We start from the raw sequence: 57,671 nt of genomic DNA on the forward strand, positions 1-57,671 counted from the left end.
ATGGTATGTATACCTTACGGGTTTATATATTTATATACAGCCGTTTTATTATGACATAAACGAATCCTTTGCGTTTTGTGTGTATCGGTAAGTCTGTTACTGCTCACGGAACTGCTGACTTTTTGCAGGGAGTGAACAGTATTTATGTTATTGTTTATCCCGACTGCATATAATTTATGATTGATTTTTTATTTTACTGTAGTATAATTTAAATAAATACAAAGGGGAGCTTGCGAAAAGCAGGCTGAGAGTAAGCTGTTATGCTTAGACCCGTAACCTGATTTGGATAATGCCAACGTAGGGATATATTTTGTGGAATTTTCTGCATATATACTTTATTGGTATATGTGCATTTTTTTTGCGAAAGGATTGTTGACATACCTTTCAGTTTGTATTTGCGAAAGGAGATATCATGTTTAAAGAATGTTTGGAAAATGTTCGTGAACTCAAACCACTCGTTCACAATATAACAAACTATGTAACTGTTAATGATGTAGCTAACGTACTTCTGGCTTGCGGAGGAAGCCCGATTATGACAGATGATCTTAAGGATGTGGAAGACATTACTTCAATCTGCGGAGGACTTAACATTAACATTGGAACACTGAACAAAAATACAATTCCCTCCATGTTTCTCGCAGGAAAGAAAGCAAATAAACTTGGTCATAAAGTTCTTCTTGATCCGGTAGGTGCAGGTGCCAGTAGACTTCGTACCGATACTGCAGTTAAACTGATGCAGGAGATTAAGTTTAATGTAATTCGCGGAAATATTTCCGAGATTAAGACTTTGGCCTACGGAAGCGGCAGTACCAAAGGAGTGGATGCTGATGTATCAGATACAGTAACAGAATTATCCCTTGATAAAGCGGTTTCCTTTGCTAAAAATCTTTCTTTAAAAACAGGCTGTATTATCGCCGTCACAGGTGCAATTGATTTAGTTACCGATGGGAAGCAATGTTATGTAATACGGAACGGCAGAGCCGAAATGGGTAAAATAACAGGGACAGGCTGCCAGCTTTCGGCAGTGATAACGGCATTTCTGATTGCCAACCCGGATAATGAACTGGAAGCTGCAGCTGCAGCGGTATGCACCATGGGGCTTGCGGGGGAAATCGGCTGGAACAATATGCAGCCTACCGATGGAAATTCTACATACCGAAACAGAATCATTGATGCTATTTATAATATGGATGGGGATACTCTGAATAAAGGAGCAAAGTATGAATTGCGATAAAAAGAATCTGCTTTTATATGCCGTTACCGACAGGTTTTGGCTTGGATGTGAATCCCTCTATAGTCAGGTCGAGAAAGCCTTAGAAGGCGGAGTTACTTTTCTTCAGCTTCGCGAGAAAGAATTAGAAGAAAGTATATTTCAAAAGGAAGCTATTGAGATAAAGGAATTATGCAAAAGATTTCAGGTTCCTTTTATCATCAATGATAATGTAAATATAGCGATTGCTATGGAGGCTGACGGAGTACATGTAGGTCAGAGGGATATGGAGGCCGTAAATGTTCGTAAAATCATTGGTCCTGATAAAATTCTTGGAGTATCGGCTCAAACGGTAGAACAGGCAGTTTTGGCAGAAAAACAAGGAGCTGATTATTTAGGGGTTGGAGCTGTGTTTCCTACCGGTTCCAAAGCTGATGCAGATGATGTCAGTTATGAAACATTAAAAGCAATCTGTCAGGCCGTGAGCATTCCAGTGGTAGCAATCGGTGGTATCAGTAAAGATAATATAATGGAGCTTACCGGCTCCGGAATATGCGGAGTCGCTGTTATCAGTGCAATCTTTGCACAGCCGGACATTAAAAAAGCTACTGCAAAATTAAAAGAATTGACAAAAAAGATGGTGATAGAGTGATAACAGGGGCAATCTTTGATTTGGACGGTACAATACTTGATTCTATGTCAATATGGGATAAAGCCGGTGAACTATACTTAGGAAGTTTAGGAATAAGGGCAGAACCTGACCTCAGTAAGATTATGTACTCCATGAGTATGAAAGAAGGCGCTGAATATCTAAAAAATAGATATCAGTTGGACTTGACTTCCGATGACATTATAAATGGGATTAATAATACAATCGAACATTTTTACCGATTTCAGGTTACATTAAAAGATGGTGTATTGCAGTTTTTAGAGGAGTTAAGAAAAGCAGGTATTACAATAACGCTGGCAACCTCCAGTGACCGAAGGATAATTGAAGCAGCTCTTAAAAGGTTAAAGGTTTTAAATTATTTTGACAGGATATTTACCTGTACGGAGATAGGAGAAAGTAAAGAAAAACCTGCTATTTATCTTAAGGCAGCTGAGTATATGAAAACTGATATTCAATCTACCTGGGTGTTCGAAGATGCCTTATACGCAATTAGAACAGCCAAAAATGCAGGATTTAAAACTGCAGGTATATTTGATCCCTCCAGTATAACAGATCAGGTTATGATTAAAAGATATAGCGATATCTATATAAAAAACTTAACCAATATTACTATGTTTTTAGAAATAGCAGCTAAAACAGAATGATACATAGGCGGTAAACCGGGGGCACCACCTTTTGCCGCTTTATAAAATTAATGCTTGTACTAAAATAATAATAAGGATAGAGCATAGGGATGTTACAAAAATATCATATTTTAGGTTATTTCCCACATCCCTTGTTACGGTGATAAAATGAGAACAGCATTAACAATTGCAGGCAGTGATTCCTGCGGAGGCGCCGGCATCCAGGCAGATATTAAGACGATGACCGCCTATGGCATTTATGCCATGAGTGCGGTTACTGCGCTTACTGCCCAGAATACAACCGGCGTTACTGGTATTATGGAAGTAACAGAAGAATTTTTAGGCAAACAGTTAGACAGTATTTTTACGGATATTTACCCGGATGCAGTTAAAATAGGTATGGTTTCATCAAGTAATCTAATAGAAATAATATCGGAAAAGTTAAAATATTATAAAGCGAAAAACATTGTTGTGGATCCGGTAATGATTTCCACCAGTGGTTCAAAGCTGCTTAAAGAGGATGCCGTAGAAACCTTAAAATTAAGTTTGTTCCGGCAGGCGGTATTATTAACTCCTAATATACCGGAGGCTTCTGTGTTATCAGGTATATCCATTACAGAAGAAGAAACTATGATTAAAGCAGCAGAAATCATAAGCAATGAATTCGGTTGTGCTGTTTTATTAAAGGGCGGACACAGCATCAATGATGCCAATGATTTATTATACCAGAATCACAAGTACACCTGGTTAATCGGTCAGAGAATTAATAACAACAATACACATGGAACAGGGTGCACTTTATCCAGCGCCATCGCTTCCGGTCTTGCTAAGGGTCTTAATCTGGAGCCCTCAATACGATTGGCCAAAGAATATATATCCGGAGCATTAAAAGCAAACCTCAATCTTGGTAAAGGAAACGGACCGCTTAATCACACATGGAATTTATTTAAAGAGGAGACAGAACAATGAGAGAATATGCAACACAAATGGACGCAGCAAGAAAAGGGATTATAACGAAAGAACTAGAAATCGTGGCAGAGAAAGAACTTATGACTGCCCAGGAATTATTACCATTGGTAGCTTCCGGAAAAGTAGCAATATGCGCAAACAAAAATCATAAATGTTTAGAACCCCAGGGGGTGGGCTCTATGCTGAAAACGAAAATAAACGTGAATCTTGGGATTTCAAGAGATTGTAAAGATTATGATATTGAAATGAAGAAAGTGATGGAAGCGGTTCATATGGGAGCGCATGCAATTATGGATTTATCTTCACATGGTGATACGATTCCTTTCCGTCGTAAACTAATCGATGAATGCCCTGCTATGATTGGTACAGTACCTATATATGATTCTGTTATTCACTATCAAAGAGATCTGGCTGATCTTACGGCAAAGGATTTTATTGATGTAGTAAAACTGCATGCTGAAGATGGTGTTGATTTTGTAACTCTGCACTGTGGAATAACTCGAAAAACCATCGATCAGATCAAGTTACATAAAAGAAAAATGAATATAGTATCCAGAGGCGGTTCCCTGGTATTTGCCTGGATGTGTATGACAGGGGAAGAAAATCCGTTTTATGAGTATTATGACGAAATTCTTGATATCTGCCGTGAATATGATGTTACCATATCATTGGGAGATGCCTGCAGACCGGGATGTCTTGCTGATGCATCGGATGTATGCCAGATTGAAGAACTGGTACGCCTGGGTGAACTTACCAAAAGGGCATGGGAAAAGGATGTACAGGTTATGGTAGAAGGCCCCGGTCATATGCCTATGGATCAGATCGCCGCAAATATGAAACTGCAGCAGACCATCTGTAACGGAGCACCTTTTTATGTATTAGGACCATTGGTAACAGATATAGCTCCAGGTTATGATCATATTACTTCTGCAATCGGCGGAGCTATTGCAGCTTCAACCGGCGCAGCTTTTTTATGTTATGTAACTCCGGCAGAACACCTGGCACTGCCGAATCTGGATGATGTGAAACAAGGTATCATAGCATCCAAGATTGCCGCTCATGCCGCTGATATAGCCAAAGGAGTAAGGGGAGCAAGGGAGATTGATGATAAGATGGCAGATGCAAGAAAAGTACTTGACTGGGAAGCACAATGGGAGTGTGCAATAGATCCGGAAACAGCTAAAGCAATTCGTGCAAACAGAAAGCCGGAACAGGAAGATACCTGTTCCATGTGCGGAAAATTCTGTGCCGTAAGAAGTATGAATAAAGCTCTTGCGGGAGAACATATTGATATTTTATAGCAGTTCCTTTATAAATATTAAATTTACCGTCTATGATATAAAAGCATGAGAGACAGCCTAAATGGATTACAGCCATTTAGGCTGTCTTATTAGGTAAGGGAATATTGTGTAAACAGTAACTATTGCTTTCCTTCCAGAGCTGCTTATTTTGAACAATACTTGCATTAATTTAATCAAAAAGTTATAATAAATATATTATTGTCAAATTATAAACTCAGGTACGTTAATATAATTTGTGCTGTTGGTTTTATGAAAGGAATAGTAAAAATGGCAGAACAGTCAAATACAAAAGATAAAATTGTAAATGCAGCATGGGAATTGTTTCATGAAAAAGGATATGAAAATACTACGGTAGAAGATATTATTGCAGCCGCTAAAACTTCCAAAGGAACTTTTTATTACTATTTTGATCGAAAGGAGACTCTTTTAGATACTCTATCCACTATTTTAGACCATGAATACGAGAAACTTGAGAAAACTATGGACCCTGATTTAAACAGTTTTGATAAACTGCTGAATATGAACTATCAAATGCATTCATTTATAGAAAAACATATCGATATAGACCTGATATCCTCACTGTATTCAACTCAATTGCTGCCAAAAGGGCAGACTAATTTATTGGATCAGAACCGTGTATATTATAAACTGGTAACGGATATTGTAGAAGAAGGTCAAAAAAGAGGACAGATTTCAACAAATAAATCAGTACGGGAAATCACAAAATATTATACTTTATGTGAACGGGCATTAGTTTCCGACTGGTGCTTAAACCGTGGAAATTATTCCTTGGAACAATACAGTAAAGAGTATATGCCTATTATGATGCAGGCATTTAAGCATATCGATTAATATTATATTTATAAGCATAAAAAATGGGACTGCTATAATATCTGATAAATTCTCACAAAAATCAACAGTCATCAGATATCTATAACAGTCCCGCAGCAATTATCTTTTACCCATAACAGCTTCTATCTCTTCAATACTTCTGGGCGTGATTGCCGATAGGTTTTCACAACCATTCTCTGTTATCAGACAGTTATCTTCCAAACGAAAGCCAATTCCCCAGTCCTCACAGTAAATTCCTATATCTACACAAAAAACCATTCCCGGAGCCGTAATCATATCTTCCATGGGGGATACCCTGTCATGAACATCATATCCCACATGATGAGCACCTCCATGCCAGATATATTTTCCAACTTCTTCATATTTTCTGCACAGGCCAATCTCTTTTAATTGTTCAAAATTATGTTTTCTTGCAATTTGATCTACCTCTTTCATGGGTAAACCCGGTTTCAGGATATTAAACATATAATTGGAGGTATCATAAGCACATTCATATAACAGGCGCTGCTTATCGTTAAATTTGCCGTTGCAGGGCCAACCTCTGGAAACATCATTAATGATATTATCATAACAGGCTCCCACATCATTTAATATCATATCACCGTCTTTTGCCTGCCCTTTATAAGAGTAGTAATGGATACAGAAATTGTTGTTTCCCGCTGAGATAATGGACGGAAATCCGGGAGAGAGGACTCCGCGTTTTGCCAAAGCATAATCAAATTCCGCTTTATATTCATATTCATACATTCCCGGTTTGGAGGCAGTCATCATTGCTAGGATACCTGCTTGTGTAATTTGTTCCGCTTTTCTCATAGCTTCGATCTCACAAGCTTTTTTTATGGTCCTTTGTTTTCTGATTTGTATTTGTAAATTTTTAATCTTTATAAATGGATATCTTGTTTTTATGTAATTTGCTAATTGATAGGAATCATTGTCCGGTTCCTCTTCGGTTAATCTATCAAAATCCAAATACAGTGTTTCCGCCAGACCTGAACCTATAAGCTGGTCCAAAGACACTTTAAAATTCTCAATGTATTTTACCGATTCAATTCCGGAAATATCAGAAGCTTCCGTATCCGTTAGCCTTCTGCCGGTCCAGCGTTCTTTTAATAAATCCGGAGGAAGCAAAAATACAGTATCTTCAGTGGTTGTTCCATCTTTAAAAGCCATAAGAATACTATTTTCCTGCTCTATACCTGTCATATACACGAAACTTCGGTTTGCAAAAAAGGGATAATATTCGTCACTGGTTTTCCTGGGTGCTCGTCCGCTGAACATTACCGCTATGGACCCTGATTCCAGGCTGTTGTAGAGGGTTTCTCTGTTTTCTTTGTGAAATTCTTTTTTCATTTTTATACCCATTACCTATCGCAAGCTTACTTGTGATACTGCCACAAATATATCGTTGAAAGAATCTCTTTTGTGGCATCCTTTCTATATTTTTAATTTTCTTTCAACGTTTCTCCCAACATATTACTAATTTCTTTTTCTTTAATTAAAATCAAATCAATTTAACAAAACAGAAACTACATTTTTTTCAAATTTAATCATTTAACGAATTAACCAATTAAATTATTAAAAAAAATAAAAAACGTGTTGACAAAATAAAAGCTGCTATTTATAATATAGACCATAGTATAAAACATAGTATAATACAGCTCATAACTAAATTCAAGTTAAAAATTAAAAGAGTGGCAACGCAGTCATCTACGGCTGAGTTGCCACTCTTGTTTTATCAATATATTTTAAATTATGAACTGATCGAACTATAAGCAGGAAGAACATGCGAAAAAATTACAGGTTTATGGACATTCTTAAAAAATAGTATGTAGAGAATGTTAATTATAATTATATTAAAGGAGGAACAGTTATGAGTAAAAGAAAGTTATTAACACTAGTTTTAACAGCTGCATTAAGTATTACTGCCTTAACAGGATGCGGTGTCTATGAGAAAGACTCCCAGGTAAAAGACACAAGTGCTTCACCAACTGGCAATAGTACCGATACCGGTTCGGCAGACATCGGCACCACCGAATCGACGGGAACAAAAGAAATCAACTATTCAATTTCCAATGAACCGCCGACGCTTGATCCTCAATTAGTAAATTCCATGTATGGAGCAACACTGGATTATCATTTATTCGAGGGACTTATGAGAAATAATGATGGGACTGTTGAACCGGCCTGTGCAAAAAGTTATGATCTATCCGATGACGGTCTTGTATATACGTTTCATTTAAAAGACGGATTGGTATGGAGTGACGGACAACCATTGAAAGCGGAAGACTTCGTCTATGGTATGCAGCGCCTGGTAAATCCTAAGACAGCAAGCCCTTCCTCCTTTATGGGCACCATCCTAAAAAATGCTTCGAGAGTAAACAGCGGTGAATTACCGGTTGAAGAATTAGGAGTAAAAGCAATTGACGATTCCACAGTTGAAATAACATTGGAGAATCCGGCAGGTTATTTTCTTGGTGTCTTGTCTACCAGCGGATATTATCCCTGCAGAAAAGATTTAGTTGAGAAATATGGGAAAGATTTTGCTGCAGATGCAGATAAAAATGTGTATAACGGCCCTTTTACCTTAACCAGCTGGGAACATGCTAGTTCGCTCACTTTTACTAAAAATGAAAATTACTGGAATAAGGATATTGTTAAATTAAATAAAGTGGATATATCCGTAGTAACGGATAAAAATACCGCACTTGGCTTATATGAAAACGGAGAATTGGATTTTGCGGAAATTCCCTCCGAGCTGGTTGCAAATTATCCTGATGCCAAAAGTTATTATTCCGGTGCCGTGGAATATTTACAGATTAATCTCAGTGCGAATAAAATCCTTGCGAATAAAAATTTCCGCAACGCCATGAGTGCGGCCATAAACCGGCAGGAGTTTGTAACGTTGGCAACCTCCAATGTGAATAAAGTAACTTCCAGATATGTACTCCCACAGGTTTCAGGTGTAGAAAAAACTTATGGTGAGGAATACCCCCTTGAAGCTTTTGGCGCTACCAATGATAACGAAAAAGCAAAAGGATATTTAGATGCAGCTATGAAAGAACTGGGTATATCTTCCCCTTCTGATATTAAGGTTGTATTAAACACAGCTGATGCAGATTCTTCAAGAAAACAAGCCGAAGTAATCCAGGAACAGCTGCAGACAAATTTAGGTATCGTAATCGAAATTAACCAGGTCCCTTATAAACAATTATATGAACTTCATTCCGCACATGATTATGAAATGATGTTCACCGGCTGGGTACCGGATTATTCCGATCCTTTCAGTTATCTGGAGTTTTTTGAAACGGATAACGGCTATAACAACTCCGTATACAGCAACAAAGAATATGATAAGTATATCCAGGCAGCGAAAGCTTCCCTTGATCCTAAAAAGAGATTGGATGATTTATATGAAGCAGAAAAGATCCTGTGTCAGGATTTACCCATCATTCCTCTTGATATGGTATGTTCCTATTACTTATTAAATGAGAAGGCAACAAACTTCAAACCATATTTTGTCGGTACCGGATTAAATTACATACAGGCAGATATTACAGAATAACAGGAGTAAATCATATGGGAAAATATATCATTAAAAGAATAGGAATTTCCTTGATAACCATTTTTGTTTTGGTATCTGCTGTATTTTTCCTGATAAGACTCATGCCTGGCGGCCCTTTTGCCAGTGAAAAGATGACGCCGGAAATTAAATCGGTTATGGAGGCCTATTATGGCCTCGATAAACCGGTAATTGTGCAATATTTTACCTATCTGGGTAATCTACTCCACGGTGACTTCGGATACTCCATGCTTTATATGAACCGCACAGTGAATGCAGTTTTGCTTGAGTCTTTTCCATACTCCTTTGATATAGGCATAAGGGCGCTTTTATTTGCCCTATCTTTCGGCCTAGTATTAGGAATTATCGCGGCATTAAACAGAGGGAAAAAACTAGATTTTATCTGTATTATTATAGCGATCCTCGGTACCAGTGTTCCTGATTTTATTATGGGCGGTGTGTTACAGTACTTCTTCGGAATCCGCTGGGGTCTTCTGCCGGTAGCCCAATATAAAGGATTTGAATATACCATTCTTCCCATGATAGCGTTAGGATTTGGTACACTTGCCATGGTATCGAGAGTAATGCGCTCCAGTATGTTGGAAGTTGTGAACCAGGATTACATAAAGACCGCCAAAGCCAAGGGATTATCCAAGTTAAGAATTGTCTATAAACATCAGGTACGTAATGCTATTTTACCGGTTATAACGGTTATGGGGCCGGTGGTGGCTTCCATATTAACGGGTACCTTTGTAATCGAATCCATTTTTGCCATACCGGGTATGGGGAGATATTACGTGGAAAGTATCAGTGGTCTTGATTATACCATGGTACTCGGTATGACGGTCTTTTATGGGGTATTCTTAGTGATTGCCAATATGGTTGTTGACATCCTGTATGGATTTATCGATCCCCGTATCAGGGTAAATTAAGGAAAGTGGGGAATAGAACATGAATACAGACGAAATAAAAATAACACCGGATAAATTTAAAACCGTAGGAAAAAACATTGAGCAGATGGAAAGCATATCCAGGCCTAATCTGTCTTACTGGCAGGATGCCTGGAGACGAATCAAAAAAAACAGAGTTGCGTTCTTTTCCCTGATGTTAATGATTTTTTACATACTTTTTGCAATTTTTGCACCTATCTTCAGTCCGTATGATTTTGCAAAACAGGATGCTTCCTCAATAAATGCTCCGTTTTCTTTAAAACACTGGTTTGGAACCGATTCCCTTGGACGTGATCTATTCGTAAGGCTGTGGAAAGGAGCCAGAGTATCGCTGTCAATCGGTTTTGTCGCGGCTATGTTAAATGCCATTATCGGAACAATCATTGGAGGTATCTCCGGTTATTGCGGCGGTAAAGTTGATATGCTAATTATGCGGATTGTTGATGTTTTATATGGAATTCCCAGTCTGATCGTTACGATTCTGGTAATGGTAATCATCGGCCGCGGTGTTACCAGCCTTATTATAGCCATGATCATAGTAGGCTGGATTGGAAGCTGCCGTTTTGTAAGAGGCGAAGTATTACGGTTAAAAGGACAGGAGTTCGTTCTGGCAGCTAAAGTATTAGGAGTATCTGATATCAATATTATCCTGCGTTATCTGATACCGAATATTATGGGTCTTATTATCACAAACCTTACTATGGCAATCCCGTCTGCGATATTCTCGGAAGCATTTCTAAGTTTTATCGGTCTTGGCATGGCCCCGCCAAACAGCAGCTGGGGTATCCTGGCCAAAGAAGGAATTAAGTTGTTAAGGATTTCACCAATGCAGCTTATCATTCCCTCCTTTTTTATCTGTACCACCATGCTGGCATTAAACCTTTTAGGCGACGGATTAAGGGATGCATTTGATCCCAGGTTAAGAGGTTCGGAATAAAGAAAGGAAAAGGAATCCTATGAGTGATAAAAATATATTAGAAATAAAAAATCTCAGCTTTTCCTTTCACACCTATGGCGGAATTGTAAAAGCGGTCAGAGACATCAGTTTTGAAGTTAAAGAAGGTGAAATTCTTGGAATTGTAGGAGAATCCGGCTGCGGTAAAAGCGTTACGGCCCAATGTATTTTAAAATTAAATCCGGAATCTGTCGGTTTTTTTGAAAGCGGCTCCATGTTATATGAAGGAAAAGAACTTATAACAAAATCCGACAAGGAAATGAGAAAAATCAGAGGAAAAGAGATTGGTTTTATTTTTCAGGATCCAATGACATCCTTAAATCCTACCATGAGAATCGGAAAGCAGATTGAAGAAATTTTTCTCGGACGGACCGGTTTAAGTCATAACCAGATAAAAAAAGAAACATTAGAGATATTGGAGAAAGTCGGTATAACAGATCCGGAACGGAGACTAAAGCAATATCCCCACGAACTCAGCGGGGGTATGCGGCAAAGGATAGGTATAGCTATGGCCCTTGTAGGAAAACCGAAAATCATTATTGCCGATGAACCAACGACCTCCCTGGATGTAACCATTGAAGCTCAGATTTTATCACTGTTAAAATCACTTTGTAAAACCATGAACGTAGCAGTAATGATTATTACCCATGACTTAGGAGTCATAGCTAAAATATGCGACAGAGTTTTAGTTATGTACGGCGGTAAAATTATGGAGAGCGGTTCCAGTGATGATATATTTTATAAAAAAGCCCATCCCTATACCAAAGGACTTCTACAATCCATTGCCCGTCTGGATATGAAAAAAGAAGAGGAACTGATACCTATAGAGGGAACACCTCCGGATTTATTTTCACCTCCCAAGGGATGTCCCTTTGCCGTACGGTGTGAACATGCAATGGAAATATGTTATGAACAAATGCCTGAGCAAACGATCTTCTCAGGTCTGCACCTTACCTATTGCTGGCTGCAGCATCCATATGCACCTAAGACAGAGGGTATCTATCAATTAAATGAGGAGGAAAAAGCGGATGACCTTAAATAAAAGAGAACCAATATTAAAGGTGGATGGGTTATGTAAATACTTTTCTATTTCCTCGAAAGAAACCTTAAAAGCCGTGGACAATGTTTCCTTTGAAATATATAAACAGGAGGTAGTTGGGATTGTAGGTGAAAGCGGCTGCGGGAAATCAACCTTGGGAAGATGTCTGTTACGGCTGTATGAACCAACAAAAGGCAGTATCTATTATGAAAATACAAATCTAAAAGATGTTAAGACAAGATCACAGAAAAAAGAGTTTTGCAAAAACGTACAAATGATCTTTCAAAATCCTTATGCTTCTCTAAATCCCAGGATGACGGTAAAAGAAATCGTCGGGGAAGGAATGAAGCTGTACCAGAGATATTCGCCAAAAGATTTGGATGATAAAGTAATTGAACTCCTGGGTAAAGTGGGAATGAATAAAGATCATATGTCTCGGTTTTCCCATGAATTCAGCGGAGGGCAAAAGCAGCGTATCGGAATTGCGAGAGCTCTGTCCGTAGGTCCCAAACTTATTGTATGTGATGAACCTATATCGGCTTTAGACGTGTCAATACAGGCTCAAGTTATCAATATGCTGAAAAAGCTCAGGGAGGAGATGGGCTTAACTTATCTTTTTATCGCTCATGATCTAAGTGTGGTTAAATATATATCAGACCGGGTAATTGTTATGTACCTGGGAATGATAGTAGAAATTGGAGAAACTGAAGAATTATATGAACATCCGGCACATCCCTATACACAGGCTATGTTATCGGCTATCCCAATCGCCGATCCCAATCGTTCCAGAAATCAGAAGGGTATTCCTATAATAGGTGAGGTCCCAAGTCCTGTTAATCCTCCGGAAACCTGCCGTTTTGCAGAACGCTGTCCAAAAGCACAGGAAATCTGCTGAATGAAAATACCGGATTTAAAAGAAATCAGAGGTGGTCATATGGTCGCCTGTCATTTTTCTGATTCGGTATAATATGCTTTCTAAAGACAGACGTTCTTATAAAAGTCTGAAATACAGATAAATAAATTAAGAAAGGATACCACGATATATTCGTTTCCGTATTTATCGCGGATATCATACATTAATTATTGTATGATTTGATTGGTAAAGATATGAAATTAGGTTTTATAGGCTGCGGCAATATGGCCTCAGCAATGATAGGCGGAATTATTAATAACAAAATATGCAATCAGGACAATATTATAGCTTCTGATGCTTACTTCCCTGCCTTAAAAAAAGCGGAAGAAACTCTCCATATTCAAACCAGTTCTGATAATAAAGCAGTAGTCCTACTGGCGGATATTTTATTTTTGTCAATAAAACCTCAGTATTACGAAACCGTTATTAAAGAAATAAAAGACAGTATATCAGAGAATCAAATTGTAATAACAATTGCTCCGGGTAAAACTTTAAACTGGTTATCTGATAATTTTGATAAACCCGTAAAGATAGTTCGCTGTATGCCAAATACTCCTGCGCTGGTATGTGAGGGGATAACGGGGGTTTGCGCTAACGAATTGGTTACACAAACGGAGCTGGAGTTAGTTTTGAAAGTGTTAAGCGGTTTCGGAAGTACAGAAATTTTATCAGAAAACCTTATGGATGTCGTTGTATCTGTCAGCGGCAGTTCACCGGCTTATGTATTTATGTTTATAGAAGCTATGGCAGATGCAGCGGTAGCCGACGGAATGCCCAGGACCCAGGCATATAAATTTGCAGCCCAGTCAGTACTCGGCAGTGCAAAAATGATATTGGAAACAGGAAAACACCCCGGTGAATTAAAAGATATGGTTTGCTCTCCCGGCGGAACCACCATTGAAGCTGTACGTGTTCTGGAAAAAAACGGCTTTCGAAGTTCTGTAATTGAGGCTATGAAAGCCTGTACCAAAAAAGCGAAAGGATTATAATATATGAAATTTGAAAATGTTGATATTACAAAAGAAGCAAATATTTATTTTGATGGAAAAGTTACCAGCCGTACTCTGTATCTTAAAAACGGTGAGAGAAAAACCTTGGGATTTATGCTCCCCGGAGAATATGAATTTGGTACCGGAGCCAAAGAATGTATGGAGGTTTTAAACGGAGAGATGGATATTTGCCTTCCGGGAGAATCCGTTTATACAACCTATAAAAAAGGAGCAACTTTTATCGTTCCTGGGAATTCCAAGTTCAAGGTTAAGGTCAGCACATTTGGAGATTACTGTTGTTCTTATATAGAGGATTAAAATGAGGTTGTTATATTCCAGAATTTATTATTACGCTGTGTTCCAAAAGCAAGTGTAATACAGTTATTTTATTTTGTCTGGAATTGAATAGATTTTTAGAAAAAGGACGTGGTATCTGTTTCCCTTTTATGAGGGAGCTAAACCTTACGTCTTTTTTTATTTTAATCATGTTAAGTGAATCTTGACAAACAGAATAAAAGAGGTTAAAATTTTAATAGACTATAGTATAAACCGAAGTATAAAGGAGGGAGAAATGAAGAAACCTTTGGTTACGGATCTGCAAAAATATTGTATTCATGACGGTACTGGAATCCGTACAACAGTTTTTTTTAAAGGATGCCCGCTGGCATGTACCTGGTGCCATAACCCGGAAACTCAGACCTATACAAAACAATTATTAGTTAATACCGAAAAATGCACCGGCTGCGGCGCCTGCATTAAAGCATGTCCGACCAACTCTGTTGTTTTGAGAAATGGTATTTCCGAAACGAATAGGAGTTCCTGCCATACGTGCGGATTCTGTCTGGATTACTGTGACAGTAATATCCGGGCATTGACGGGAACATTTTATACGGTGGATGAACTGATACAGGAAATCGAAAAAGATAAGGTGTTTTATGACCAGTCGGACGGCGGAGTAACCTTATCCGGCGGAGAAGTTTTGGCCCAGGATATGGATTATATGGAAGAATTATTAATGAAACTTCATAATAAAGGATATCGCGTTAATATAGATACCTCAGGTTATGCTCCTTTTGCCGTAATAGAAAGAATATTACCCTATGTGGATACTTTTTTATATGATATTAAAATGATGAATCCCGACTTACATAAGAAATATACGGGTGTTGACAACGAACTGATTCTTAAAAACTTAAAACAGCTGAGTCTTAAAAAGGCTTGCGTGTGGATTCGGATTCCCGTAATTGTAGGTGTGAATGCTGCTGCCCACCATATGATTCAAATTGCGGACTTTTTAAAAGCAGAACAAATTTCCTTTAAACAGATTAATCTGCTGCCGTATCACAATACGGGAAGGAATAAATACAATAGATTGCAGCTTAATTATGAGGGGGACTGTTTTAATACTCCGGCACAGGAAGAATTAGAAACCTTTTTGGCTGTATTTAATAAGTTTAATTTTACAAATGTTAAAATTGGAGGTTAAATGTGAAGAAAAAGCATCTTCACATTTGCTATTTGAGATGCCGCTTAAGCGGCATCATGGCTGTGGGTTGAAAGAAAATAATAAGAAAGAAAGGCAGTTGTGATATGCAATGGGTATAAACATGGAAAGAGGAATGAATAAACGGATTCAAAATTTAAGAAAAATCAGTATGGAGACACCTGCCCATATTGATATGGAACGGGCCAGATTATTTACGGAGGCATATAAGACATATGAGGGAAGTGTTTCAATACCCGAACTCAGGGCTTTGGCACTGAAACATTACTTTTCCAATAAAACTCTTTTCATCGGTGAGGGTGAATTAATTGTGGGAGAGAAAGGAAACGGCCCCCAGGCTTCGCCCACCTTTCCGGAACTGTGCTGTCATACCGTAGAAGATCTGCACGTTATGAATGACCGGGAATTAATTAATTTTAAAGTAAATACAGAAGATTATCAATTCCAGAATGATTCCATCATCCCTTTTTGGGAAAAACGTTCCATCAGATATAAAATTTTAGAGCACATGTCAGATGAATGGAAGAGAGCTTATGAAAATGGAATCTTTACCGAGTTTATGGAGCAAAGGGGACCGGGACATACCGTAGGTTCGGAAAATATATACAATAAAGGATTTATGGAATATAAAGTAGAGATTGAAAACGCGATTCATAAGCTTGATTATCTTCATGATATGGAAGCACTTAATAAAGAAAATCAGCTAAAAGCAATGTCAATCGCATGTGATGCCATTATGATTCTTGGGAAACGGTATCATGATTATGCCATGGAACAATACAAACAGGAAACAGAGGAAAAGCGGAAAGCAGAATTACTTCAAATTGCTGAGAACTGTAAAGTAGTTCCTGCCGGAAAACCCGAGACCTGCTGGCAGGCCATACAGATGTATTGGTTTGTCCATCTTTCGGTAACTACTGAATTAAATCCCTGGGATGCGTACAGTCCGGGAAGACTGGATCAGCACCTAATACGATTTTATGAAAAGGATGTAAAGGACGGTATTCTTAACAGAGACGGGGCAAAGGAATTGTTAGAATGTCTATGGATTAAATTCAATAACCAGCCTGCACCGCCCAAAGTAGGAATAACCTTAAAAGAAAGCAGCACCTATACGGACTTTGCAAATATTAATACGGGAGGAATCACACCGGAGGGACAGGATGGTGTCAATGAAATCAGTTATCTGATACTGGAATGTATGGATGAGATGAAACTGCTGCAGCCAAGTTCCAACGTTCAGATAAGTAAAAAGACCCCAAAGGCGTTTTTGTTAAAGGCATGTGAAATTTCCAGAAAAGGTTGGGGTCAGCCGGCATTTTACAATACGGAAGCTATTATACAGGAACTTCTGAATGCTGGAAAAACCATAACCGATGCAAGAAAGGGCGGAACCAGCGGATGTGTGGAGACCGGTGCCTTTGGCAATGAAGCTTATATTCTTACCGGTTATTTTAATCTTCCCAAGATATTAGAACTGACTTTATACAATGGAATCGATCCAATGAGCGGGGAGAGTCTGGGCCTTACGTTAGGTAATGCAGAAGATTTTAAGACCTATGGTGAGCTTTTTGAAGCATATAAAAAACAGGTTTTATATTTTCTGGATATAAAGATACGGGGTAATAACATAATAGAAAAAATCTATGCAGATTATATGCCGGTGCCTTTTTTATCCATTATCACCAACGATTGTATCTTAAAAGGAAAAGATTACAACGGAGGTGGCGCAAGATATAATACCAACTATATTCAGGGTGTTGGTATCGGTACTATCACAGATTCTTTAGCTGTCATCAAATATAATGTTTATGAACAGAAGAAGTTTACCATGTCCGAATTGTTAACTGCCATGAATGATAATTTTGAAGACCATAACCGGATACTTAACCTGGTTCGCAATCATACTCCGAAATATGGCAACGATGATGAGTATGCAGATAAGATTATGAAAGAAGTATTCGGATTTTACTGTGATAGTGTGACTGGCAGACCCAATGTAAAAGGAGGCTTTTATAGAATCAATATGCTTCCGACTACTTGTCACGTATATTTCGGTGATGTAATGATTGCAAGTCCTAACGGACGTCTTGCACATAAACCGGTATCGGAGGGAATATCACCGGAGAAAGGTGCCGACATAAAAGGCCCCACTTCCGTATTAAAGTCGGCCTCCAAGATGGATCACGTAAAAACCGGAGGTACACTGCTGAATCAGAAATTTACTCCCTCTGTAGTTGCGGGTGAAACCGGCCTGGAACAAATGGCTAATCTGATCCGTGCATATTTTGAGCTGGATGGTCATCACCTTCAGTTTAATGTGATAGACCGCAAAACTTTGCTTGATGCCCAGAAGAATCCGGAAGAATATAAGGATCTAATCGTAAGGGTTGCAGGTTACAGTGATCATTTCAGAAATCTCAGCAAAGCCCTTCAGGATGAAATAATAGAAAGAACAGAACAGGCATTTCATTAACGATTATTCAGAACCCTAAAGGAGAAAATAAGGTGTGTAACAAGAATACAAGTTCAACCAAAGAATTGCTTTTACAGCAGGAAGCAGATTATCTGCAATTACCGGATTTAAACCATATTTATAAGGATGTTAAACTTCCCTGTAAAGGAAAATCCGGTTGTACCATTCGTTGGGATAGCAGTGACCCTTTTCTTTTATCCCCAAGCGGTATTGTTTATCGACCGGAAGAAAAGGATGGAAAAAAGACGATTACTCTGACAGCAGAATTAACCTACAAAGGAATCGTACGTAAGAAAACATTTAATGCCATCATTTTGCCGGAATATAAACATAAGAAAGTGACTTGGATTCCGTTTCTCAGATTAGAAACGGAACCCGGCATCAACCCGGTTTTACCTAATTATGTGTGGATTGAATATAATAATGGCACAAAAAAAGAGGAACTGGTTATCTGGGAGGGGATTCCAGAGGGTGAATTAAAGAAAAAAGGCAATTTTACTGCGAAAGGCCATTTGAAATCAAATCCAAGGATTACGATACCGGCTTATATATCGGTAAAATATAATAGTATTGACCGGCAGAAAAAAGGATCTGCCGTATACCTGACGGAGGTTAATCTAATACAGGATACCATATTTACTCAGAATAATAAAAGGACGCTTGCTTATTTAAAATTACTGGACCCAGACCGTATGCTTTACTCTTTCCGGTCGACTTTTCATATGGATACCAAAAATGTTAAACCTTTAGGAGGCTGGGAGGAACCAATAGGACTTTTAAGAGGACATTCCACGGGGCATTTTTTATCGGCCCTGGCATTGGCTTACAGTGCCACAGGGGATCGGGAAATAAAAGAGAAACTAGACTATATGGTAAATTCCCTGAAAGAATTACAGGATCTGTCAAGCGGAACTCCCTCTAGGTTTAAGACACTGTGTACAAAAGAAAATGCAGATCAGTCCTTATGGGGACAGCAGGTTTCTGAATGGGGAAAAGGATATTTAAGTGCTTATCCGCCGGACCAATTTGCACTTTTAGAGGAATATACACCTTATCCCACCATATGGGCGCCATATTATACATATCATAAGCTTTTGGCAGGGCTGCTTAATTGCTATGAATATGCACAGAATGATATCGCCCTTACCATCGCCTGCGGAATGGGTGACTGGGTTTACGACAGGCTTTTGGCACTCCCGTCAGAACAGCTTAACAAGATGTGGAGTATGTATATTGCCGGAGAATACGGCGGTATGAATGAATCCCTGTCGCAGTTATATCTGTTAACCGGCAACCTAAATTATCTTAAAGCTTCCTTATTATTTGATAATCATAAAGTTTTTGAGGGTTTGGCTCAGAATATGGATAGTATTACCATGTTACATGCCAATCAGCATATCCCGCAGATGATTGGAGCTTTAAAGGAGTATGAAGCAACCGGTGAAATACATTATTACCTTACTGCTTATTATTTCTGGCATCTGGTAACTAAACATTATGCTTACTCCATAGGCGGTGTAGGAAGAAGCGAAAATTTTAAGGAAATCGATATATTAGCCGGTAATATTGATACCGATAGAAATTGCGAAACCTGTGCCGCTTACAATATGCTGAAACTGTCGAAAGCCCTCTACTGCTATGAACCTGAAAACAGTGAATATATGGACTATTATGAGAAAACACTTTTTAACCAGGTTATTGCATCACAAAATCCGGTCGTAACAGAGCATATGCATCATGGCGTAACCTATATGCTGCCTATCGGACCCGGGCAGCACAAAGAATACGGGACAGATTATGAAGAGTTCACCTGCTGTCACGGAACAGGGATGGAAAATCATGTAAAATATCAGGAAAATATCTATTTTCTCAACAAAGAAGAGAATAAAATATATATAAATTTATATATACCCTCTGTCCTGCATTCTTCAGAATTAGGTACGATACTGACTATCTACGGTAAGTTTCCCGGAGAAAAAACAACCATAACCATAAAAACGGAAACTAAAATTACCTGTTGTTTCCGTATTCCCCATTGGTGCAGAACTAGTTTCCGTTTAGTACTTAACGGAAAAGAAATACATCCGAATGAAACAGGATCCGGTTATGTATGTTTAAGCAGAACATGGTCAGAAAACGACAGACTGGATATTTATACCCCATATGAATTAGCACTTGTGTACACGCCTGATGATTTGGATCTTCCTGTAGCCAGTATAATGTACGGTCCTTTTGTTATGGCAGCACTAAGCAGTATAAAGGATTGGATTACCCTGATTCTGTCTCCCAAGCTTAGGGATTGTTTCCGTATTGAATGGCAGAAAGATAAACCGGTCCTATATTATGATGATTTAGAATTTATTCCAATCTATGCGGCACACCACGTGGATTATCATACATACTTTAAAATCAATATACCCTATGTGGATTAAGTAATATCATGTTAAGACAGGACATGTCGCTGTAAATTGATGAATCTAAGTTATTTGTAAGGTTTCGTTATTAATCACGGAACTGTTGCTTTTAGCAGAGGCGTGATCAATACTGACTTTTAATGCTCCAATTGAATTAATGAAAAAATACTTGACAAATTACTAGAACGTAGTCTAGAATATAGTATAAAGTTATAGAAATGTATCGAAATATAATAAAGTATCGTTGATAGGACGAAGGTGTCGCATTTATTTGTGCCACCTTCTTTTTATTTACTGTTAAGGTTCTCCGAATCTTCCGGAGTAAACCCTAACGTGCAGGAGGCAGACATGGACCTGAAACCAAAGCAGAAGTTAAGTTACACGGTTTTTGAAACAGTAGATTCCCACACTATGGGAGAACCTACCAGAATTGTTACAAAAGGTTTTCCCGAATTGTTGGGAGATACCATGATTGAGAGAAAGAAATACCTGGAAGAACACTTTGACCACTATAGAACTGCACTGATGTTAGAACCAAGAGGGCATAAGGATATGTTCGGAGCAGTTTTAACGGAACCAATCAGTAAAGAAGCTGATTTGGGTGTAATCTTCATGGATACCGGCGGATATCTGAATATGTGCGGCCATGGAAGCATCGGTTCCTCAACGGTTGCCGTAGAAACCGGACTGGTAAAAGTAACAGAACCTTATACTGACGTGGTATTAGAAGCCCCGGCAGGATTAATTCATGCAAGAGTGAAGGTAGAAAATGGCAGAGCCATTGAGACCAGTATATTAAATGTTCCGTCTTTTCTCTATCAAAGTGATGTTGAAGTACCAATAGACGGTTATGGTAAAATTAATTTAGATATTTCTTTTGGCGGTAGTTTCTTTGCAATGGTAGATGCCGAGAAAATGGGATTGTCCGTTGGAACGGAGAATATTGAAGAAATAACGGTTCTTGGTATGAAGATCCTTAAGAAAATTAATGATACTGTTATCGTAAAACATCCCTATTTGGATATCAATACCGTAGATCTGGTGGAGTTTTACTGCAGAACAGCCAATCCCTCAGCAAATAAAAAAAATGTAGTTATTTTCGGAGACCGCCAGGTAGACCGTTCACCTTGTGGGACAGGAACCAGCGCTAAATTAGCTCTTTTATATGCTAAAGGCCAAATAAAGATCGGAGAAGAATTTATCTATGAAAGTATTACCGGTTCAATGTTTAAAGGCATCATCATGAAAGAAAGCCTGGTAGGGGGTTATAAAGGAGTCATACCACAGATAACGGGCAGCGCCTATATTACCGGATTTAACCGATGGGTCATAGATGAAACAGACCCTTTAAAAAATGGATTTATTTTTGGCAAAGAAGTTAAAATGTAATTTATTTTTTTTAACTATATATAGACCGTAGTATATAACTGAGTATTAAATTAAGTCTATGATATAAGTAACTATTAACTATAAATGTACTGAATCAAGAATTAATTAAAAGATGTAAAGAAAGGATTGCCATGTTTTCTTTCAAAAAACATCATGGCAGTGGGGTTTAAGCCCCGGGGAAAAATAATGGAACAGGAAATATACCGAATCTATCTGAATCAGCATATCGGCAGACCTGCCCTAGCTTGTGTAAATCCAAAGGACGAAGTTTTAAAAGGTACATTAATTGGAAAAGCAGATGAGGGACTGAGCTTAAATGTCCATGCCAGTGTATCAGGTACTGTTACACTGGTAACCGGTGAATATATTGAGATACATAAGAACAGGACAGAAACCGGCGGTTACCTGCATTTGACATCCCAAAATCCCATAGACCTGGTGCAGGAAGCCGGAATATGTGGTATGGGCGGCGCGGGATTTCCCACTTATGCTAAACTAAAGACCAAGTTAAAGGAGGGCGGAATCGTAATAGTAAATGCGGCGGAATGTGAACCCGTTTTAGGACATAACTTAAAAAGAATTATAACCAATCCTGAAGAAGTGGTGGAGGGACTCGCCATTGCCATGGATATAGCAAACGTTAATAAAGGTGTCATTGCCATAAAAGGTAAACATACAGCGGCTGTGCTGCTCCTAAAAAAACATCTTAAGAAAAACATGGGAATTTTTCTGTTACCGGATCTTTATCCCATGGGAGAAGAAAGAGCAGTTATTCGGGAGATAACAGGAAAATTACTGGATATCCACTCCCTGCCTCAAGATGCAAATTCTATTGTTATTAATCTGGAAACTATCTTTCGCGTATATGAAGCAGTAACCCTTAAAAAACCGGTTATTTCCAAAGATATAACAGTAGGGGGAAATATAAACCGCGGAAACAAGGCAATTCTAGATGTACCGGTAGGCACTCAGGTCGGAGAGCTTATAAGGTTAAGCGGAGGAATTGGAAAAGATGTGGGGGAATTAATCCTGGGAGGCCCCTTCACCGGCAAACGTATCTCACCGGATACTTTTATAACCAAAACTACGGGTGGTATCTTAGCGGCGATGCCTTTCTTACAGGACAAACGTGATATGGGATTACTGGTATGTGCCTGCGGCGGGAATGAAGACAGACTTCGACAGATAGCCGCTTCCATGGGAGCAAATGTTATTGGTGTGGAATTCTGCAAACAGGCACACCCGGTTAATGGCAGACTAAAATGTGATAATCCTGGCAAATGTCCGGGTCAGTCTGTTAAAGTTTTAAATCTAAAAAAGCTCGGAGCAAAAACCCTGTTAATCAGTACTTGTACCGATTGCAGCAATACAGTTATGTCAATTGCACCAAACCTTCAAATGCCGGTCTATCACTGTACGGACGGAGTACTTCGAGGGGCAGGTTTTAGTTTGGTCAGAAAAATACATTTACATTAAAGGAGAGAATATTATGTCACTATCAAAAGACACGATGGAAAAACATCTGAATGATCCGGCAATATTTTGCTGTCAAAGGAAAAAAGGATTGGTAATCAGTGAGGCCGATCTGGAAGATCCCATGATATTTCCGGATTTAGTAGAATCCCAGCTGCTAACTTTAACTGACGACGGATTAACCATAAAGGAAGTGTTGGGTAAAACCTTAAAAACGGATACAGAAGCATTAACACCTATAACCGCTTCCATGCTGGAAGAGAACATTAAGCACCAAACGGAAACTGAGTGTTTAAAAAGCGGAAAGGAATCAGCAGAAAAAGAAACATCAATAAATGAAGTTGATAGAAAATTTACAGGAGGCGATAAGATGATTCATTTAGAAATTGATGAACTGAAAGGATTAAAACTTGATATTCCTCTTCATTCAATCAAACAGTTTGGTTTTTCCCCTGCAGAAGAAATCCAATTAGCTGCGGGACAGGTATTACCGGAACCCCAAAAAGAGGATAAGGTAATCCGCACCTTACATCAGAAAGAATATCAGGTAAAGAAAATATTATTAGGAGATTCCACTTCTTTTGAAAGTGGAGTGCTGACCATAAACAAAGGAATAATTAAAAAAGCAAAGGACTGCAATCCATTAGTAAAAGAAGTGGAAATGGATATTATTACACCGGATAATCATCATATATTTACCAATACAATAATGGATATCATTCCGATTGCAGCAAAAGTAAACGGCAGATTGGGAGAGGGCGAAACGGCTGTCATTAGCGGAGCAGTTTTCTGTCTTACAGGTTTGGATGAAAAAGGGGTACAAATACATGAATTTGGTTCCTGTGAAGGATACATCGACGAAAAAATTGCATTTGGCAGACCCGGCTGTCCGGACGATACCGACATTATGATTCGTATTAACGTAATCATACAGGAAGGAACCGGTATGGAGAGAAGAGGGCCTTTTGCAGCACACTGTGCATGTGACGTCATTATTCAGGAAATAAGGGAAGTATTAAAAAAGACAAAAGAACCGGTCTATAAGGAGGACATTTTCCGGGATGTACATAAATACGGCCGCCCAAGAGTTGTACTTGTAAAAGAAATCATGGGGCAAGGCGCAATGCATGACAATATAATCTGTCCTACGGAACCATCCGGTGTACCCGGCGGACAAAAAAATGTAGATTTAGGCAATATTCCGGTAATGCTCTCACCTAATGAGGTACTGGACGGAGGAATTCATGCTCTTACCTGTATAGGACCTGCAACAAAGGAAATGACCAGACATTATTTCAGGGAACCTCTGGTGAAAGCATTAGCTCAAGATAATGAACTAGATTTGGTAGGAGTCATATTCATTGGAAGTCCTCAGGTCAACGATGAGAAAACCTTTGTAACGGAAAGACTGGGGGCTTTAATTGAAACCCTGGATTTAAAGGGAGCTATTGTTACCACAGAAGGTTTTGGTAACAATCATATTGATTTTGCAGGAAATATAGCAGCTATCGGAAGCAGGGACATTCCGGTAGTCGGTGTTACTTTTTCCGCTTATCAGGGTCAGCTGGTTGTTGGTAATAAATATATGGATGCCATGATAGAACTAAATAAAGATCCGGAGGGTTTTGAAAATGAAGTTCTTGGCTGCAGTTCCATATGCCCTGAAGATGCAAAAAGAGCCATTCTGATGTTAAAAACCAAGATGGCCGGTATCCCTATCGAACCGGCTAACAGAAAATGGTCCCAGGCAGTTATTGATGCAAATCAAATACTGGTGAAATAATAAAGGAGGGCGAAATTTTAATGGTATCTATAGATTTAATACCCCAACTGACGAAAGCTAAAATAACAGAACTTAATGAAACTGCTGTAAAAGTCAGTATTAAAGGCAGACTGGGTGTAATCACCGTTCCTTTAAGATGGATCATTACAGAGAAAGCCTTAGCAGTAGGGCAGGAGGTAGAATTTTATTTCAGCTATATGAAAGCAGGCCTTTAACTTTAGCTTATAAGTTTTACTATATATAAAATTAATAATTGATTGGAGGATATGATATGGAATTAACAACGGCAACAGGATTGAAATCGGAAATATTCGTACCTATTACACCGGAGGCTGTATGGACTCCGCTTACCAAACCGCTTGATCAATGTAAGGTGGCCTTTATTACGGCAGGAGGAATTCATCTGAAAACCCAGAAACCATTTAATACGGCCGGGGATTATTCCTTTAGGGAAATCCCCTCCGATACACCAACCGGCAATCTTATGGTAACCCATGGCGGCTTTGATAATTCCGATATTAACAAAGACCCAAATGCCATGTTTCCTTTAGACCGTCTTAGAGAACTGGTGGCAGAGGGTTATATCGGAAGTCTTGCGGATATTATGTTCGGTTTTATGGGCGGTGGCGGAAATGTGGATAAATTCACTGACGAAACCGGTCCTGAAATTGCGAAAAGATTAAAAGAACAGGGTGTAGATATAGTAGTTTGCACCGGAGGCTGCGGTACCTGTCACCGTTCTGCAGTAATAGTGGAACGTGCCTGTGAAAAGTTGGGTATGTCAACAATTATCATAGCTGCGCTCCCTCCCATTGCAAGGCAGCAGGGAGCTCCCCGTATAACTGCTCCCCATGTCCCAATCGGTTCCAATGCAGGAGAACCAAACAATAAAGAAATGCAGACAGCAATTTTAAAGGAAACTTTACAGGCCGTGGCCAAAATGCAGTCTTTTGGGGAACTGAGAGTGCTTCCTTACGAATACCGGCATAATGTTTAGCTTTTAGATGACCTTACTAAATTAAGGAGGTGGAATCTATAAAACAGGAAATTTCCAAAAAGAAAAAAATCATTGATACTGCCTGGAAATTATTCTATGAGCAAGGTTATGACACTACGACAATTGAACAGATCATCAGTGAATGCAAAGTTTCCAAAGGAACTTTTTACCACTATTTCAGTGCGAAAACAGATCTATTCAGCTCTCTTTCCGATTTGTTTGATGAACAGTACCGGATTATTATAAAAGATCTGGATCCGGTATTACATAGTTTTGATAAATTGATATATATGTCAAGGCATTTGTTTAAATTCATCGAAGATAAAGTACCGGTGGACATTCTTGCATATCTGTATTCCTCCCAGGTCACTAAAAAAGGAGAAAAACACCTTCTGAATCAGAACCGGTATTACTACAAAGCCCTGATGCAGATTATTGAGGAGGGCCAGCTAAAAAATGAATTAAAAAGTGATCGTTCCTCCAGGGAATTAATGAAGATTTATGCTATGCAGGAACGTTCTATATTATACGACTGGTGCATCTGTGAGGGAAACTATCCTTTAGCATCCTATGGGATTGAATTATTGTCTATCTTTATGCAGGGGTTTATAGCAAAACCTTTGATACCCGGGTAAATATAATTATGATACCAACTAATAATTTAAATTAACTGAAAAATAAATATGAATCAATCCATACTTTTGTTATAATTGGAATATGTATTAAATTAACCAAATTATAACAGGAGAAAAAGATGATAAGATTTGCAACCATAGGAACAAGTAAGATTACAAGGCAATTTTTACAGGCTGCCAAACTGGCAGATCATTTTAAATTAATAGGCGCTTACTCCAGAGAACTTAACAAAGCCGTAAGTTTTGGCCAGGAATTCGGTGCGGAACTTTTCTTTGACAATCTGGACGTTTTAGCTGAGTGCTCCATGATTGATGCCATATATATCGCCAGTCCAAACAGTCAGCATTATGATCAGGCTGTTACGATGCTGCGTTCCGGTAAACATGTTATATGTGAGAAATCACTGGGTTCCAATGTAAAAGAAGTAGAAAGTATGTTACGAATAGCAGAAGCTAACAACGTAAAACTATTGGAGGCTATGAGGCCTGTTTTTGATCCCGGGCAGCAATTAATAAAACAAAATCTAAGCAAGCTTGGAACCATAAGAAGAGCAACTTTGGATTTCTGCCAGTATTCCTCAAGATATGATGCCTTTAAAAGAGGTGAAAATACGAATATCTTTGACCCTCAATTATCTGCAGGGGCATTGATGGATATTGGTGTTTATTGTATTCATTCCTTAATTGATCTGTTCGGGCAGCCTGATTCCGTGGAGGCAGTTTCGGTTGTTTTAAATAATAAAATTGACGGAGCAGGCAGCATCCTGGCCAACTACGAAGGTATGATTTCTGAATTAATTTATTCCAAAATTACAAATTCACAAGTCCCAAGCCAGATACAGGGCGAAAACGGTGCAATGCTCATTCCTCATATTTCAAACCCAAGAAAAATAACGATTAAATACAATGATAATACCGAAGAAGAAATTATTGCAGAAAACTGTGATAATAATATGATTTATGAACTTAATACTTTTCTTAAGGCTATTGAGAAAAATGAAAAACTGAATTATTATAATGAAATATCATTAAAGGCAATAAAAATTATGGATCAGGTTCGAAATCAAACGGGTATTGTATTTCCATCAGATTATAGAACGGATATGTTATAATTGCAGTCGTATACCGAATTATAACCTATGATGCACAGAAAAAATTCAGTCTGCTTATTTCTGTGCAAGTATATTTCAGGTTTTTAATTAACGTTCGTTTAAATTTACTCACAACAAGCATCTCGCGGTGCCTTAGGCTGAACTATAACACTGATATCTATAATAGTTAAATTTATCCTTGACAATTTAAGGAAGAATGTTATTATATAAATAATAACATAGGAAAAGCGATGACGGAAAAAGTAACCTGTATGAAACATCCAGAGAGAAGAACATTTGGTGGAAGTTCTTTATGAAAGAATACAAGTGAAAACCATTCCTGAGCTGTTGCATTGAAAGAATTACGTATCGTAATTTGTATGTGTTACCGTATGTCTGCGTTAAAGAATAGGATTTGATAGAATCTGAAGTGAAAAGTTAAGGTGGAACCGTGCAATTATAATTTAAGCACCCTTAATAAATGACTAAAAGTCATTTATTAAGGGTGCCTTTTTTATTTCATAGGAGAGTTCTCTGAACTTCCCTATGAATAAAAAGCCCGACTGGCAAGTCCCTTTCCTATGTTATCGTTTCATTCATATTAATTTATTAAGAATCGAAAGGAGAATATAAGGAATGATTATTACAATGAAAGATGGTTCTACACGGGAAATAAATGAGGTTAAAAGTATTATTGAATTCGTCAAAGGAATTGATAAACAATTGGAAAAAGATGCTTGCGCCGCAGAAATGAATGGAGAAATTGTTGATTTAAGAACGATGATAACCTCTGACTGCTCTTTAAATATCTTAACCTTTATGGATCCTGAAGGGCGGGCAGCTTTTCGCCATACGGCAGCTCATATCTTAGCACAGGCAGTGAAACGATTGTATCCTGATACAAAGTTAGCCATCGGACCTGCAATTCATGATGGGTTTTATTATGACTTTGAGTTTAATTTTGATTTTACTATAGAACATTTAGAAGCACTGGATGTGGAAATGAGAAAAATAATAAATGAGGCACTAAAGTTACACCGGTTTTCTTTATCAAGAGAAGCTGCCTTTAAACTTATGGAAGAAAAAAATGAACCTTATAAGACTGAATTAATAAGAGATTTACCGGTTACCGCAGAAATAAGTTTTTATGAACAGGGAGATTATGTTGACTTATGTTCAGGACCACATTTAATAAGTACTAAAAGTATAAAAGCCATTAAACTTATGACTATTGCAGGTGCTTATTGGCGGGGTAATGAGAAAAATAAAATGCTGACACGTATATATGGTACAGCGTTTCCAAGAAAAAGTGATTTAGAGAAATATCTTTTACAGTTGGAAGAAGCCCGCAGACGGGATCACAGAAAAGTCGGAATGGAAATGGGGTTATTTACCATCATGGAAGAGGGCCCAGGTTTTCCCTTTTTTCTTCCCAAAGGAGTAATTCTAAAAAATCTTTTAATTGACTATTGGCGTAAAATTCATGAAACGGAGGGATATATTGAAATAGAAACTCCAGTCATACTGAACCGAAAACTATGGGAGACTTCAGGCCATTGGGAGCATTACCGTGAAAACATGTATACGACTATTATTGATGAGGAAGAATATGCAATTAAACCAATGAATTGCCCCGGAGGTATGTTGTATTATAAATCTTCCCCGCATTCCTACAAAGAATTTCCAATCAGAATCGGTGAATTAGGATTGGTTCACAGGCATGAGAAATCAGGTGTTCTGCATGGATTGATGAGAGCGCGGTGCTTTACTCAGGATGATGCTCATATCTTTATGACGGAAGATCAAGTAACAGATGAAATAAAGGGTGTTATTCGATTAATAGATAAGGTTTACAGTAAATTTGGATTTAAGTACCATGTGGAATTATCTACCCGTCCTGTTAACAGCATAGGCAGTGATGAAGATTGGGAGATTGCAACAAATGGATTAGTGCAGGCATTGAATGAACTTAACATGAATTATATCATTAACGAGGGAGACGGAGCTTTTTATGGCCCAAAAATTGATTTCCATTTAGAGGATTCCATAGGACGGACATGGCAATGTGGTACCATTCAACTTGATTTTCAACTTCCATTACGCTTTCAGGCAGAATATACAGGATATGATGGTAGGAAACACAGACCGATTATGATTCATCGTGTTGTATTTGGATCGATAGAGCGTTTTCTCGGTATCTTAATTGAACACTATGCCGGGCGGTTTCCATTATGGCTTGCTCCGGTTCAAATAAAAATATTGCCGTTATCCGATCGATTCATAGAATATTCTGAATCCGTAATGATAAGATTAAAAGTTTCCGGTTACCGGTGTGAAATTGATAAAAGAGATGAAAAAATAGGATATAAAATCCGTGAGGCACAACTTGATAAAATACCATACATGATAATCATTGGCCAAAAAGAAAAAGAATATGATACGCTATCGGTTAGAAATCTCGAAAAAGGCGGACTGGGTGAAATGAACTTTTCAGAGTTTAATAAATTGTTACAGGAGGAAAATACTTTTTGACCCTATATGCAGTTAAAGCTATGATAGATGACAATTTATTTGGTTCATTATAAATGTATTTTATACCAATTACTTCAATTTATGATAGGAGATGTTAGATAATATGAAAGCTACCATTGTATTAATAGCTAATAATGAAGCCGAAAATTACGGCAGAAGATTAATGTTAGAAGCTCATAAAGCAGGTAACCTTGGTTTTGAAATGGCAAGGCTGCCTCAACATGTTTCTTTAAAACAGCCTTTTTCAATTCCTGATTTAGGACTATTCGAAGAATTCTTTGATCAATTTGCCAAGGATATTAATCCAGTCAAAATCGAATTCAACGAGGTTACAATTCATCCAAGTAATGTCTTAGGTTATGAATCTGGATGTATGTCAATCCACGCTGTGAAATCAGAAGAATTGGCTTATATTCAAAACAATCTGTTTCGGTCTTTGGAAAAGCGATTTGGTAAATGTCCAGCGGATCACGATGACGATTATGAGTTTCATATGACCATAGCAATCGGTGGTGCACCTTTTGAAAATTATAAAAAAGCATTCCAGGAGATGAATAGAAAAGATTATCGAAAAACATTTCTCTTTAACAGGCTTGGACTTCTTTATTATGATGATGACAGTATCAAACCAGGAACTTACTTCTGTTATAAGATCGTCAATCTATAGCTGTTAATTTCATAATTCCTATTTATTCCAGTGTAAATAAGTATAAATTAATGAAATTATACTTGTAATAATCATTTGCAAATAGTATATTAGTTTTGATTTTATTTTTATTTACGAAAGAAGGATTTTAATATGCAATGGAATATTTTAATAGGACCTGCAATAGGAGCGGTTATCGGATACGTTACAAATTTAATAGCAGTACAGATGTTATTTCATCCAATCAACCCGGTTTATATCGGGAAATACCGTGTTCCATTTACACCGGGAATTATCCCCAGAGGGAAAGCCAGGTTTGCTAAGGCTATTGGTAATGTAGTAGGGAATAATCTTTTAAATCCGGTAATTATCAAGGATACTTTATTATCCCCTGATAAAGAGCAAGAAATCAGAAAACAACTCGATCTCATTTTTCAGAAATTATCTGATGATGATACCACATTAGAAGTAAGATTAAATTCGATGATAGGCGATTCTGCTCAGACAAAACTTGAATCGGATCTTGTGGTAAATCTCACTCAGAAAATCAGCACTGAACTTATAACAATGAATTTAGGGCAAATAATAGCTGCTGAAGTAAAATCAGCAGTTGTAGAAAAAGTTCAGGGTACTATGTTAGCAATGTTTTTAAATCCTACCGTATTAGAACCAATTGAAAATGCAATTGGGGAACGAGTTAACAGATATATAGAAGAACATGCAGAAGAAAAAGTAAACAGTCTTATACAAAACGAATATACAAAATTAAATCAACAGACTATTTCCTCATTCATGAGTCAAATTAATACTGCTGAATTAAAAGATACAATCTTAAAAGTTTACCGTTTGCTGATTACTGAATATTCGGAAAAAATATTATCCTCCTTAAACCTTTCCAGAATAGCAGAAGAAAAAGTAAATGCAATGGATACAAAAGAGGTGGAGGAGCTTGTTCTTACTATTATGAAAAAAGAATTGGGAGCTGTTGTTAACCTTGGAGCTGTAATCGGTTTTATATTAGGGTTAATTAATCTATTCTTTTAAAATATACTATATTTAAAGGAAACAATATGAATTTACAAGATAATAAATGCATTTATTGCGTAACTAATATATGGAAGCAACTATTGAAAGGAGCGATAATATGAATCCCAGGTACAGCAATTATATAAAGAGCGCATTGTTTTTCATTACTTTATTCGTTAGTCTGATAATGGCTCCAAAAGTTTACCAGGCATCCGAAACAACCAAGGAGTTGGATGGAATTAAGACTTTATCAAATGACACTGTTTATTACTATGACTTAAATGGTGACGGAAAAACAGAAAAAATTTTGTGTAAAATAACTGTAAATTACGATAAACGTAAAACAACTCTAAAGTTATATATTAATGATGCGTTAAGTTTATCCAAAATTGAGGATGGATTATTTTTTTTAGTAACGATCCTTGATCTTGATAAAAGTGATAATTACCTGGACTTCTTTATAAGTACCACAATGGAATCAGGCTGTATGGATAATTCATTTTTTACACGATATGACGGTACTAAATTTTTAGATTATGTAACTTTTGATATAAAAACGTTAACGAAAAAATTTGATTCCTCGCGATATTATATAAATAAATTAAACGGTGATGGTAAGTTTACCATGGTAATCGATACCCCTATTTATTCCCCGGCAATTGGGTGCTATTTCTGCTATGTACCTTTCCGGTTAAAGGATAATGTATTATCGGCAATTACAACTAACACTTACACCCTAACCGCCGATTCTTCAAACTATAAATATAAAGCAGTAAAAAGTTTTTCAGTTTATAAAAAAGCCGGTTCAAAAAATGTTGTATATAAGGTAAAAAAAAGTGATAAAGTTTTTTTTGATAAAATGTATATATCAAAATCAGGAAAAGCATATTTCAGAATCATAAACAATAAGGGAAAAAAAGGCTGGATTAAATCAGATCAGGAAAACCTTTTTGCAGAGTGTCCGGCCTGGGGTTAATAACCGCATATTTTTTGTAATGATAAGCACGTTTTTAAATTTTTGAAGGAATCATTATGTTATTTCTTGAAAACGGGTTGTTGAAAGTGAGCAGTGTATCACCTGACTAATTTCAGAGTACTTTGGTAATATATGTATAAATTTTTAACAGAGGTATTATAAAATACCTCTGTTTTTTATATTGACAAGAGACAATATGTCACTTATAATAACGGAATGTAAGAAACACTGTGTCACATAATTAGACTTGAAAAGAGGTGTTTGTATGAAAAAGAGTATTGTTATATATCTTAAACATAAAAAATGAGTTTATGAGAAACCGAATAATATTGTAGATACATATTAAAGTTAAATTAAGGAGACTGAAGATGCAAAGAAAAATTATAACACTATTACTTGCTGTGACTATGCTGATTGGAACCATTGCAGTTCCGGTGAAACCGGCGGAAGCTGCCTCCAGTACGAATAATGCAGGAAAAGTTATTGATGCCTTAGAAATTATGGATACGGATCAGGGGAACAGTACGAATCCGGCCGCAAAAGTTACAAGAGCACAGTATGCACAGATGTTAGTCAATATGTCGGCCTTAAAAGATCAGACCTCTGCGAAAAGCAATGTATCTTTATTTAAGGATGTAACGAAAAAATATTGGGCAGCAGGCTACATACAGACAGCAATTAACCAGGGATGGATGTCCGGTTACATGAACGGCACATTCAAACCCTCTCAGAGTATTACCTTAATGGAAGCAGTGAATGGTGTTCTGAAGCTTTTAGGATATACCAACAGCGACTTTACCGGTAATTTAAACGCGGCTGAAATGGCACTGTACGAATCAAAGGACTTAGACAAAAATATAACGAAAACACAAAAACAAGCACTGACCAGAAAAGACTGTATGAATCTTTTCTATAATACCTTAATTGCCAAAACCAAAGACGGCAAGATTTATGCGGAAACCCTCGGTTATACGGTTGATTCCAAAGGGGAGATGGATTATCTGTCTTTAGTTAACACCAAAATGGAAGGACCGATCTTAGTGGATAATGACTGGAAGAGCCAGATTCCTTTTTTCTTAGGGGAGGCTACCTTTTATAAAGACGGTACATTAGGAACCCTGAATGATATTCAGCAAAATGATGTGGTTTATTATTCCAAAAATTTAAAATCCGTTTGGGCTTATGATAATAAGGTCACCGGTTCCATCCAGACCATTCTGCCGAACCGTTTAGCTCCGACCTCCGTGAAACTAGGCGGAAAAGAATATTCCTTAGGTTCTAATGATATGTCCGTCGCATTCTCCTCTTTAGGTAAGGTGGATGAGGGTGATGTAGTAACTTTAATCTTAGGCAAGGACGATACGGTAGTTGATGTATTGGGAATTGATGAATATAATGTAACGGTTACCGGAATTGTAGTAGATAACGGAGAGCGGGTAATGACCAATGATAAGGATGAACTTGTAAGTTCGAATTATGTGGCATTCGTGGATGCAGGCGGTAACAAATATGAACAGGATTATGACCTTACCGCAATCACATTTTCAGAAGGAGAAGTTGTCCGTGTCACCTATGATAACGGAATAGCTTCCGTAAATAGTTATAAAGCAGGCAGTACTTCCTTCGGTTCAAATACCTTTTCAAGCGACGGAATGAAATTAGGAAGTTATAAGTTAGCATCAAATGTAAAGATCTTAGATTATTATAAGGGCAGCTATAAAAGCATAAAGCCAAGCAGACTTGCGAATATAACATTAGGGGATGCCAGTGTTAATTATTACGAGTTAAACAGTTCCGGAGATATATCCAAGCTGATTCTAAATAATGTAACAGGTGATGTATATAAGTATGGTATCTTAACAGGTATATCCAGTCAAGGTTCCGATAAAATGAGTTTTGATTATAATATAAACGGAACGACAGGAACAGGAATCGGTGATGAATATGACGTAAAAGAGGGGCCGAAAGGATTTATATTCGATGATGATGATTCTACGCAGATAGAAGACCTGATTGACCTTACAAAAGTGAATGTCAGAGCGATTGGAGCTAGTATCGTACAAGATAGTACACAAAAATACATGATAGCAGATGAAGTCGCCGTATTTTTCCATGATGCCGGAAAATACTCAGTCGCAACTTTAAGTGATGTATCCAATTTAAACAAATATAAATTAACTGCTTATTACGATGGTTCTATGGCTTCAGGCGGCAGAATTCGTGTTATCATTGCAGAAAATAAAGACTGACAAAGGAGTGAATATATAATATGAGTAGGAATAATAAAGCAGATAAGAAGTCTTTGCATACTGAGAATACAGATGAAATAAATAAAAAGGGTAAAGGGATAAGTTTCATTAAACCATTGGCTTTACTCGTATTTCTTATATTCATAACGTTCGTAATATTTGGCAGAATCAACGGCAGTGCAGATAAATCCAATGCGAAAGAAGTAATACATACAGTAAAAGTTGAAAACAGAGATATTCAGTACATACTGTCTTCTTCCGGTATCATAGAACCTTTAAATACTTATGATGTTACCAGTCAGGTGGTTGGAGATGTAATTTCCGCTGACTTTGCAGAAGGGGAACAGGTTAAGAAAGATGAGGTATTATATCAGATAACAACAGATGATATAGACAGTAAACTGCGTAATGCGGAAAATGCGGTTCCAAGAGCAAAAGAAGATTACAAATTTGCCAAAGACAAATATGCTGAGGCAGTGCAGAAATATAATGATGCATTGGATGATTATGATGATGCAGCGGATGATTATGGTGATCTAACCATTAAATCTAAAAAAGCAGGAGTTGTCAAAACATTATTTGTTGATGAAGGAGATAAAATACAGATTGGAACACAGATAGCTGAAATCTATGATAACAGTTACATGGAATTAAAGGTACCTTTCAATTCTGCTGATGTAAAGCAATCTCTGATAGGAAAAACTGCAAAAGTTGAAATAACAGATAGTAACGAAAAATTAGAAGGAAACGTAACTGAAATAAGTTCGATTGAAGATGTTTTAAGCGGAAATCGAGTTGTTAAGACGATAACCATTAAGGTTAAAAATCCAGGCGGTTTAACTGCCGGTACAAAAGCTACGGCATCAATCGGCGATTTATACAGCAGCGGGGAAGGCATTTTTAACGTATTGGAAGAGGGAATTATAACTGCTGATAAAGCAGGCGAAATCCATACTCTTAATATAAAAGAAGGAGATAAGATATCTGAGAAATATCCGGTAATCGTATTAGACAGCGATACCTATAAAGATCAGTTAGATGCTTATCAGAATAAAGTGGATAATGCAAAAGATATAATGGATAATGCAGAAAATACTTTGGAAAAAGCTCACGAAAAAATCGATGATGCCAAAACTTCTCTGGAGGATGTCATAGAGGATAAAACGGATTATAGCGTAACGTCACCTATTTCCGGTGTGGTTGCCAGTAAAGATGTTTTGGAGGGTGATACAATCAGAAATACAACACCAAAACTCTGCACTATTTATGATTTATCTGCTGTCAAGTTTGATATGCCGGTAGATGAATTGGATATTAAAGCAGTTAAGATCGGTCAGAAAGTTAATGTTACCTCGAATGCTTTAGAGGGACGCACCTTTCATGGTATCGTTACTAATATAAGTCAGGAAAGTACCTACACGAACGGAGTACCGGAATATCCTGTTACCGTACAAATTGATGATTTCGGTGATTTATATACTGGAATGAATGTAACAGGAGAAATTATTATTAATGAAGTACAAGATGTTATGGCTGTACCGAATGGTGCTTTGATTCGTGGAGGAGTAGTATATGTAAAAGATCCTGCTGTGAAAGAAGTCGTGAACCATGTACCGGTTGGATTTAAAGAAGTCAAAGTAAAAACAGGACTTACGGATGGTAAATATACAGAGATTTTAGACGGATTAACTGGTGAAGAAGAGCTGTTTGTTCTTGGAAATGTAACGGAGCTTCAAACGGGAGCGCTAAATCAGGATAAAAATGAGCAAAACGAACAAATGAGTAACGAAAGCCAAGATGACGGCACAACTGCCACACCGTAATTAACACAAACGTTATTTAGTATGACAGTTTGAAAGGGACATAAAATGGATAGAGTATTTAAATATATATCACGATATTGGGTTCTTGTTCTGATGGCAGTAATATTACTTTTTATCCAGGCAATGTGTGAACTTACTTTGCCGGATTATATGTCCGATATTATTAATACCGGAGTTATCAATAGCGATATTAGTTTTATCTTGGATACAGGAAGGAAGATGCTGATTATCAGCCTTATCGGAACCTTATGTTCTATTTCTGTGGGTTATTTTGCATCCAGAGTAGCAGCACAGACGTCCAGAGATTTGAGAAGTGATGTATTTCGAAAGGTCCAGAGCTTTTCAAATGAAGAATTTGATAAATTTTCAACTGCATCTTTAATTACTCGAACGACGAATGATATTACACAAATTCAGTCATTGATCGTAATGATGGTAAGATTACTTTTTTATGCACCTATTCTTGGTATCGGAGGGACAATAAAGGCTGTTTCAAGCAGTTTGTCCCTCTCCAGGATGATTGTACTTTCCTTGATTGTTATTTTTATGTTTATCATATTCATTTTTGTAGTTGCAATGCCTAAAATGAAAATGGTTCAAACTCTCATTGACCGCCTAAACCTGGTAAGCCGCGAGAATCTTGAGGGTATGCTGGTAATTCGAGCTTTTAACACACAGAAATTTGAAGCCGAACGGTTTAATAAGGCAAACAAAGAATTAACGAATACCAATTTATTTGTAAACCGTGTTATGACAATTATGATGCCAACCATGATGTTAATAATGAATATAACCATTGTTCTTATTGTGTGGTTTGGTTCTAAACAGATATCAAAGCTGGAAATCGATATCGGTACAATGATGGCATTTATGCAGTATGCCATACAGATTATTTCAGCGTTTTTAATGCTTTCCGTCATGTTTATAATGATACCCCGTGCCGCAGTCAGTGCCAACAGAATCAAAGAGGTGTTGGATATGAAACCTTCCATCCGGGATAAAAAGCACACATTATCCTACGATGAAAATTTCAATTCTGATGTTGAATTTAGGAATGTTAGTTTTACCTATCCGGAGGGGAATGGCCATGTACTTGAAAACATAAGTTTTACTGCTAAAAAACACCAGACAACTGCTATTATCGGTGCAACCGGTTGTGGCAAGTCAACGGTTATAAATCTTTTGATGCGTTTTTATGATGTATCGGACGGACAGATCTTAATTGACGGAAAGGATATCAGAGATGTAGACCGTCAGGACCTTAGAAGTAAAATCGGTTATGTACCACAAAAAAGTATTCTTTTTTCTGGAAATATCCGTTCAAACCTATATTATGCCGATAAATGCAGTACGTTTGAAAATATTCAAAAGGCTGCCAAAATAGCGCAGGCAACTGAGTTTATCGAATCAAAGCCAGATACTTATGATGCATCGATTGCACAAGGAGGCACTAACGTATCTGGCGGACAGAAGCAAAGATTATCTATTGCAAGGGCACTGGTTAAAAATGCGCCCATTTATATATTTGATGACAGCTTTTCAGCACTGGATCTGAATACGGATAAAAAGCTTCGTGCAGCATTAAAGAGTGAGACAGGGGACAGCACAATAATACTGGTCGCTCAGCGTGTCGGTACCATTATGAATGCAGATCAGATTATTGTTTTAGATAATGGTACAATTGTGGGAAAAGGTACCCATAAGGAGCTTATGAAAAGTTGTATGGTTTACAGGGAAATTGCTTTATCACAAATGTCAAAGGAGGAACTTGACCAATGCCTAGAATGAACATAGTAATGCAAAGCAAGGCCAATGACTCAAAAAATACAATCAGAACCCTTGGAACTTATCTTTTTCCCTATAAACTGCAAATCGTAGCGGTGCTGATATTTGCTGCCGTATCCACTTTATTTTCCATACTAGGGCCGAAGCTGCTTGGTAAGATAATTACGAAACTGGCAGATGGTCTGGTTGCTTTCTACCTGCATACCGGACTGTATATGGATTTTGACTATATGGGCAAAATGACTATTCTGCTTATATTACTGTATTTTATTTCGACGCTGACCTCCTACATACAAAATTTTATTATGACAAGAGTTTCTATGGAGGTTACTTTTAAACTGAGAAAAGAAATTTCCCAGAAAATGCAGAAAATACCTCTTAATTATTATGATACCCGTACTTATGGTGAAGTCCTGTCGAGGATCACAAACGATGTTGATTTAGTCAGTCAGACCTTAAATCAAAGTTTAACACAGCTGATTACCTCTATTGCTACAATCATCGGTGTGTTTTGCATGATGCTTTCAATTAGTGTTTTAATGACGATAACTGCACTGATTGTAATCCCCATATCCCTGGTTATCGTCAATATTATTATTAAAAATTCTCAGGGATTTTTTAAATCACAGCAAAAGTCGCTTGGTTCACTTAATGGGCATGTTGAAGAAATGTACAGCGGACATAATGTAATTCAAGCCTTTAACAGACAAGCGGAATCCGTGGAGCAATTTGAAATTATAAATAAAGACCTTTGTGAAAGTGCTTGGAAATCACAATTTGTTACGAGTATTATGCAGCCTATTATGAATTTTGTAGGCAATCTCGGATATGTACTTATCTGTATACTCGGTGGATACCTTGCGGTAAAAAAAGTGGTTGAAATCGGTGACATCCAGTCTTTTATACAATATATGAGGAATTTTACCATGCCAATTACGCAGCTGGCATCCATATCAAATACTCTTCAGCAGACAATCGCAGCCGCAGAAAGAGTATTTGAATTTCTGGAGGAAGAAGAGGAAGCAGACGATGCGGATAGTATACCGGATTATGAATTTCACGGCAATGTAGAATTCAAGAATATATTCTTTGGATATAACCCGGAAAAATTGATCATACATAATTTTTCGGCAAACATAAAACAAGGGCAAAAGGTGGCAATCGTAGGTCCGACTGGTGCCGGAAAAACCACCTTAGTAAAATTATTAATGCGTTTTTATGATATTAATTCAGGAGAAATTCTGATCGACGGGCACAATATCTTTGATTTTAAACGAAATGATTTAAGATCACTGTTTGGGATGGTCCTACAGGAAACATGGCTGTACAATGCTTCCATATTGGATAATATAAAATACGGAACCTTTGATGCCTCAAAAGAGGAAGTTATCGCAGCTGCAAAAGCAGCACATTGTGATGAATTTATCCGTACTCTGCCTGATGGCTATGATACGATTCTGAATGAAGAAGCAAGCAATATATCTCAAGGTCAGAAACAGCTATTTACGATAGCCAGGGTAATACTTGCTAATCCTAAAATTCTTATATTAGATGAGGCTACCAGTTCAATTGATACACAAACTGAAATATTAATCCAAAAAGCTATGGACTCACTTATGACAGGAAGAACAAGCTTTGTTATTGCCCACAGGCTTTCAACAATTAAAAATTCTGACTTAATCCTGGTTCTTAAGGATGGTGATATCATAGAACAGGGAAATCATGACGAATTATTGGCTCTAGAGGGCTTTTATGCCGGATTATATAACAGCCAGTTTGAATAGTGAAGTCACTTGACATCAAGCAGAGAAAAAGGAGGATATAAAAATGGATGAATTTAAAGACGAGATGAACGAGACAAAAAAGAAAAGCAAGAAAGGTATCATTTTAATAATCGTAGCAATAGTGGTAATAGTCGGAGCGTATTTTGGCTCAGAATATTATATTGAGAGTACAAAATTTATATCAACCGATAATGCAAAAGTTGATACTAAAATATTTCAAATTACATCGGGTACTAGCGGTAAACTGACTAAAATAAATGTAGCCATAGGTGATTCAGTGCAATCAGGGCAGATTCTTGGCAGAGCAGAGGGAGGCCCTTATATTAAATCACCTATTGATGGCGAGGTTATGGATATAAAAGCAGATCTTGGCCAATTAGTATCACCTTCTGATGTAATTTTTGTAGTCGCAGGTGTAGATGATATGTACATAACAGCCAATATTGAGGAAGACGATATACTTAAGGTTGCAGAGGGACAGGAGGTTGCAGTCAGCTTGGATGCATATGGTAATAAATCTTTCTCGGGATATGTAGAAAAAGTTGACAAAATAACTTCAAATAAATTATCAAATATGACCACCAGTTTTACAACCTCCGGTACCTATACAAAAGTAACACAACTTATTCCCATTAAGATTAAGCTGAATGAAAACATCAATCTCAAAAACATAATTGGTACTAATGCAAATATCAAAATAAAGATTAAGTAAAAATAGAGTTAATGAAGATAAGTTAGACAATATTAATTTGCTTAATATATAATTAATTTTTATATTTATATATGGTAATCCCCCTGGTTGGAACCTCAGAACTTGTCCTATCAGGGGGATTTTATTATGTTCAAGTATTAAAAATTCCTACCAGTAAGGTTTTTAAAAATTCTTGAAAAGAAACTTTAAAATCAGGTAATGAAAGCTTTTTATTGCATTGATTCGCCATTTCCTCTTTGGCTTCATTATCTCTAATAGCAGGTGAAAATCCAGCGATAAAACTAAATTGATATTGGCAGAAGTGTTGCACCTGCTTAAGCGTCAGACTGGGAAATAATAAATGTAATAAGCTATTCAACTCGTGATAATGTATTAGAAAATTCTGCCTGATTTTAGTTAAAGATTCGTGGGGGATATTTTGAGCATATAAAGGTGTCAATCTGGCATAAAGGCCAATCATTCCAAGATGTTTGCACGTTATATCAGTCCAATACTGGCAAAATGTCTCAATCTCAGAGGTTGCAATTGCATTATCAGGACTCGCTTCTTTCAGTTCCTGTATCCATTCAGCAACTTCATCAATCAGAATGGTAGCGAAGATTTCTTCCTTTGTACTAAAATATTTATATAAATTCGAACGCGCAAAATCCAATTCCAAAGAAATTGATTTAATCGTAATTTTGTCATAGCTTAACGAATAAAATTGCTTCTTAGCGACATCCTTAATTTGATTTAGTCGAACATCTTTTTGTTCGTCACTTCTTGCTCTGATAAAATCCATATATTTATCACTCCAGTAAATAAAATACTAAGTTTGAAAGTAACATAGAAATACCTTTATAGTATATCATATAATAAATAAAATAGCAAGAGACACCGTGTCACATAAGTAGATTTATTGTTATCTGACTAATAAAATCAATATTACAGCGGAATGACAACTCTATGGATTTTTAGTGTAGAGAGTATGCGGCTGCATTATTTGCGCAAGAGATTGATTAAAATGAGACATCGATAAAATTACTAATAGTATAAATTAGTTTTGATGATAGATGTTAGTATAAAGAAAAACATGAAAATTATAGTGGTTATACATTTTTTCATTCAACTATTCGTTAAACTTGTGTTTTGCGAATAGTTGTTTTTATGCCATAACCAGTTATAACCAAAAAAATTTTTACCCTTTTGTCGAGTGTCAAGGGACATAAAAGTTTCTAAATCAAAGACAACATTCTTTCTAAACTGGTTACATACACTTTAAATCGTACTCTTCTAAATTAGAATACGGACATAAATCTGTCTAAAAGCTGATATTTTAAATCTCAAAATAATTACCTATTAACACATCGTACAGTATTAATTATTATTTTGAATACAAATGGACATAATAATCAGTAGCATCACCCCTAGCATAGCTACCTGTTAAATACACCATAACTAATCGTTTTCCAAGTTTATCTTGAATTTGTGACACAAATTCTTTTAATACCCTTTCATAGTCATGGCTTACAATATTGAATGGTATTTCTTTTCTCATATGGTATTATCTCTATTTTGTTAATCAGTAATTTCTGGGTCTCCAATTTCTTCATTTCCTAAATATACCTTGTATTCTTTTCCCTCATATAAGTTCATAATCTGTCTTCGCAATTTTGAGGGATAAAGGGGTAAACGATTCAGCGTCTTTATCTCAAGCCAATCATATCCCACTTGGTTCGTATCACTATGTAATACAGCGTTTTTGATTTCTCCAATATATTCACATAAAAATACCATGTCTACTCTATGATATCTTTCTCCATTTACACCTTCAATAACAAAAACTAATTCTTTTGCTTCCACATTCATTCCTAACTCTTCAGCGACTTCTCTACATACTGCTTTAGAAAGGAGTTCTTCTGTTTCCTGTCCACCACCAGGCATAATGTACCACTCTTCATTTTCGTCCTTTATTTTAATTGCAAGCATCTTTCCGTCTTTGATAATTAATGCCTTGGCTGAATTTCTAATCATTCTATCCATAAATACCTCCACATATATTGTCTGTAAGAATATTTCCTTAAATTGTGTTAAAACCATTAAGATTATACCATAAAATGTCATTTATTCAATTGATTTTATAGTTATTATTGGATACTATTATATTTTTCCCGTTGACCAATATTTTAGCAGGGATTAGATTTTGTTCCGGTAAAATATATTCAGGAACAAATACTATTTGATATTTAGATACAGGGTATGTTACAATATAATAAAAACGGACAGGGGGTCATATTTTGGATAATGAATTAAAGGACATATTGACTAATATTCAAGGCGAATTAAATAGTATTAAAAAGGAATTAGCTGATAATAGAGAGGAAATAAAAGTAATAAATTATAAGCTTGATAGACATTCTGAAAGATTTAATAGTTTGGATTTAAAAGTGGATAATCTGGATTTAAAGTTACGTAATACAGAGGTTAATATTCGTAAAGATATCAAAAAGCTATCGGATGATAATGAAACTATGATAGAAGTTTTAAGACAGCATGAATTTTTACCTAATTAGCTTACTGCTCCAAGAAGTAAAATGATTTCAATTTAAAAAACTAAGCAAAAAGCCTAGTCTTTTTTCTATGCTGCTACTATTCTATTACCTATATTCCTCTTATTAATTACCTATGTTTATCTATCCAGTCTTGGAATTAGTTGACTTTCTTCAGCTTGTAATACATTTGATCCATGTATTTCTTAGTTCCTCATAAGTCTGGGATTGTAACATGATTTTTTTTGATTGTAATAGTTTTTCTTTTTGAAATTCATAATTTGGACGATTATATATTAAATCTGGGAATTTGTCCATAGGTTTCTGCGATACCTCCCTATCTTCCTTAACTTTAAATGTGCATATTAGAACTTAATCAAAATAATGTTAACTAAATATGTATAAGCTCAATTTCTATATTATAGCATATTTCTTTAAAAAAATGTCACAATATGGAACCATTGAAAGGATTAGAATAGGAGTACTAGATCTCTCCTATTCAACTTCCAAGATATCAAAATATATATCTCTAAAAACCACAATATACTCTGGAATATTCATTAGAACAGTTTTACCTTTCTGATAAATCTATAAGATTGATTACTGCTGGAACGTATTTAACAGATTCCAACTGTAATCACCTGGGCGGCAGGTTATAGTTCAAGAATTCCAAACAAAATTTAAAATCAGAATAAACCTACTCATTATTCTCTTCTATTTCCTTCAGTATTTAAACCTAATGGCAATTTCACAATAAAAACACTACCTTTTCCAAGCTCACTTTGTACTTCAATAGTTCCTTCACATAATTCGGTAATTTTCTTGACTAAAGTCAAGCCCAATCCATTTCCGGCTAATGTATGGGATATGTCTCCTTGATAGAATTTATCAAATATATGAGACATAGTATCATCATTCATTCCGCATCCGTTATCCTCAATCCGAAAGGCTGCCTTTTGTCCGCTCCGCCATAGTTCTATTTTTATTACTCCACCAGTGTTCGTAAACTTGATGGCATTGTCAAGAAGATTAACCCAAATTTGATGGATTAGATTTTTTTCGCCAAATATTTCAATTTCATCTTCGAGTCTGATGTCAACGTGAAGCTTTTTATAACTCCATTTTGGTTCTAACATTACAATCGCAAGTCTAATTTGTTCATCTAAACAATAGATGTTTTTTTCGCTTATAATTTCTGTACTTTCTATTTTTGAAAGATTAAGAACGTTAGTGGAAAGATGGACAAGCCGTTCTGATTCCTGCACAATTATATTCAGGTATTCCTGCTTTTCCTCGTCGTTTACATCTCCCGCCTGCAAAAGTTTGGCAAATCCACTAATCGAAGTAATCGGTGTTTTAAATTCATGAGAGAAATTTCTCACAAAGTCGCTACGCAGAGTTTCGATACCTTTTAACTCCTGCACCATCTTATTGAAGCTCCCGGCAAGTGCATCCAATTCAAAGACAAAACTGCCTTTTACCATAACCGAGAAATCGCCCTGAGATACCTTTTCAGTGGCTTTCATCATATCTTGAATTGGCTTAACAGAACGCCGGCTTAATAATGTTGCTATTACCACGCCCAAAAAAATACTGATATATACCATTATAGAGATTGCCCGGATTGGACTTGCGGTACTATTTATATCCAGGATGCCTATTTTTATTAGTAAATAAGCAATCAAACCAGCAGATAAAATGGATAAGAGCATGACCAGAAAAACCAAAGCTACCAAGGAAACTGCAAGACTAATTTTCGGGGAAAGTCCTTTTTTTATTTTCTTCATAAACGTCTCCCCATTTTATACCCCAAACCGCGCACGGTTACAATTTCAAAATCGGGGTTGTCTCTAAATTTATCCCGTAATCTGTTTATATGAACATTCAAGGTATGCTCGTCTGTTTCAGTCTCTAATCCCCAAATTTCGTCCATTAGTTGATTGCGTGTGAAAATCATATTGGGATAACTCATGAGCTTAAAGAGAAGTTGAAATTCTTTCTTTGGCAAAATATATTGTTCACTTTTCCATGAAACAGTAAGGGTATTGTAATCCGCTGTGGTCTCACCCATGATAATTCTATGTTCGCTGGCAATTTGTGCCCGACGTAAAAGCGCCTTTACACGGAATAGCATTTCTTGTTCATCAAAAGGTTTCGTCATATAATCATCAGTTCCAACCAGAAAACCTTTATGCTTGTCTTTGGTCTCCTGATTGGCTGTTACCATCAGTATTGGAATGTTCTCTCCCACACTGCGTAATTGCTCACAAAATTCATAACCATCCATACGAGGCATCATCAAATCTAAAACAATCAAATCAAATCGCTTTGTTTCCATCCTGTCAAGTGCTTCAAGACCATCTTTTGCAATATATGCGTTATATCCGCCGCGCTTTAGAACAGCGCACATTAGTTTTTGGGTATTTATATCATCCTCGACAATTAAAATATCAAACACTATAGGTCACCTCCATTAATAAATATTATATCACTTAAAAGTAAACTGAACATAAACAAAATTTTACATAAAAATTGAGATTCAGTTGATGTTTCAAGATTAAAGTTCATGATAGCGTTAATTAAATAAAAATCGCTAAAAAATACAAAAGGAGTATATAAAATGGTAAATTTAAGAAAAAACGGCTCAGCTGCAATACAGTTAGATCGTCTCACAAAAAAATTTAGAGATTATCATGCCGTTAACAATCTTTCACTTGAGGTAAATGGCGGCGAAATATTCGGGTTTCTTGGTTTGAATGGTGCAGGCAAATCAACCACAATTAAAATGATGTTGTCATTGCTCAAACCCTCATCCGGTAATATCTATATGCTGGGGAATAAAGTTGACTCCGGAACTCACAAGTTGTGGGAGCAAGTTGGATATTTGGAGGAAGCTACTTATTATCCGGGGCTTACGGTAATAGAGAATTTAGATATTGCCTGCAGAATGCAAATGATATCTGACCGTCAATCCATTACCCGGGTGATACAAAAACTCGGTTTAGAAGCTCATAAAAATAAGAAAGCGAAAAATCTTTCCCTGGGAAACAAACAACGGTTAGGGTTAGCTAAAGCAATGATTCACAATCCAAAGATTTTAATTTTGGATGAACCTATCAACGGCCTTGATCCCGCTGGTGTCGTAGAAATCCGGCAAATGCTTTTCGATTTATCCAAAAATTTTGGTGTTACTGTTTTTATATCCAGCCATCAACTGGAAGAACTCTCAAAACTGGTTGATCGAATTGGCATCATCCATGAAGGTCGGTTAATCCAAGAAATCAAAATGGCACATTTGGAGCAGTCTTTACAAAAACACTTGGTTCTGGATGGACACGATAAGAATGCAATGGAACATATACTAACAGAACATGGATACAGTTATGAAGAAAACACTGATGGACGCTTATTACTTTTTGAAGGCTCCGCAACTGAAAAACCTGAAAGGTTGGCCGAACTACTGGTTCGTTTTGGACAACCCCCAACACAACTAAACATCGTTACGGAAGATTTGGAAGGTTATTTTTTGCGGATAATTCAAAGTACAAGGAGGATACACGAATGAAAATATTGTCATTTATACATTGCGAAGCCCTTAAAGTATTGCGCTCAAGTGTTTTTTGGGTTGTTGTTGCAGCATTTGCCACTATGCCAATTATGCTTGGTTTAGTCACATATATCAATACCGTAGATGCCGGATGGGCGCCTTATTTAACAGATTTACTTGGATCAAGCACTGCTCTTTTGGTGATTGGATATTCTTTCACCGCATGTTGGGTTTTCGGACGGGAATATACAGATAAAACGATCAGTGAATTGCTAGTGAAACCAGTATCTAAACTTTATGTGGTACTTTCAAAATTCATCGTAATTTTTCTTTGGGATGTATTGTTGGCCTTATTCATGTTTGCGGTAGTATTCATTATGGGTATCTTGATTGGACTTAATGGTGGGACATGGTTACTTATCATGAATAGTTTTCTTGCTTTTATAGCAGCATCGCTGCTAACTATGGTTGTCAGTACGATAAGTGCCCTATTGGCGAATATCAGTAAAGGATATTTAGCCCCTATTGGACTCGCGTTCCTTATTGTGGTCATTTCCAATGTCGTTGTGCAGGCTGGACTGGCAGCTTACTTTCCCTGGACAATTCCGGCATTATTTATTTCCAATGTTCCTCTTGGCTTTGCCAGCATCGCCATACTTGTTATTACGGGAATAACGGGTGTTGCCGGAACAGTCGCATGGTGGAGGTTTACCGAACAGCAATAGGTTTAACCGTGCTTTCAGTCACGAGTAAAAAGGGATTCCGATTGGAACCTCCGTTAAAACCTCTTAAACACTTAATGTGTACAAAATGCCACTATGAAGTTTTATCTTCACAGTGGCACTTTTCAAGCAGGTTTTATTTAAAGTCTATGAAAAATCTTTCTTGATTCTATTTCGCTACAATATTTAATATTCTTCCTGGAACATAAATTACTTTTACGACATTTTTACCGTTTAAAGCAGCTTTTACGGAATCCAATTCTTTTGCTTTTGCTTCCACTTCTTCCTGTTTCTCATCTAAGGAAATAGTCAGATTAGCTTTTACCTTACCATTTATCTGTACTGCGATTTCCACCGTATTTTCAATGGTTTTCGCTTCTTCATAAACCGGCCAGATTTCCTGGTATACTCTTCCCTCCTCCCCGATTATCTGCCATAATTCCTCTGTAATGTGAGGTGCAACCGGGTTAAGAAGTAATAATAGTGTTTTGAATTCCCCTTTTGTAATGCTGCCTACACGGTAAAATTCATTAACCAGGGACATCATGGCAGCAATGGCGGTGTTAAATTTCATGGTTTCAAAGTCAGTAGTAACTTTTTTAATGGTCTGGTGCATCTTAATCTCAAGCTTTTCCGAATAAGCTTCTTCAGAAGTTACGATATCTTTTAACTTCCAAACCCGATCCAGGAAACGGCGGCAGCCTTTTACCCCTTCAATAGACCAGGCTGCACTTAAATCGAAAGCACCGATAAACATTTCATAGGTTCTTAAAGTATCAGCACCAAATTCACCTATAATATCATCCGGATTAACTACATTTCCTCTGGATTTGGACATCTTTTCATTGTTCTCACCTAAAATCATGCCGTGAGACGTTCTCTTTTTATAAGGTTCCGGAGTATTAACTAATCCCTGATCATAAAGGAATTTATGCCAGAAACGGGAGTAAAGTAAATGGAGGGTTGTATGCTCCATACCACCGTTATACCAGTCTACCGGAAGCCAGTATTTAAGTTCTTCCTTGTCAGCAAAAGCTTCGTTGTTATGTGGATCGATATATCTTAAATAATACCAGGAGGAACCTGCCCATTGAGGCATGGTATCCGTTTCCCTGTGAGCGGGGCCTCCACAGTGCGGACAGGTAGTATCCACCCAGTCGGTCATAGCTGCAAGAGGGGATTCCCCGTTATCAGTAGGTTCATAGCTTTCTACTTCCGGAAGCATTAAAGGCAGTTCGCTTTCCGGCACGGGAACGTATCCGCACTTTTCACAATGAACAATGGGTATTGGTTCACCCCAATATCTTTGGCGGGAGAATACCCAATCTCTTAACTTATAGTTTACTTTTTTATAACCGATCCCTTTTTCCGTTAACCATTCCAGTATCTTTTTCTTCGCATCTGCAACTTCCAAGCCGTTTAAGAAATCGGAATTCACTAATTTACCGGTTGAAGTGTTAGTAAAGGCCGCTTCATTTACGTCACCGCCGGCAACTACTTCGATAATAGGCAGATTAAATTTTTTGGCAAAATCCCAGTCACGTTCGTCATGGGCTGGAACCGCCATAATAGCACCGGTACCATAGGTCATTAATACATAATCGGAAATCCAGATAGGAATTTCTTTGCCGTTTACCGGGTTAATTGCTGTTAAACCGTCAATCACCACACCGGTCTTTTCTTTTACTAATTCCGTTCTTTCAAAGTCAGACTTTTTAGCCGCCTGTTCACGGTAGCTGATTAAATCTGTATAGTTCTTTATTTCATCCTTATATTTATCAATAAGAGGATGTTCCGGTGATATAACCATATAGGTGGCACCAAATAAGGTATCCGGTCTGGTAGTAAAAATGCGTAAGTTCTCTTCTTTTCCGGCAATCTTAAAATCTACTTCCGCACCTACGGAACGACCGATCCAGTTAACCTGGGATACTTTAATCTTTTCGATATAATCTACCATATCCAGGTCGTCGATTAATTTATCAGCATATTCTGTAATTTTTAACATCCACTGGCTCTTAACCTTACGTACCACTTCACCGCCGCAGCGTTCACAGACACCTCCTACAACCTCTTCGTTGGCAAGACCAACTTTACAGGAGGTACACCAGTTGATAGGCATCTCAGATTTATAGGCAAGACCTTTTTTAAATAACTGTAAAAAGATCCACTGGGTCCATTTATAATAATTAGGATCCGTTGTATTAATCTCTCTGTCCCAGTCAAAGGAATAACCAAGAGCTTTTAACTGTTCCGTAAAATGTTCAATGTTTTTCTTGGTAACAATCTTTGGATGGATATGATTTTTAATTGCATAGTTTTCCGTAGGAAGACCAAAGGCATCCCAGCCCATAGGATATAATACATTGTATCCTTCCAGTCTTCTTTTTCTTGCTATAATGTCCAGAGCTGTATATGGTCTTGGATGTCCTACATGGAGACCCTGACCGGATGGATAAGGGAACTCAACCAATGCGAAGAACTTCGGTTTACTTTTGTCAGTTCCTACCTTAAAGGCTTCTTCCTTTTCCCAGATTTTCTGCCATTTTTGTTCAATGTCCTTTGGTGAATAAAACTCACTCATTTTAAATTCCTCCTAATTTTAATACAATAAAAAACCTCTCCATCTCTATTAATCTAGAGACGAAGAGGTTCTATTTGTTAAGAACTGCTATCCGCGGTACCACTCTAGTCCATAACCATAAGGTAATGTACTCGTATAATCTGTAACGGGATCTCCCGCTCTGCCTACTTTTGTTCAGTCAGAGAGCTCAAAGGCGAGTTCAAAGTTTTAATCTGCCATTTTCCACCACCCAATGGCTCTCTGTAAGATATCAAGCTTTTACTATTCCTTATCATCGCTATAATAAAATGTGAAATTATTAGAGATTATTAAATATATTGTATCATTTCTTCCTTTGTTGTCAAGTCCTTTTCTTACTGTAATAATTTTATTAACTTCTCAATAGCGGTTTAGAATGGTATCTCTATCACAAGAGTATTAAAATATCTATTCAGCCCTAACCAACCATCCAAACCTCCATAGAATTACCATAAGTCTAAATTGTTTAAACCGCTTCTTTTTTGACTTCTTTCACAAAGATTAGATAAGTTAACATAAAATATAAAAAATATATCATTCCGAATCCAAGAAGAGATCCTATCATATAACGAAACATCATCCGTTCATTAACATAAGAATTAAAAATATGGCCGATGGAGTTGAACATAGATATAGAAATGGGGAGCGAAATAATCAACGGTACTGCAAAATGTATTAACATCTGTTGCAGAATCATACAATCAATACGTTCTACAGACATACCCAACTGATACAATCTCATATAATTGCGGCGATGCTTTACCAAATCTCCAAGCTGTTGAATTGCCATGATTGCAGACATCACGCAAGCAAATATTAATCCGATATAAAACATGGTAAAAGACACGATAAGGACAGCAGTCACGTTATCTGCCTTTAGTCCCCCCTTTACGCTCAATCTTTCATGAATATTCTCTCCAGGAGCTATTTCCAACCGCTTTTGGATGTTACTTCTGGTAGCTTCCGTTGTTTCTTTCACTGTTGATATCGCCATAACAGTATGGTTTACCCCCAGTTCTGAAGCTGTTTCATCCGGGATAACAATAACAAAATAAACCCCATTCATTCCTTCAAGTCCAAAGCCTTCGGTATAGATTGCATGTAATTGGTAGGTCTTGCCGTTTATAATCATATCCGTATTATCCTGCTGGGATACCTCATTTTTAACATATCCCACACAATGCAGCAGGTACCCGTCCCGGTTATTAACCGGCTCTTTGTATCCCAACATCTTTCGAAGTCTTGCATAATCACTGTACTTCATATAGGTACCCCAGTCTGATTCTGTTACTTCCCTCCGAAAAAAGCCGTCGATATCAGCCGCGCCTGCATCATATATATTATATTGATATTTATCGCGTATCCCCTCCTGACTTTCCAGGTAATCCGTAATTTTATTAAAATCTTCCTCCACATTAACACTGGTACACATGACATCAAAAGGTGCTCTCGATATAAAAAGCTCATCCAGAAAGCCCTTCATCAACATTCCGGTTTGAACTGCCAGAAAGGTTAGTGTTATCAGCACTGCAAGATTCCCAAGTGTGAATTTCATTGTATTCATTTTTGCTGCCAGTGCTCTGAATATAATCATACGGTTTCCTTTGTATTTGCGGTTTCCGCAAAGGAAAAGACAAACCATCGCTGGTGATATGCTGAGATAACATCCATAGATACAAGCAAGAACACATATAATACTGATTAACAGGTTTGAAAAAGTAGTTAATTCCGGTTTTATAGCTGTAATATAATACATGAAAATCAATCCGAAAATTCCAATCAAGCAAAAAATAATAAAACAAATGATATTTCCGGTACTTTTTGTATAAACTTCCTGTACTTCATTTTTCTTTTCGTTACACATCAGCTCATAAATACTCATTTTTCTTAACTTACGGCTATTGGAAAGCAGTGACAAAAGCATCATGCCGGCTGCATAAGCTGCAGTAAGTCCAAAGGCTTTCAATGAAAAGAATATAACCGGGTAATAATCTACCTCAAAGACCTTCATGATAAGAATGGATAAGACCTGAAAAAGCAGGCTGCCGAAAAAAATGCCCATTACGAACGAAGCCAGGCATAGCAATAAATTTTCTATAAAAAAAATACAATAAATATATCTGTTTTTCATTCCAAGCAACATATAGATGCTGAATTCCCTTCCTCGTTGCTTGATCATATAACGAATTATATAATTTATCAACCACCCTATAACCAAAATAATTATAATTGCTAACAGCTTATTTACTTCCCGAAAATCTTCCATTGACTCACTAAGCTTCATTAGATCAGGGGAATAACAGATTAAGTGAAAGGCATAAATTAGAGTAAAGGAAATCGTTAAGGTCAGCATATAGATGCTATAGTCCCGTAGAGATCGCTTCATGTTTCGAATGGATAATTCAACCAACATCTTTCGCGTCACCTCCCAGTACCGTAACTACATCCAGAATCTCTCCAAAGAATTCCCTTCGGCTCTTATCTCCTCTCAAAAGCTCATTAAACAGCTTACCGTCGCGAAGAAATAAAATCCGGCTGCAATAACTGGCAGAGAAAATATCATGGGTGACCATTATTATGGTTGCATTTCTATCTTTATTCATGTTAGAAAGAGTATCCAACAGAGTCTGGGATGATTTCGAGTCCAGCGCTCCGGTCGGTTCATCTGCAAGTATCAGTCCTGGTTTACATATCAGAGCTCTTGCACAGGCACAGCGCTGCCTTTCTCCTCCGGAGACCTGATACGGAAACTTATCAAGCAAATGATGAATTTTCAGTGCTGCAGCCACCTCTTCTACCATGGAAGCAATCCGGTCACGTTTCATTTTTCCGATTATTGGTGCAAGTGCAATATTTTCCCCTATTGTCAGGGTATCCAGCAGATTATAATCCTGAAATATAAAACCGAGATTACTTTGTCTGAATTCTGCGGTTTTTGATCCGGGTAATGCGGTTATATCCATACCTGATAGATAAATATGTCCGGATGAAACCGTATCAATCGTTGAAATGCAGTTTAATAATGTAGTCTTGCCGCTCCCTGAGGCACCCATGACAGCAAGAAACTCTTTTTCCTTTACTTCAAAGGATAAATCATTAAGGGCCTGTGTAATAATGTTTTTACTGCCATAATACTTTACAACATGCTCAACCTTCAATAATTTTTCCATATGGAACCTCCCCTTGCCGAATATTATTTACCAGATAATAACACCTTCGGGATTTTATGTCTACTTACAATTCTGTAAGCGGTCCACATGGAAATGATATTATTATTTTTGTTCCGCGATTTACTTCCGATTCTGCTGAAATTGCAAGTCCCATTTTATCGCAAAGATTTTTACAGATATACAGTCCCATACCGGAAGCATTTAATTTTTTCCGATCACTGCCTGTAAATCCCCGTTCAAAAATGCGCGGCAAATCAGCTTTCGATATGCCGATCCCATTGTCTTCAACTATTAATAAGACATTATGAACTGCCTTTTCTGCCGTAAATTTTAATACCGGGTTATACTCCTTAGGATATTTGACTGCATTGGAGATAAGCTGGCTGAGTATAAAGGTTACCCATTTTTCATCAGAACAGACACACACGTCAGGAACGAAGTCTTCTATTGTAAAGCCACAGTTTTGCAGCAATGTCCGATTTCGCAGCAGTGCAGCATTAATGACGTCCGATAAACTGAATTTTCGAACGAAATAGTCCTTCTCCACCAATTCGCTCCTTGCATAATAAAGTACCAGCTCCAGTAGATAAGCAATTTCTTCCATTTCCCTGCTGATTTCCGTCGTTACCTCTTCAGGATGATTAAAACATAAAAGCTTGATTGCAGATACCGGATTTTTAACCTCATGAATCCATTCTTCGATATAACTTTTATAGTCAGACTGGTTCCGCTTACATTGTTCTACCTCATCATTCATTGATTTACAGGCTGTTTTCAGCAAATCATAATATATTTTTTCCTGAATATTGTCAGGTTTTGAAATCATGTCACTGATCATAAAAGATTTTTCCAGCATTTTCATAATCTTATTACAGTGGTTTTGACGTTCCAGAAGCCGGAAATACCCGATAAACATATATATTCCAAAAAAAATAAAGCCGCTGATCCAGATAAAACCAATCATAAAGATATCACATCCGTATAGCAGGAGCAGTACTCCAATAAAAAATTCAAAAATCACACTTAATATTATAAATATCAGCTTGTCCTGTATATATCGAATCAAAGTCATATGATATATCCCTCCTGGGGAACGGTCTTTATAAAGTCCGACAGTCCAATCGCGGATAAGCGTTTACGAAGCCTTGATATGTTAACATTTAAAATATTATTGTCAACATATAATTTATTTTCCCATAAAGCTTCTATCAACTCATCCTTGGTAACAGTCTTTCCTCTGTTAATAAATAGATAATATAAAATACGGCATTCATTTTTCGATAATTCAATTGTATGATCCTTTATTTTTAAAACCATAGCCGGCACATCCAGGCATATATCTTCCACTTGCAGTACATGTGCTTTTTCATAACGTTCTAGGATTCTTCGAATACGTGCAAGAAGCACCGGTAAATGATATGGTTTACGTATAAAATCATCTCCTCCCAGTAAAAGTCCTCTGAGTTCATCCTCCTCGCTATCCCTGCAGGTTACGAATATAACAGGTAAATCGGAAAACTTCCGAATCTTTTGACACAAGTGAAACCCATCTTCCCCTGCCAGATTGATATCAAGCAGTATCAGGTCCGGACTACTATTTCTTATAACCTCGTTTATTTGAGTAAATACGGACGGTGTAATAGTCTCAAAGCCGTTTTGTTGTAGAAATACGGACAACTCCCTGCAGATACTGTCATTATCTTCAATAATCATTACTTTGTACATATGACTCCTTCTTTAAGTGTACATTTCTTAAGTCACACATCCACCAACTGTGAAGTATTACTCTATCTATGTAAATATTCTTATAAACATAATGTCTAAAGCTGTAATTATGGGTTATTGGTATTTAAGATTTTATTTCCCAATGAATTTAATTCTTCACAAGGCCCATATTTGGTTTTATATCCAACGCCATCAATGATTAAAAATGGATTGTAGGCTGTAATTTCTATTGTTGTTCCATCTTTTTTATTTATCGTATAATGAACAGCTTGACCAACGTAATCCGTATAGGAATTATCTTTCATATAAATAACGCAGGAATTGACTATTTTAACTAGTTCGGCGATGTCAGCATCTGTTAAATCAAATGTTATATCTGGTGGCATGAGTTTAACGGTTACTTCCGATATTTCATTCGTAGTTAAGTCCTTAAACGGTTGTTTTGCCCATGGATGCATTACTAATACTGTCACTATTGTTACTATAATTATGAAAATGGCAATAAACAAACTTTTCATTTTTAAATTCATATTGAAAAACACCTCCCTATATATTAAAGCGTCAAAAACATTTCAAATGTTTAACGTAAATATAAAAATTATATCATTAAATTGTTAAAAAAAAATCTGAATAACTAAACTCCATCTATAACCCTATTCCCAACTAGATCGTTTACTTCCGAGATGGCGAGTTAAGTACTACTCACCGATATTAAAGTACAAACAAGATTATGAATATTTATTAAAACATCCTTATGATTCTTAACAATGCCTCTTTCAAACTTATCTTTATCAATAAAATACTCGACAAGTATTTTATTTCCATCACTGTAGGACGTAAGTAAATCATTTATAGACAGAGGATATATACCTGTTTTGCAAAATCTCTCTTGTCTTAATGCAAACATCAATGGTTTTAATACATATGTTTTTATTCTATCATGTAAGTCTTTTTATTAAAGAAGAAAATTCTATCAAATACTCTCCTCAACCATATTTAACTAAAAAAATTGGAAGTATAGATTACAAAGGATCCGTAATAACATTATTTTCTTTAATAATTTATCAATTGCCCATTATTTCCAATATATGTAGTTTAAATATATCACTATATGGATAAGATTTCAAATCATATATGTTTTAATTATTATTAACATACCTATGTGAAGGGAATGACAAAACTACTTTAAACTAAATTTATGATCTTAAGGTAATAGATCTGTCCCTAACCATTATTATCTATAATCTTTCTTATGAATCAAAAGCTGCCTAACAAATTATGTAGGCAGCTTCTGAAAGTATAGTTTCTTTAAAAATAGAATTAAAAAAATGCCAAATTACTAATATTACTTATTTAAATTGCTAAAAGTTTATCATCTCTTATATCTTCTGCAGTCCATCCAATAACAGCAAAATTTCCATTGGTATATTTATCTACTTTATTAATCCATTCAATTTCATTACTGGCTTTCACCGACAATAGTTGATTTGTGGTTTCTGTCCGGTATAAGGATGCATTAATTACCCACCATTTACTTGATATTTTAGCACGTTTTAAATCCTCTTCTAAACGTTTTGCTTCAAATACCGGTGTAGCTTCGGCAAGTGTAACAATTATTACTTCTGTTTCTTCCGGATTTCTAAGCCTTGGTAACAGTTTTTTAGCTGAATCCGGAATGTCACCTTGAGAACGTTTCATTTCCTGGTTATAGCTTTGTGTTGAATCCAATAATAACAAGGTATGACCTGTAGGCGCTGTATCAATTACTACTACCTGATTTTCAGCTTTATCCACAATATCTGCAAAAGCCCTGAAGACAGCGATTTCCTGGGTACAGGGGGATTTTAAATCTTCCATCAAATAAGCTATGTCATCCTCTGACATAGTTTCCTTTGCTTTGCTTAGTACCTCATTCCGGTATTTTCTTAATTCTTCCTTTTCATCAATATGACTCATGGTAATACCCGCAGATTCATTAATAACGAATTTAAGATGGGCTGCCGGATCAGTTGTAGACAGATGTACCTTTTTACCCCTGTTTGCCAGCCCCAA

Annotated in this window: 48 protein-coding genes, 1 riboswitch and 1 other annotated feature (1 of these 50 running past the window's edge); of the genes, 35 read left to right on the plus strand and 13 right to left on the minus strand. The window is 36.9% G+C overall.

The genetic code is table 11. The features are described 5' to 3' along the window. Positions 1 to 211 precede the first annotated feature (211 nt). A riboswitch (TPP riboswitch) is annotated at positions 212 to 321 on the plus strand. A gap of 91 nt (positions 322 to 412) precedes the next feature. The 6 genes from thiM to RBU59_RS01320 all read left to right on the plus strand — a co-directional run bounded on the left by thiM (position 413) and on the right by RBU59_RS01320 (position 5,625). Further along, positions 413 to 1,234: a hydroxyethylthiazole kinase gene (thiM, locus tag RBU59_RS01295; RefSeq protein WP_308146078.1), complete on the plus strand. Its 822-nt coding sequence runs from the start codon at positions 413 to 415 to the stop codon at positions 1,232 to 1,234. After that, complete coding sequence (thiE, locus tag RBU59_RS01300) at positions 1,221 to 1,862, plus strand: thiamine phosphate synthase (protein WP_308146079.1); 642 nt, start codon at positions 1,221 to 1,223, stop codon at positions 1,860 to 1,862. The genes thiM and thiE overlap by 14 nt, the downstream gene beginning before the upstream one ends. Beyond that, on the plus strand, positions 1,859 to 2,524 hold the full coding sequence (locus RBU59_RS01305) for an HAD family hydrolase (protein ID WP_308146080.1): 666 nt from the start codon (positions 1,859 to 1,861) through the stop codon (positions 2,522 to 2,524). Before thiE ends, RBU59_RS01305 begins: the two co-directional genes overlap by 4 nt. 147 nt (positions 2,525 to 2,671) lie before the next feature. Further along, entirely contained in the window at positions 2,672 to 3,472 is an 801-nt protein-coding gene (gene thiD / locus RBU59_RS01310; RefSeq protein ID WP_308146081.1) for a bifunctional hydroxymethylpyrimidine kinase/phosphomethylpyrimidine kinase, read from the plus strand. Then, entirely contained in the window at positions 3,469 to 4,773 is a 1,305-nt protein-coding gene (gene thiC, locus RBU59_RS01315) for a phosphomethylpyrimidine synthase ThiC (RefSeq protein WP_308146082.1), read from the plus strand. Before thiD ends, thiC begins: the two co-directional genes overlap by 4 nt. A 267-nt stretch (positions 4,774 to 5,040) precedes the next feature. Continuing rightward, positions 5,041 to 5,625 (plus strand): TetR/AcrR family transcriptional regulator, encoded by a 585-nt coding sequence (locus tag RBU59_RS01320; protein ID WP_308146083.1) that lies wholly within the window; start codon positions 5,041 to 5,043, stop codon positions 5,623 to 5,625. Positions 5,626 to 5,724: 99 nt separating this feature from the next. On the opposite strand, the gene RBU59_RS01325 is transcribed toward RBU59_RS01320, so the two are convergent. After that, positions 5,725 to 6,975, minus strand: a complete 1,251-nt coding sequence (locus RBU59_RS01325) for an aminopeptidase P N-terminal domain-containing protein (protein WP_308146084.1) — start codon at positions 6,973 to 6,975, stop codon at positions 5,725 to 5,727. Positions 6,976 to 7,495: 520 nt separating this feature from the next. Between RBU59_RS01325 and RBU59_RS01330 the strand changes: the two genes are divergently transcribed. From RBU59_RS01330 to RBU59_RS01455, 26 genes are all read left to right on the plus strand, one after another. Next, positions 7,496 to 9,187: a peptide ABC transporter substrate-binding protein gene (locus RBU59_RS01330; protein ID WP_308146085.1), complete on the plus strand. Its 1,692-nt coding sequence runs from the start codon at positions 7,496 to 7,498 to the stop codon at positions 9,185 to 9,187. 14 nt (positions 9,188 to 9,201) lie between these two features. After that, positions 9,202 to 10,116, plus strand: coding sequence for an ABC transporter permease (locus tag RBU59_RS01335; RefSeq protein WP_308146086.1), 915 nt, complete (start codon positions 9,202 to 9,204; stop codon positions 10,114 to 10,116). Between the two features lie 19 nt (positions 10,117 to 10,135). Then, positions 10,136 to 11,071: an ABC transporter permease gene (locus RBU59_RS01340; protein WP_308146087.1), complete on the plus strand. Its 936-nt coding sequence runs from the start codon at positions 10,136 to 10,138 to the stop codon at positions 11,069 to 11,071. A 19-nt stretch (positions 11,072 to 11,090) separates the two neighbouring features. Then, entirely contained in the window at positions 11,091 to 12,131 is a 1,041-nt protein-coding gene (locus tag RBU59_RS01345; protein ID WP_308146088.1) for an ABC transporter ATP-binding protein, read from the plus strand. Continuing rightward, complete coding sequence (locus tag RBU59_RS01350) at positions 12,118 to 13,023, plus strand: ABC transporter ATP-binding protein (protein WP_308146089.1); 906 nt, start codon at positions 12,118 to 12,120, stop codon at positions 13,021 to 13,023. The genes RBU59_RS01345 and RBU59_RS01350 overlap by 14 nt, the downstream gene beginning before the upstream one ends. A gap of 212 nt (positions 13,024 to 13,235) precedes the next feature. Beyond that, on the plus strand, positions 13,236 to 14,030 hold the full coding sequence (gene proC, locus RBU59_RS01355) for a pyrroline-5-carboxylate reductase (protein ID WP_308146090.1): 795 nt from the start codon (positions 13,236 to 13,238) through the stop codon (positions 14,028 to 14,030). A gap of 3 nt (positions 14,031 to 14,033) precedes the next feature. Beyond that, positions 14,034 to 14,348, plus strand: a complete 315-nt coding sequence (gene ppnP, locus RBU59_RS01360; protein WP_308146091.1) for a pyrimidine/purine nucleoside phosphorylase — start codon at positions 14,034 to 14,036, stop codon at positions 14,346 to 14,348. A gap of 253 nt (positions 14,349 to 14,601) precedes the next feature. Further along, positions 14,602 to 15,516: a glycyl-radical enzyme activating protein gene (locus RBU59_RS01365; protein ID WP_308146092.1), complete on the plus strand. Its 915-nt coding sequence runs from the start codon at positions 14,602 to 14,604 to the stop codon at positions 15,514 to 15,516. 121 nt (positions 15,517 to 15,637) lie between these two features. Then, the gene (gene hypD / locus RBU59_RS01370; protein WP_308146093.1) at positions 15,638 to 18,010 is read left to right on the plus strand and encodes a trans-4-hydroxy-L-proline dehydratase; all 2,373 of its coding nucleotides are present in this window, start codon (positions 15,638 to 15,640) and stop codon (positions 18,008 to 18,010) included. Between the two features lie 32 nt (positions 18,011 to 18,042). Next, positions 18,043 to 20,442: a beta-L-arabinofuranosidase domain-containing protein gene (locus tag RBU59_RS01375; RefSeq protein ID WP_308146094.1), complete on the plus strand. Its 2,400-nt coding sequence runs from the start codon at positions 18,043 to 18,045 to the stop codon at positions 20,440 to 20,442. Positions 20,443 to 20,772: 330 nt separating this feature from the next. Next, positions 20,773 to 21,813 (plus strand): proline racemase family protein, encoded by a 1,041-nt coding sequence (locus RBU59_RS01380; RefSeq protein WP_308146095.1) that lies wholly within the window; start codon positions 20,773 to 20,775, stop codon positions 21,811 to 21,813. A 186-nt stretch (positions 21,814 to 21,999) separates the two neighbouring features. Next, the gene (gene prdC / locus RBU59_RS01385; RefSeq protein ID WP_308146096.1) at positions 22,000 to 23,289 is read left to right on the plus strand and encodes a proline reductase-associated electron transfer protein PrdC; all 1,290 of its coding nucleotides are present in this window, start codon (positions 22,000 to 22,002) and stop codon (positions 23,287 to 23,289) included. A gap of 13 nt (positions 23,290 to 23,302) precedes the next feature. Beyond that, positions 23,303 to 25,069: a D-proline reductase (dithiol) proprotein PrdA gene (gene prdA / locus RBU59_RS01390; RefSeq protein ID WP_308146097.1), complete on the plus strand. Its 1,767-nt coding sequence runs from the start codon at positions 23,303 to 23,305 to the stop codon at positions 25,067 to 25,069. Positions 25,070 to 25,089: 20 nt separating this feature from the next. After that, complete coding sequence (locus RBU59_RS01395) at positions 25,090 to 25,284, plus strand: CBO2463/CBO2479 domain-containing protein (RefSeq protein WP_308146098.1); 195 nt, start codon at positions 25,090 to 25,092, stop codon at positions 25,282 to 25,284. A 56-nt stretch (positions 25,285 to 25,340) separates the two neighbouring features. Next, entirely contained in the window at positions 25,341 to 26,066 is a 726-nt protein-coding gene (gene prdB, locus RBU59_RS01400) for a D-proline reductase (dithiol) protein PrdB (RefSeq protein ID WP_308146099.1), read from the plus strand. Positions 26,067 to 26,095: 29 nt separating this feature from the next. Further along, positions 26,096 to 26,701, plus strand: coding sequence for a TetR/AcrR family transcriptional regulator (locus RBU59_RS01405; protein ID WP_308146100.1), 606 nt, complete (start codon positions 26,096 to 26,098; stop codon positions 26,699 to 26,701). Positions 26,702 to 26,820: 119 nt separating this feature from the next. After that, positions 26,821 to 27,813, plus strand: coding sequence for a Gfo/Idh/MocA family protein (locus RBU59_RS01410; RefSeq protein ID WP_308146101.1), 993 nt, complete (start codon positions 26,821 to 26,823; stop codon positions 27,811 to 27,813). A 615-nt stretch (positions 27,814 to 28,428) separates the two neighbouring features. Next, on the plus strand, positions 28,429 to 30,324 hold the full coding sequence (gene thrS / locus RBU59_RS01415) for a threonine--tRNA ligase (RefSeq protein ID WP_308146102.1): 1,896 nt from the start codon (positions 28,429 to 28,431) through the stop codon (positions 30,322 to 30,324). Positions 30,325 to 30,427: 103 nt separating this feature from the next. Then, positions 30,428 to 30,991, plus strand: coding sequence for a 2'-5' RNA ligase family protein (locus tag RBU59_RS01420; protein ID WP_308146103.1), 564 nt, complete (start codon positions 30,428 to 30,430; stop codon positions 30,989 to 30,991). A 132-nt stretch (positions 30,992 to 31,123) separates the two neighbouring features. Continuing rightward, on the plus strand, positions 31,124 to 32,014 hold the full coding sequence (locus tag RBU59_RS01425) for a DUF445 domain-containing protein (protein WP_308146104.1): 891 nt from the start codon (positions 31,124 to 31,126) through the stop codon (positions 32,012 to 32,014). A 100-nt stretch (positions 32,015 to 32,114) separates the two neighbouring features. Continuing rightward, positions 32,115 to 32,972 (plus strand): SH3 domain-containing protein, encoded by an 858-nt coding sequence (locus tag RBU59_RS01430; protein WP_308146105.1) that lies wholly within the window; start codon positions 32,115 to 32,117, stop codon positions 32,970 to 32,972. Between the two features lie 368 nt (positions 32,973 to 33,340). Then, the gene (locus RBU59_RS01435) at positions 33,341 to 35,221 is read left to right on the plus strand and encodes an S-layer homology domain-containing protein (RefSeq protein WP_308146106.1); all 1,881 of its coding nucleotides are present in this window, start codon (positions 33,341 to 33,343) and stop codon (positions 35,219 to 35,221) included. A gap of 20 nt (positions 35,222 to 35,241) precedes the next feature. Next, on the plus strand, positions 35,242 to 37,044 hold the full coding sequence (locus tag RBU59_RS01440; RefSeq protein WP_308146107.1) for an efflux RND transporter periplasmic adaptor subunit: 1,803 nt from the start codon (positions 35,242 to 35,244) through the stop codon (positions 37,042 to 37,044). Positions 37,045 to 37,089: 45 nt separating this feature from the next. Then, positions 37,090 to 38,832, plus strand: coding sequence for an ABC transporter ATP-binding protein (locus RBU59_RS01445; RefSeq protein ID WP_308146108.1), 1,743 nt, complete (start codon positions 37,090 to 37,092; stop codon positions 38,830 to 38,832). After that, positions 38,820 to 40,613, plus strand: coding sequence for an ABC transporter ATP-binding protein (locus RBU59_RS01450; protein WP_308146109.1), 1,794 nt, complete (start codon positions 38,820 to 38,822; stop codon positions 40,611 to 40,613). Before RBU59_RS01445 ends, RBU59_RS01450 begins: the two co-directional genes overlap by 13 nt. Before the next feature lie 43 nt (positions 40,614 to 40,656). Beyond that, entirely contained in the window at positions 40,657 to 41,325 is a 669-nt protein-coding gene (locus tag RBU59_RS01455) for an HlyD family secretion protein (RefSeq protein ID WP_308146110.1), read from the plus strand. Positions 41,326 to 41,455: 130 nt separating this feature from the next. On the opposite strand, the gene RBU59_RS01460 is transcribed toward RBU59_RS01455, so the two are convergent. The 3 genes from RBU59_RS01460 to RBU59_RS01470 form a co-directional block, all read right to left on the minus strand. After that, positions 41,456 to 42,106: a TetR family transcriptional regulator gene (locus tag RBU59_RS01460; protein WP_308146111.1), complete on the minus strand. Its 651-nt coding sequence runs from the start codon at positions 42,104 to 42,106 to the stop codon at positions 41,456 to 41,458. Between the two features lie 582 nt (positions 42,107 to 42,688). Next, entirely contained in the window at positions 42,689 to 42,862 is a 174-nt protein-coding gene (locus tag RBU59_RS01465; RefSeq protein ID WP_308146112.1) for a hypothetical protein, read from the minus strand. Positions 42,863 to 42,882: 20 nt separating this feature from the next. Next, positions 42,883 to 43,347, minus strand: a complete 465-nt coding sequence (locus RBU59_RS01470; RefSeq protein ID WP_308146113.1) for an NUDIX domain-containing protein — start codon at positions 43,345 to 43,347, stop codon at positions 42,883 to 42,885. 254 nt (positions 43,348 to 43,601) lie between these two features. On the opposite strand from RBU59_RS01470, the gene RBU59_RS01475 reads away from it, so the two are divergent. After that, on the plus strand, positions 43,602 to 43,877 hold the full coding sequence (locus RBU59_RS01475; protein ID WP_308146114.1) for a hypothetical protein: 276 nt from the start codon (positions 43,602 to 43,604) through the stop codon (positions 43,875 to 43,877). A 680-nt stretch (positions 43,878 to 44,557) separates the two neighbouring features. Here RBU59_RS01475 and RBU59_RS01480 read toward each other — a convergent pair. Together RBU59_RS01480 and RBU59_RS01485 are read right to left on the minus strand one after the other, a co-directional pair. Continuing rightward, positions 44,558 to 45,640, minus strand: a complete 1,083-nt coding sequence (locus RBU59_RS01480) for a HAMP domain-containing sensor histidine kinase (RefSeq protein WP_308146115.1) — start codon at positions 45,638 to 45,640, stop codon at positions 44,558 to 44,560. Then, positions 45,637 to 46,311: a response regulator transcription factor gene (locus RBU59_RS01485; RefSeq protein ID WP_308146116.1), complete on the minus strand. Its 675-nt coding sequence runs from the start codon at positions 46,309 to 46,311 to the stop codon at positions 45,637 to 45,639. Before RBU59_RS01485 ends, RBU59_RS01480 begins: the two co-directional genes overlap by 4 nt. A 162-nt stretch (positions 46,312 to 46,473) precedes the next feature. Here RBU59_RS01485 and RBU59_RS01490 point away from each other — a divergent pair, with 162 nt between their 5' ends. Together RBU59_RS01490 and RBU59_RS01495 are read left to right on the plus strand one after the other, a co-directional pair. After that, positions 46,474 to 47,418 carry an ABC transporter ATP-binding protein gene (locus tag RBU59_RS01490; RefSeq protein WP_308146117.1) on the plus strand — a complete coding sequence of 315 codons (945 nt, stop codon included), beginning with the start codon at positions 46,474 to 46,476 and terminating at the stop codon, positions 47,416 to 47,418. Next, entirely contained in the window at positions 47,415 to 48,125 is a 711-nt protein-coding gene (locus RBU59_RS01495; protein ID WP_308146118.1) for an ABC transporter permease, read from the plus strand. The genes RBU59_RS01490 and RBU59_RS01495 overlap by 4 nt, the downstream gene beginning before the upstream one ends. A gap of 166 nt (positions 48,126 to 48,291) precedes the next feature. Here the strand turns inward: RBU59_RS01495 and leuS are convergent, their stop codons facing one another. From leuS to arsA, 7 genes are all read right to left on the minus strand, one after another. Next, positions 48,292 to 50,706, minus strand: a complete 2,415-nt coding sequence (gene leuS, locus RBU59_RS01500) for a leucine--tRNA ligase (RefSeq protein ID WP_308146119.1) — start codon at positions 50,704 to 50,706, stop codon at positions 48,292 to 48,294. Between the two features lie 52 nt (positions 50,707 to 50,758). Further along, positions 50,759 to 50,990, minus strand: a binding site (T-box leader). Between the two features lie 200 nt (positions 50,991 to 51,190). After that, positions 51,191 to 53,137: an FtsX-like permease family protein gene (locus RBU59_RS01505; protein ID WP_308146120.1), complete on the minus strand. Its 1,947-nt coding sequence runs from the start codon at positions 53,135 to 53,137 to the stop codon at positions 51,191 to 51,193. After that, positions 53,127 to 53,894, minus strand: a complete 768-nt coding sequence (locus RBU59_RS01510; protein ID WP_308146121.1) for an ABC transporter ATP-binding protein — start codon at positions 53,892 to 53,894, stop codon at positions 53,127 to 53,129. The genes RBU59_RS01505 and RBU59_RS01510 overlap by 11 nt, the downstream gene beginning before the upstream one ends. 64 nt (positions 53,895 to 53,958) lie before the next feature. Then, positions 53,959 to 54,966 (minus strand): sensor histidine kinase, encoded by a 1,008-nt coding sequence (locus RBU59_RS01515; RefSeq protein ID WP_308146122.1) that lies wholly within the window; start codon positions 54,964 to 54,966, stop codon positions 53,959 to 53,961. Then, complete coding sequence (locus RBU59_RS01520; RefSeq protein ID WP_308146123.1) at positions 54,963 to 55,619, minus strand: response regulator transcription factor; 657 nt, start codon at positions 55,617 to 55,619, stop codon at positions 54,963 to 54,965. The genes RBU59_RS01515 and RBU59_RS01520 overlap by 4 nt, the downstream gene beginning before the upstream one ends. 107 nt (positions 55,620 to 55,726) lie before the next feature. After that, positions 55,727 to 56,149 carry a hypothetical protein gene (locus RBU59_RS01525; protein ID WP_308146124.1) on the minus strand — a complete coding sequence of 141 codons (423 nt, stop codon included), beginning with the start codon at positions 56,147 to 56,149 and terminating at the stop codon, positions 55,727 to 55,729. Positions 56,150 to 56,972: 823 nt separating this feature from the next. Next, on the minus strand, positions 56,973 to 57,671 hold the final stretch of the coding sequence (arsA, locus tag RBU59_RS01530) for an arsenical pump-driving ATPase (protein ID WP_308146125.1). Its footprint extends 1,038 nt past the window's final position; only the last 699 of its 1,737 coding nucleotides appear in the window; the start codon falls outside the window, past its right edge — the gene reads right to left on this strand; it ends in the stop codon at positions 56,973 to 56,975.

It is taken from the genome of Anaerocolumna sp. MB42-C2, from assembly GCF_030913705.1.
In the GTDB taxonomy this organism is placed as follows: Bacteria; Bacillota; Clostridia; order Lachnospirales; family Lachnospiraceae; genus Anaerocolumna.

Excerpts from the sequence above, each read along its gene's own strand:
- RBU59_RS01420 (WP_308146103.1), top strand. The coding sequence starts at position 30,428 with ATGAAAGCTACCATTGTATTAATAGCTAATAATGAAGCCGAAAATTAC.
- RBU59_RS01335 (WP_308146086.1), top strand. The coding sequence starts at position 9,202 with ATGGGAAAATATATCATTAAAAGAATAGGAATTTCCTTGATAACCATT.
- RBU59_RS01465 (WP_308146112.1), bottom strand. The coding sequence starts at position 42,862 with ATGAGAAAAGAAATACCATTCAATATTGTAAGCCATGACTATGAAAGG.
- RBU59_RS01340 (WP_308146087.1), top strand. The coding sequence starts at position 10,136 with ATGAATACAGACGAAATAAAAATAACACCGGATAAATTTAAAACCGTA.
- prdC (WP_308146096.1), top strand. The coding sequence starts at position 22,000 with ATGGAACAGGAAATATACCGAATCTATCTGAATCAGCATATCGGCAGA.
- RBU59_RS01395 (WP_308146098.1), top strand. The coding sequence starts at position 25,090 with ATGGTATCTATAGATTTAATACCCCAACTGACGAAAGCTAAAATAACA.
- prdB (WP_308146099.1), top strand. The coding sequence starts at position 25,341 with ATGGAATTAACAACGGCAACAGGATTGAAATCGGAAATATTCGTACCT.
- RBU59_RS01330 (WP_308146085.1), top strand. The coding sequence starts at position 7,496 with ATGAGTAAAAGAAAGTTATTAACACTAGTTTTAACAGCTGCATTAAGT.
- thiC (WP_308146082.1), top strand. The coding sequence starts at position 3,469 with ATGAGAGAATATGCAACACAAATGGACGCAGCAAGAAAAGGGATTATA.
- thiD (WP_308146081.1), top strand. The coding sequence starts at position 2,672 with ATGAGAACAGCATTAACAATTGCAGGCAGTGATTCCTGCGGAGGCGCC.
- RBU59_RS01455 (WP_308146110.1), top strand. The coding sequence starts at position 40,657 with ATGGATGAATTTAAAGACGAGATGAACGAGACAAAAAAGAAAAGCAAG.
- RBU59_RS01495 (WP_308146118.1), top strand. The coding sequence starts at position 47,415 with ATGAAAATATTGTCATTTATACATTGCGAAGCCCTTAAAGTATTGCGC.
- proC (WP_308146090.1), top strand. The coding sequence starts at position 13,236 with ATGAAATTAGGTTTTATAGGCTGCGGCAATATGGCCTCAGCAATGATA.
- RBU59_RS01490 (WP_308146117.1), top strand. The coding sequence starts at position 46,474 with ATGGTAAATTTAAGAAAAAACGGCTCAGCTGCAATACAGTTAGATCGT.
- RBU59_RS01345 (WP_308146088.1), top strand. The coding sequence starts at position 11,091 with ATGAGTGATAAAAATATATTAGAAATAAAAAATCTCAGCTTTTCCTTT.
- RBU59_RS01515 (WP_308146122.1), bottom strand. The coding sequence starts at position 54,966 with ATGACTTTGATTCGATATATACAGGACAAGCTGATATTTATAATATTA.
- RBU59_RS01445 (WP_308146108.1), top strand. The coding sequence starts at position 37,090 with ATGGATAGAGTATTTAAATATATATCACGATATTGGGTTCTTGTTCTG.
- RBU59_RS01430 (WP_308146105.1), top strand. The coding sequence starts at position 32,115 with ATGAATCCCAGGTACAGCAATTATATAAAGAGCGCATTGTTTTTCATT.
- RBU59_RS01425 (WP_308146104.1), top strand. The coding sequence starts at position 31,124 with ATGCAATGGAATATTTTAATAGGACCTGCAATAGGAGCGGTTATCGGA.
- RBU59_RS01470 (WP_308146113.1), bottom strand. The coding sequence starts at position 43,347 with ATGGATAGAATGATTAGAAATTCAGCCAAGGCATTAATTATCAAAGAC.
- RBU59_RS01380 (WP_308146095.1), top strand. The coding sequence starts at position 20,773 with ATGGACCTGAAACCAAAGCAGAAGTTAAGTTACACGGTTTTTGAAACA.
- RBU59_RS01435 (WP_308146106.1), top strand. The coding sequence starts at position 33,341 with ATGCAAAGAAAAATTATAACACTATTACTTGCTGTGACTATGCTGATT.
- RBU59_RS01505 (WP_308146120.1), bottom strand. The coding sequence starts at position 53,137 with ATGTTGGTTGAATTATCCATTCGAAACATGAAGCGATCTCTACGGGAC.
- RBU59_RS01440 (WP_308146107.1), top strand. The coding sequence starts at position 35,242 with ATGAGTAGGAATAATAAAGCAGATAAGAAGTCTTTGCATACTGAGAAT.
- RBU59_RS01365 (WP_308146092.1), top strand. The coding sequence starts at position 14,602 with ATGAAGAAACCTTTGGTTACGGATCTGCAAAAATATTGTATTCATGAC.
- RBU59_RS01520 (WP_308146123.1), bottom strand. The coding sequence starts at position 55,619 with ATGTACAAAGTAATGATTATTGAAGATAATGACAGTATCTGCAGGGAG.
- leuS (WP_308146119.1), bottom strand. The coding sequence starts at position 50,706 with ATGAGTGAGTTTTATTCACCAAAGGACATTGAACAAAAATGGCAGAAA.
- prdA (WP_308146097.1), top strand. The coding sequence starts at position 23,303 with ATGTCACTATCAAAAGACACGATGGAAAAACATCTGAATGATCCGGCA.
- RBU59_RS01460 (WP_308146111.1), bottom strand. The coding sequence starts at position 42,106 with ATGGATTTTATCAGAGCAAGAAGTGACGAACAAAAAGATGTTCGACTA.
- RBU59_RS01450 (WP_308146109.1), top strand. The coding sequence starts at position 38,820 with ATGCCTAGAATGAACATAGTAATGCAAAGCAAGGCCAATGACTCAAAA.
- hypD (WP_308146093.1), top strand. The coding sequence starts at position 15,638 with ATGGAAAGAGGAATGAATAAACGGATTCAAAATTTAAGAAAAATCAGT.
- RBU59_RS01410 (WP_308146101.1), top strand. The coding sequence starts at position 26,821 with ATGATAAGATTTGCAACCATAGGAACAAGTAAGATTACAAGGCAATTT.
- thiE (WP_308146079.1), top strand. The coding sequence starts at position 1,221 with ATGAATTGCGATAAAAAGAATCTGCTTTTATATGCCGTTACCGACAGG.
- RBU59_RS01325 (WP_308146084.1), bottom strand. The coding sequence starts at position 6,975 with ATGAAAAAAGAATTTCACAAAGAAAACAGAGAAACCCTCTACAACAGC.
- RBU59_RS01525 (WP_308146124.1), bottom strand. The coding sequence starts at position 56,149 with ATGAATTTAAAAATGAAAAGTTTGTTTATTGCCATTTTCATAATTATA.
- RBU59_RS01480 (WP_308146115.1), bottom strand. The coding sequence starts at position 45,640 with ATGAAGAAAATAAAAAAAGGACTTTCCCCGAAAATTAGTCTTGCAGTT.
- RBU59_RS01320 (WP_308146083.1), top strand. The coding sequence starts at position 5,041 with ATGGCAGAACAGTCAAATACAAAAGATAAAATTGTAAATGCAGCATGG.
- thiM (WP_308146078.1), top strand. The coding sequence starts at position 413 with ATGTTTAAAGAATGTTTGGAAAATGTTCGTGAACTCAAACCACTCGTT.
- thrS (WP_308146102.1), top strand. The coding sequence starts at position 28,429 with ATGATTATTACAATGAAAGATGGTTCTACACGGGAAATAAATGAGGTT.
- RBU59_RS01350 (WP_308146089.1), top strand. The coding sequence starts at position 12,118 with ATGACCTTAAATAAAAGAGAACCAATATTAAAGGTGGATGGGTTATGT.
- RBU59_RS01510 (WP_308146121.1), bottom strand. The coding sequence starts at position 53,894 with ATGGAAAAATTATTGAAGGTTGAGCATGTTGTAAAGTATTATGGCAGT.
- ppnP (WP_308146091.1), top strand. The coding sequence starts at position 14,034 with ATGAAATTTGAAAATGTTGATATTACAAAAGAAGCAAATATTTATTTT.